46 protein-coding genes (1 of these 46 only partly in view) are annotated in these 51,143 nt (G+C 70.7%); 25 read left to right on the forward strand and 21 right to left on the reverse strand.

From position 1 onward, the window contains the following. The 3 genes from QHF85_RS21715 to QHF85_RS21725 form a co-directional block, all read right to left on the reverse strand. A protein-coding gene (locus QHF85_RS21715; protein WP_281329169.1) for a hypothetical protein crosses the window boundary here: on the reverse strand, positions 1-370 show its beginning. The gene continues 590 nt to the left of window position 1, outside the view; 370 of the gene's 960 nt are visible here — the first part of the coding sequence; it begins with the start codon at positions 368-370; the stop codon falls past the left edge of the window. 219 nt (positions 371-589) lie between these two features. Then, positions 590-1,624 carry a hypothetical protein gene (locus QHF85_RS21720; protein WP_281329170.1) on the reverse strand — a complete coding sequence of 345 codons (1,035 nt, stop codon included), beginning with the start codon at positions 1,622-1,624 and terminating at the stop codon, positions 590-592. 112 nt (positions 1,625-1,736) lie between these two features. Further along, entirely contained in the window at positions 1,737-2,633 is an 897-nt protein-coding gene (locus QHF85_RS21725) for a hypothetical protein (RefSeq protein WP_281329171.1), read from the reverse strand. Between the two features lie 359 nt (positions 2,634-2,992). On the opposite strand from QHF85_RS21725, the gene QHF85_RS21730 reads away from it, so the two are divergent. From QHF85_RS21730 to QHF85_RS21750, 5 genes are all read left to right on the forward strand, one after another. Then, entirely contained in the window at positions 2,993-4,126 is a 1,134-nt protein-coding gene (locus QHF85_RS21730) for an AAA family ATPase (RefSeq protein ID WP_281329172.1), read from the forward strand. Further along, the gene (locus tag QHF85_RS21735; RefSeq protein WP_281329173.1) at positions 4,123-6,609 is read left to right on the forward strand and encodes a DUF5682 family protein; all 2,487 of its coding nucleotides are present in this window, start codon (positions 4,123-4,125) and stop codon (positions 6,607-6,609) included. Before QHF85_RS21730 ends, QHF85_RS21735 begins: the two co-directional genes overlap by 4 nt. A 45-nt stretch (positions 6,610-6,654) precedes the next feature. Continuing rightward, positions 6,655-7,194 (forward strand): hypothetical protein, encoded by a 540-nt coding sequence (locus tag QHF85_RS21740; RefSeq protein ID WP_281329174.1) that lies wholly within the window; start codon positions 6,655-6,657, stop codon positions 7,192-7,194. Further along, positions 7,191-7,472, forward strand: coding sequence for a hypothetical protein (locus QHF85_RS21745; protein WP_281329175.1), 282 nt, complete (start codon positions 7,191-7,193; stop codon positions 7,470-7,472). The genes QHF85_RS21740 and QHF85_RS21745 overlap by 4 nt, the downstream gene beginning before the upstream one ends. Positions 7,473-7,542: 70 nt before the next feature. Further along, positions 7,543-8,013, forward strand: coding sequence for a peroxiredoxin (locus QHF85_RS21750; protein WP_281329176.1), 471 nt, complete (start codon positions 7,543-7,545; stop codon positions 8,011-8,013). Positions 8,014-8,028: 15 nt separating this feature from the next. Here the strand turns inward: QHF85_RS21750 and QHF85_RS21755 are convergent, their stop codons facing one another. Next, positions 8,029-9,027 carry a metallophosphoesterase gene (locus QHF85_RS21755; protein WP_281329177.1) on the reverse strand — a complete coding sequence of 333 codons (999 nt, stop codon included), beginning with the start codon at positions 9,025-9,027 and terminating at the stop codon, positions 8,029-8,031. A 308-nt stretch (positions 9,028-9,335) separates the two neighbouring features. Here QHF85_RS21755 and QHF85_RS21760 point away from each other — a divergent pair, with 308 nt between their 5' ends. The 11 genes from QHF85_RS21760 (at position 9,336) to QHF85_RS21810 (ending at position 25,938) form a co-directional block, all read left to right on the forward strand. After that, positions 9,336-11,390 carry a hypothetical protein gene (locus QHF85_RS21760; RefSeq protein WP_281329178.1) on the forward strand — a complete coding sequence of 685 codons (2,055 nt, stop codon included), beginning with the start codon at positions 9,336-9,338 and terminating at the stop codon, positions 11,388-11,390. Further along, on the forward strand, positions 11,387-12,544 hold the full coding sequence (locus tag QHF85_RS21765) for a VWA domain-containing protein (RefSeq protein ID WP_281329179.1): 1,158 nt from the start codon (positions 11,387-11,389) through the stop codon (positions 12,542-12,544). The genes QHF85_RS21760 and QHF85_RS21765 overlap by 4 nt, the downstream gene beginning before the upstream one ends. Next, the gene (locus QHF85_RS21770; RefSeq protein ID WP_281329180.1) at positions 12,541-13,950 is read left to right on the forward strand and encodes a hypothetical protein; all 1,410 of its coding nucleotides are present in this window, start codon (positions 12,541-12,543) and stop codon (positions 13,948-13,950) included. The genes QHF85_RS21765 and QHF85_RS21770 overlap by 4 nt, the downstream gene beginning before the upstream one ends. After that, complete coding sequence (locus tag QHF85_RS21775; protein ID WP_281329181.1) at positions 13,947-14,282, forward strand: hypothetical protein; 336 nt, start codon at positions 13,947-13,949, stop codon at positions 14,280-14,282. Before QHF85_RS21770 ends, QHF85_RS21775 begins: the two co-directional genes overlap by 4 nt. Then, the gene (locus QHF85_RS21780; protein WP_281329182.1) at positions 14,279-17,290 is read left to right on the forward strand and encodes a DUF4132 domain-containing protein; all 3,012 of its coding nucleotides are present in this window, start codon (positions 14,279-14,281) and stop codon (positions 17,288-17,290) included. Before QHF85_RS21775 ends, QHF85_RS21780 begins: the two co-directional genes overlap by 4 nt. Positions 17,291-17,433: 143 nt before the next feature. Then, positions 17,434-17,763, forward strand: coding sequence for a four helix bundle protein (locus QHF85_RS21785; protein ID WP_281329183.1), 330 nt, complete (start codon positions 17,434-17,436; stop codon positions 17,761-17,763). Positions 17,764-18,002: 239 nt separating this feature from the next. After that, positions 18,003-18,539 (forward strand): sigma-70 family RNA polymerase sigma factor, encoded by a 537-nt coding sequence (locus QHF85_RS21790; RefSeq protein ID WP_281329184.1) that lies wholly within the window; start codon positions 18,003-18,005, stop codon positions 18,537-18,539. A 320-nt stretch (positions 18,540-18,859) separates the two neighbouring features. After that, positions 18,860-19,654, forward strand: a complete 795-nt coding sequence (locus QHF85_RS21795; RefSeq protein WP_281329185.1) for a hypothetical protein — start codon at positions 18,860-18,862, stop codon at positions 19,652-19,654. 170 nt (positions 19,655-19,824) lie between these two features. Continuing rightward, a complete protein-coding gene (locus QHF85_RS21800; protein WP_281329186.1) occupies positions 19,825-22,854 on the forward strand; it encodes a PAS domain S-box protein in 3,030 nt (1,009 codons plus the stop codon). A gap of 98 nt (positions 22,855-22,952) precedes the next feature. Next, complete coding sequence (locus QHF85_RS21805; RefSeq protein WP_281329187.1) at positions 22,953-24,923, forward strand: ATP-binding protein; 1,971 nt, start codon at positions 22,953-22,955, stop codon at positions 24,921-24,923. Between the two features lie 40 nt (positions 24,924-24,963). Beyond that, positions 24,964-25,938 carry a lysylphosphatidylglycerol synthase domain-containing protein gene (locus QHF85_RS21810; RefSeq protein WP_281329188.1) on the forward strand — a complete coding sequence of 325 codons (975 nt, stop codon included), beginning with the start codon at positions 24,964-24,966 and terminating at the stop codon, positions 25,936-25,938. 1 nt (position 25,939) lies between these two features. Here QHF85_RS21810 and QHF85_RS21815 read toward each other — a convergent pair whose 3' ends face one another. From QHF85_RS21815 to QHF85_RS21830, 4 genes are read right to left on the reverse strand one after another with little or no spacing between them, the layout of a single operon-like run. After that, a complete protein-coding gene (locus QHF85_RS21815; protein ID WP_281329189.1) occupies positions 25,940-27,328 on the reverse strand; it encodes a DUF362 domain-containing protein in 1,389 nt (462 codons plus the stop codon). Next, positions 27,325-29,568, reverse strand: a complete 2,244-nt coding sequence (locus tag QHF85_RS21820) for a glycosyltransferase (protein ID WP_281329190.1) — start codon at positions 29,566-29,568, stop codon at positions 27,325-27,327. The genes QHF85_RS21815 and QHF85_RS21820 overlap by 4 nt, the downstream gene beginning before the upstream one ends. 47 nt (positions 29,569-29,615) lie before the next feature. Then, positions 29,616-30,665 carry an NAD-dependent epimerase/dehydratase family protein gene (locus tag QHF85_RS21825; RefSeq protein ID WP_281329191.1) on the reverse strand — a complete coding sequence of 350 codons (1,050 nt, stop codon included), beginning with the start codon at positions 30,663-30,665 and terminating at the stop codon, positions 29,616-29,618. A gap of 45 nt (positions 30,666-30,710) precedes the next feature. Next, on the reverse strand, positions 30,711-31,403 hold the full coding sequence (locus tag QHF85_RS21830; protein WP_281329192.1) for a hypothetical protein: 693 nt from the start codon (positions 31,401-31,403) through the stop codon (positions 30,711-30,713). A gap of 326 nt (positions 31,404-31,729) precedes the next feature. Between QHF85_RS21830 and QHF85_RS21835 the strand changes: the two genes are divergently transcribed. Continuing rightward, positions 31,730-32,308, forward strand: a complete 579-nt coding sequence (locus QHF85_RS21835) for a hypothetical protein (RefSeq protein WP_281329193.1) — start codon at positions 31,730-31,732, stop codon at positions 32,306-32,308. A 19-nt stretch (positions 32,309-32,327) separates the two neighbouring features. Here the strand turns inward: QHF85_RS21835 and QHF85_RS21840 are convergent, their stop codons facing one another. After that, the gene (locus tag QHF85_RS21840) at positions 32,328-32,945 is read right to left on the reverse strand and encodes a hypothetical protein (protein WP_281329194.1); all 618 of its coding nucleotides are present in this window, start codon (positions 32,943-32,945) and stop codon (positions 32,328-32,330) included. A gap of 118 nt (positions 32,946-33,063) precedes the next feature. Between QHF85_RS21840 and QHF85_RS21845 the strand changes: the two genes are divergently transcribed. The 3 genes from QHF85_RS21845 to QHF85_RS21855 are packed head-to-tail and all read left to right on the forward strand — an operon-like array spanning position 33,064 to position 35,517. Further along, positions 33,064-33,705: a class I SAM-dependent methyltransferase gene (locus QHF85_RS21845; RefSeq protein WP_281329195.1), complete on the forward strand. Its 642-nt coding sequence runs from the start codon at positions 33,064-33,066 to the stop codon at positions 33,703-33,705. A gap of 31 nt (positions 33,706-33,736) precedes the next feature. Beyond that, positions 33,737-34,537 carry a type III pantothenate kinase gene (locus tag QHF85_RS21850; RefSeq protein WP_281329196.1) on the forward strand — a complete coding sequence of 267 codons (801 nt, stop codon included), beginning with the start codon at positions 33,737-33,739 and terminating at the stop codon, positions 34,535-34,537. Next, positions 34,534-35,517: an iron ABC transporter permease gene (locus QHF85_RS21855; protein WP_281329197.1), complete on the forward strand. Its 984-nt coding sequence runs from the start codon at positions 34,534-34,536 to the stop codon at positions 35,515-35,517. The genes QHF85_RS21850 and QHF85_RS21855 overlap by 4 nt, the downstream gene beginning before the upstream one ends. On the opposite strand, the gene QHF85_RS21860 is transcribed toward QHF85_RS21855, so the two are convergent. The 7 genes from QHF85_RS21860 to QHF85_RS21890 form a co-directional block, all read right to left on the reverse strand. Continuing rightward, positions 35,514-36,131, reverse strand: a complete 618-nt coding sequence (locus tag QHF85_RS21860; protein ID WP_281329198.1) for a glutathione S-transferase family protein — start codon at positions 36,129-36,131, stop codon at positions 35,514-35,516. The two genes, QHF85_RS21855 and QHF85_RS21860, sit on opposite strands and share 4 nt — an antisense overlap. A gap of 117 nt (positions 36,132-36,248) precedes the next feature. Then, positions 36,249-37,166: a hypothetical protein gene (locus tag QHF85_RS21865; protein WP_281329199.1), complete on the reverse strand. Its 918-nt coding sequence runs from the start codon at positions 37,164-37,166 to the stop codon at positions 36,249-36,251. Next, complete coding sequence (locus QHF85_RS21870) at positions 37,166-39,139, reverse strand: c-type cytochrome (protein ID WP_281329200.1); 1,974 nt, start codon at positions 39,137-39,139, stop codon at positions 37,166-37,168. Before QHF85_RS21870 ends, QHF85_RS21865 begins: the two co-directional genes overlap by 1 nt. Positions 39,140-39,276: 137 nt before the next feature. After that, the gene (locus tag QHF85_RS21875) at positions 39,277-39,675 is read right to left on the reverse strand and encodes a (deoxy)nucleoside triphosphate pyrophosphohydrolase (protein ID WP_281329201.1); all 399 of its coding nucleotides are present in this window, start codon (positions 39,673-39,675) and stop codon (positions 39,277-39,279) included. Between the two features lie 61 nt (positions 39,676-39,736). Further along, on the reverse strand, positions 39,737-40,780 hold the full coding sequence (locus tag QHF85_RS21880; RefSeq protein WP_281329202.1) for an FHA domain-containing protein: 1,044 nt from the start codon (positions 40,778-40,780) through the stop codon (positions 39,737-39,739). A gap of 139 nt (positions 40,781-40,919) precedes the next feature. Next, positions 40,920-41,531 carry a Holliday junction branch migration protein RuvA gene (ruvA, locus tag QHF85_RS21885; RefSeq protein WP_281329203.1) on the reverse strand — a complete coding sequence of 204 codons (612 nt, stop codon included), beginning with the start codon at positions 41,529-41,531 and terminating at the stop codon, positions 40,920-40,922. Further along, a complete protein-coding gene (locus QHF85_RS21890; RefSeq protein ID WP_281329204.1) occupies positions 41,528-42,073 on the reverse strand; it encodes a hypothetical protein in 546 nt (181 codons plus the stop codon). Before QHF85_RS21890 ends, ruvA begins: the two co-directional genes overlap by 4 nt. 96 nt (positions 42,074-42,169) lie before the next feature. Between QHF85_RS21890 and QHF85_RS21895 the strand changes: the two genes are divergently transcribed. After that, positions 42,170-42,646: a hypothetical protein gene (locus QHF85_RS21895; RefSeq protein WP_281329205.1), complete on the forward strand. Its 477-nt coding sequence runs from the start codon at positions 42,170-42,172 to the stop codon at positions 42,644-42,646. Next, the gene (locus QHF85_RS21900) at positions 42,643-43,956 is read left to right on the forward strand and encodes a LysM peptidoglycan-binding domain-containing protein (protein ID WP_281329206.1); all 1,314 of its coding nucleotides are present in this window, start codon (positions 42,643-42,645) and stop codon (positions 43,954-43,956) included. Before QHF85_RS21895 ends, QHF85_RS21900 begins: the two co-directional genes overlap by 4 nt. A gap of 405 nt (positions 43,957-44,361) precedes the next feature. Here QHF85_RS21900 and QHF85_RS21905 read toward each other — a convergent pair whose 3' ends face one another. Beyond that, a complete protein-coding gene (locus QHF85_RS21905; RefSeq protein ID WP_281329207.1) occupies positions 44,362-44,772 on the reverse strand; it encodes a hypothetical protein in 411 nt (136 codons plus the stop codon). A 69-nt stretch (positions 44,773-44,841) separates the two neighbouring features. On the opposite strand from QHF85_RS21905, the gene QHF85_RS21910 reads away from it, so the two are divergent. Continuing rightward, positions 44,842-45,273, forward strand: a complete 432-nt coding sequence (locus QHF85_RS21910) for a hypothetical protein (protein ID WP_281329208.1) — start codon at positions 44,842-44,844, stop codon at positions 45,271-45,273. Between the two features lie 6 nt (positions 45,274-45,279). On the opposite strand, the gene QHF85_RS21915 is transcribed toward QHF85_RS21910, so the two are convergent. Genes QHF85_RS21915 through QHF85_RS21925 form a run of 3 tightly spaced genes read right to left on the reverse strand, consistent with a single transcriptional unit; the run spans position 45,280 to position 47,299 of the window. Continuing rightward, positions 45,280-45,684, reverse strand: coding sequence for a hypothetical protein (locus QHF85_RS21915; RefSeq protein ID WP_281329209.1), 405 nt, complete (start codon positions 45,682-45,684; stop codon positions 45,280-45,282). After that, entirely contained in the window at positions 45,681-46,184 is a 504-nt protein-coding gene (locus QHF85_RS21920; RefSeq protein WP_281329210.1) for a hypothetical protein, read from the reverse strand. Before QHF85_RS21920 ends, QHF85_RS21915 begins: the two co-directional genes overlap by 4 nt. After that, positions 46,181-47,299 carry a radical SAM protein gene (locus QHF85_RS21925; protein WP_281329211.1) on the reverse strand — a complete coding sequence of 373 codons (1,119 nt, stop codon included), beginning with the start codon at positions 47,297-47,299 and terminating at the stop codon, positions 46,181-46,183. The genes QHF85_RS21920 and QHF85_RS21925 overlap by 4 nt, the downstream gene beginning before the upstream one ends. 104 nt (positions 47,300-47,403) lie before the next feature. Between QHF85_RS21925 and QHF85_RS21930 the strand changes: the two genes are divergently transcribed. Further along, entirely contained in the window at positions 47,404-48,558 is a 1,155-nt protein-coding gene (locus QHF85_RS21930) for an AAA family ATPase (protein WP_348652751.1), read from the forward strand. Beyond that, positions 48,552-49,190 (forward strand): DUF4276 family protein, encoded by a 639-nt coding sequence (locus tag QHF85_RS21935; RefSeq protein ID WP_281329213.1) that lies wholly within the window; start codon positions 48,552-48,554, stop codon positions 49,188-49,190. The genes QHF85_RS21930 and QHF85_RS21935 overlap by 7 nt, the downstream gene beginning before the upstream one ends. Before the next feature lie 491 nt (positions 49,191-49,681). Here QHF85_RS21935 and QHF85_RS21940 read toward each other — a convergent pair whose 3' ends face one another. After that, the gene (locus tag QHF85_RS21940) at positions 49,682-50,857 is read right to left on the reverse strand and encodes a urate hydroxylase PuuD (RefSeq protein WP_281329214.1); all 1,176 of its coding nucleotides are present in this window, start codon (positions 50,855-50,857) and stop codon (positions 49,682-49,684) included. Positions 50,858-51,143: the final 286 nt, after the last annotated feature.

The raw sequence follows: 51,143 nt of genomic DNA on the forward strand, positions 1-51,143 counted from the left end.
CCGGCTGCGCGTTCGCGTCACATCGCATTTCCTGGCAATCGCCGTAGACCTGCGACGGCAGCGGCGTGCCCTCCGGCTGCAGGGCCTTGCGGACACACTTGCCCGACTCGCACGCGGGCTCGCCGCAGAAGTTCGCCGTGCCCTCGTTCGTGCAGTCCGCCGGCGTCGTGCACTCGGGGGACACACCGCCACCCGCGCCGCCCATGCCACCCGTGCTGCCGCCGCCGCCCGCGCCGCCGCCGCCCGCCGCGCCGCTCGACGAGCTCGACGTCGGGTTGTTGGAGCTGGGTTCATCCCCACAGCCGACCGCGGACGCCGCAATCGTCGCGCCGAGGATACAAGCGATCATCCAAGCTCGTTCGATTCTCATGGCAAAGCATTCCTCCCGGGCCGCGTCGCCCGCGGCTCTCTCGACGCCGAGGCGCGAGCCCCCGCGCGCGCGCCTTCCGGAAAAGAAACGCGCGCCCTCGCCGACGGGAGGCCGCCTGCGAGGGCGTGAGGGCTCGGACCTTGGTTTACGTCCGTGACAGTTGAACGGCTGCACGATAGCGCAAGAGGCCAGCGCGCGGGGTGGAGATTCGCGCGCGGCTCAGGGCTCGGAGCATTTCGCCTTGCAGGTGCCGCCGCAGTCGACGCCGCCCTCGGCGCCGTTCTGGGTGGCGTCGGAGCAGGTGGCCGCCGCGCACTTCGCGCCCTGGCAGACGCCCGTGGCGCAGTCCTCGGGGACCTTGCACCCGGACCCGACGCTGGTCGGCGGGCACGTCGGGCCGCCGAAGTCGGGGGAGGTCTCGGCGCCGTTCAAGGAGCCGTCGGTGCACGACGCCGCCGAGCACGTCTTCGCGGCGGGATCACAGACGGCCTCGATGCAGTCGAGCGGCCCGTTGCAGACGCCGCCGACGTCGCAGGGCGCGCAGGCGGTGCCGCCGCAGTCGATGTCGGTCTCGCTGCCGTTCTTCACGCCGTCCTTGCACGTCATCGGCACGCACTTGTTGACGGCGACGTCGAGCGTCTCGATGTCCTTGTAATTCTTCGCCTCGACGCAGGTGCTGCCGTTCGGGCATTCATTGGCGGGGCCACCGACGTTGCAGCGCACGCACTGGCCGGCGTCGTTGCATTTGACGTTGTTGCCGCAGGAGAAGCCGGCCTCCTGGTTGATGTGCTGCATCTCCCCGTTCATGCACGTGTCGAGCGTGCAGGGGTTGCCGTCGTCGTACCGGTCGTTCGTGTCCTCGATCTGCATGACGCCGCCGTTCGCGTCACACACGGCGCGCTTGCAGTCGCCATACGTCTGGCTGTCGAGGACGACGCCTTCCTGCAGGAGGACGATCATTCCACAGGCGCCCCCGTCGCAGGTGCGGACGCCACAGGGGGAGTCGATGCCGGGGCACTCGGAGCGCACGCAGGTGTCCCCGCTGCCCCCGCCCGTGCTCGAGCCGCCGGCCGTGCCGCCCGTGCCGCCGCCACCCACGCCGCCCACGCCGCCCGCGCCGCCCACGCCGCCGCCCGCGCCGCCGGTGCCCGAGCCGCTCGGGTTGCCCGGGTTCGGGTCGGTCCCGCAAGCCGCTGCCAAAGAAGACAGCCCCGCGATCAAGAGGGGCCAAATCCAAGCTCGTCCGATTTGCATGTTTCGAAGCTCCTCCACGCCGAACGCGGCGTCCTCAATCGTTCACCTGGGAGCGAGAAGCCCCGCGCCTACGCCCTCCCGGACGGCGGGGCTTCCACGCAAGACGAGTTCCCTATTTCTCGCAACTGCCATTTTTGCACGACAAACCGGCCTGGCAATCGTCGGGGACGAGGCAACCAACGCCTTCGGGGCACTTCTTCGGGTCCGCCATATCCTTGGCGCAGGTCCCGCCGCAATCCGGGCCGGTCTCGTCGCCAGTCTTCAGCGTATCCTTGCAGGTCGGCACCTGGCATACATTGCCCATACATACCCCTTCCCCTTCGCAATCGGTGCGCTTCGTGCAGGCCTTACCGGCCACACAAGGGACGCAGGGACCGCCACAATCCATGTCCGTCTCGCCGTTGGCGGTGTCCGCAGCTCCATTCGAGCAATGCGTGGGGACGCACTTCCCGATGTCCGTCGCGCACTTCATGCCGTTGCACTGGCTGTCTTCCGTGCACTCGATGCACTTGAGGGCGCTGCACAGGCCGCCGGTCTTCCCCCACTTCGTCGTGCACGGCTCGGCGGTGGACTGCGGGTTCGTCCACGCGCTGCATCCATCCGCGTAGCACGGGTTCCCCCAGTCGTAGATGTCGCTCGGGGCATCGGCCTGCGTGATCGTGCCCGAGAGGTCGCACTCCCGCTGCTTGCAATCGCCGTACACCTGCGCGCCGATGGGCGTGCCTGGCATGTGCACGGTCGCATAGAGACACATGTCGTTGTTGCACGTGCCGCCAATCCGGCATTCGCTGTCCGCGCAGTCGCCGTTGTCGGTGCAACCCGACATGCCGCCGTCGCCTGCACTGCCGCCGTTGCCGCTGCCGCCCATCCCGCCGCCGGTTCCGCCGTTGCCGCCGCTGTCGGACGACTTGTTGTACGTATAGACGTCGAACTCGACGCACCCCGCCGGCACGGAGAGAGCGGATGCGAGAGCGAGCGGAACGACCAAGAGCCAAGACATTCGGTTCATCGATGGCTTCTCCCTGCCCCGCCCGGCGCCCGCAGGCGCACGGCAGGCCAGCCCGGGCAGTTCGTTAGGAAGGTGCCCCGCCGAAGGCGCGAAGGCCGAAGGTCGGCCGTCACGCAGTAGGCTTGCCCGGGCAGTTCGTCGGGACACGTCGCAGACGATGGTAGCGAATCGGGCTCGGCAACGCGAGCCTCCGGCGAACTTCGAGCCGGGATCCGGCGCAACGGCGGCAAGACCACGAGGGCACCCCGTTTCACCGCGTCGCGAGGGCCGCACGGGAGACGGGCCGGATTGACGCGGTGAATGCGCCCAGGTAGCGCTTGCCAGAGCCGTTCCACGCCGGGCGGCGAGAAGCGATCCGCGTGGCCGAATCCGTCCTCCGTCCCGCCGCAGAGGTGCTCTTTCGCGAGGAGCTCGACGCCCTCGCCGCCGCCGACACGCACCCGAAGCCACGAGGCTTCCGGCTGTCGCCGCGGATGATCCGCACGTTCATCCTGGGCTCGGGCGACGCGAAGCTCCCGAGGCCGGGAGGCGAAGGCGAGATCGCCGTGACGCAGAAGTTCTTCGGCGACGACGCGCTCGTCGAGCGCGCGATCGTGACGCTCGCCTCGCCCCGCGCGCTCCTGCTCGTCGGCGAGCCGGGGACGGCGAAGTCGATGCTGTCGGAGCTGCTCGCCGCGGCCGCGACCGGGACGAGCCTGCTCACGGTGCAAGGCAGCGCGGCCACGACCGAGGATCAGATCAAGTACACGTGGAACTACGCGCTGCTCCTGGCGAAAGGCCCGGTGCGGGAGGCGCTCGTGCCCTCGCCGCTCTTCGCCGCGATGCGCGAGGGCCGGATCGCGCGCTTCGAGGAGCTGACGCGTTGCCCCGTGGAGGTGCAGGACAGCCTCGTGGGCATCCTGTCCGACAAGGTGCTCCGCGTGCCGGAGCTCGAAGGCGAGGACGGGATCCTGTTCGCGCGGGAGGGCTTCAACTTGATCGCCACGGCGAACGCGCGGGACCGCGGGGTGAACGAGATGAGCGCGGCGCTCCGGCGGCGGTTCAACTTCGAGTCGGTGCGGCCGATCCGGGATCCGTTCGTGGAGATGGCGCTCGTCGAGCGCGAGGTGCAAAAGCAGCTCGCGGCGGCAGGGGCGAGCGTGCCCGTGCCGCGGGACGCGGTGGAGCTCGTGGTGACGACGTTCCAGGAGCTCCGCGCGGGGCGCAGCCGCGAGGGCGTGCACCTCGATCGACCCGAGGCGCCGCTGTCGACGGCCGAGGCGATCGCGACGCTGCACGCGGCCGCGCTGCACGCGCATTACTACGGGACGGGGAGGCTCGGGGCCGAGGAGGTGGCCTCGCATCTCGCGGGCGCGGCGACGCTCGACGCGGCCGAGGACACGGCGAAGCTCGAGCGGTACGTGGAGACGGTGGTGCGCGATCGGGCGGCGCGGCACGGCGGCCCGTGGGGCGCGCTGCTCGAGGCGTGGCGCAACATCGGCCGCGCGCGATGAACCTCGAGGGCGTCGGAGCGCCGGCGGAGACGCGCGCCGAGGTGGCGAAGCGGCTCGGATTGTCGAGCGCGCTCGCCTTCTTCCCGGTGCGCCACCAGAGCCCGACGTGCGCGGCGAAGCTCGAAGCGTTCCTGCCGAGCTTCGCGCCGGACGTGATCCTCGTGGAGCTGCCCGCGCGGTTCGAGGAGCACCTCGAAGCGCTGCTCGATCCGGAGAGCCGCGCGCCGTTCGCGCTCTGCGCGATGACCGAAAGCAAGAGCCCCCGCTTCGTCGCGCGGCGGGACGGGAGCCGCGCACCGGAGGCGCCGCGATCGCGGGCGTACTACCCGTTCTGCGACTACTCGCCCGAGCTCGTGGCGATGCGCTTCGCGAAGGCGAGCGGCGCCGAGGTGCGCTTCATCGATCGGCTGGATCCGTTTGGCGAGGTGGAGACGGACGCGGGCGAGGACGACCTGCCCTCGGCGGAGCAGGCGCTCGGCGAGCGGCTCGGGCGAGACGCAGGCGCGTGGTTCGGGCGGAGCCGGTTCACGGCGGCGCTCTGCGCGCGGGCGGGCGTGCGGGACTTCGACGAGCTGTGGGAGGCGCTGTTCGAGCAAGGAAGCTGGGACGAGAGCCCCGAGGGCTGGGCGCTCGCGGTGGGCACGTACGCGCTCGCGACGCGGCGGACGTTCGGGCAGGAGGAGCTCGAAGCGGACGGGACGCTGTTTCGCGAGCGGTTCATGGCGGCGAAGATCGCGGAGAGCGCGGCGCAGAAAGGGAAGCGCGTGCTCGTCGTCGCAGGGGCGCTGCACGTGGTCGCGCTCGGCGCCGCGCGGGAGACGTTGCCCGAGCTCAGGCGGGCGCCGAAGGACGACGCGGAGGCGGTGGTGCGGCTCGTGCCGTACACGTTCCCGCGGCTCGACGCGCTGCTCGGGTACGCGCCGGGGATGAGCGGGCCGGCGTTCTACCAGCACGTGTGGGAGGCGCGGGCGGAGGCGGATCCGTTCGCGCAGGCGGCGGAGCGGGTCCTTCTGGAGACGATCCGGCGGGCGCGGGCCGAGGGCGACGCGCTCGGCCCGGCCGACGCGATCGCGGCGCTCGCGTTCGCGCGGGAGCTCGCGTCGCTGCGGGGACGGCCGAGGATCGGGCGGGCCGAGGTGATCGAGGCCGCGACGAGCTGCTTCGTGAAAGGCGAGCTGCGCGTCGCGGGGCGGCGGGTCGTCGCGGCGCTCGGTGAGGCGCTGCGCGGCAGCCGCATGGGCAAGCTCGGGCCGACGGCAGGTCCGAGCGCGATCACGCGCGACTTCCGGGAGACGGCCGAGGCGCTGGGGCTCCTGCCCTCGGCGGGGCCGCCGCGGGGGATCGAGCTCTCGCTTGCGACGTCGAGGAAGGCGCGGCGCTGCTCGTGGTTTCTGCATCGCACGACGTGGCTCGGGCTCGGGTTCGCGACGCAGATCGGGGCGGGCGACGCGGAGGAGGGCGCTGAAGGCGGCCCCAAGCCCCAAGCGTCGACCGAGCTCGAGGCGGCGACGGAGCGCTGGACCGTGGCGTACGCGCCGGAGGTGGACGCGCGGCTGCTCGATCTCGCGGCGGAAGGGGCGAGCATCGAGGAGGCGGCGGCGCGGCTGCTCGCACGCGCGGCGCGGGAAGGCGAAGGCCGGGCGGGGGCGATCGCGGCGTGCGTGGGGCGAGGCGTGCGCATGGGGCTCGAAGGCGTCTGCCGGCGGCTCACGCCGGCGCTCGAGGCCGCGATCGGCGCGGACGAGGATCCGCGGTCGCTCCTCGAAGCGGCGCGGAAGCTCCGGCGGGTGCGGGCGATGCGGGCGCGGCTCGGCCTCCCGCGGGCGGCGTGGCTCGATGCGCTCGGGCGCGCGGCGTACGAGGAGGGGACGCGCAGGCTCGGGCGGCTCGCGCAGACATCGGGGGCGCGGGCCGTGGAGGTGCCGCCGCTGCTCGCGGATCTCGGGGGGGCGACGCTCGCGGGTGACGGGATGGGCCCGGCGCGAGAGCTCTTGCTCGCGAAGGCGCGTGCGGCGCGGGAGATCGCGCGGGCGACGTCGCCGCTCGTGCTGGGGGCGCTCGATGGGCTGCTCGTGAGCCTCGGCGAGGGGCGGGGCTCGGAGCTCGGCGCGCATTTCGAAGCGGCGCGGGGGCGGCCCGAGGCGAAGGGCGCGTACCTCGAAGGCCTGCTCGCGCTCTCGCCGCGCGCGCTGCTCGACGAGCCGTCGCTGCTCGAAGCGCTCGTCGCGCACGTCTCCTCGGGCAGCTTCGAGGGCTTCCTCGCGTCGCTCCCGTCCTTGCGCCGCGCCCTCGCGCGGCTCGGCCCGCGCGAGCTCGAGGAGATCTCTTCCCGTGCCGCGAAGGTGCTCGGCCTCGGCGCCTCCGAGGCGCGGATTGTCTCGCCCTTGCCGCCCGAGGAGGTGGCGCGGCTCTCGGCCTGGGAGCTTCGATGGCTCGAAGCCGAGGCGGCGTGGGCGGGCCCCTCCGCGGAGCCGAATCGCTGACGGCGCGGCCTCGCGGGCGGATACGATGCGGGGCGAGGTGACGACGTGAGCGGGACGAAGAGAAGCTTGGCGACGCTGCTCGGCGCGGCGCTGCTCGCGGCTGCAGCGGTCGCGTCGGCGGACGTGGTCGCCGACGGGCCCACGCGCGAGCAGATCCGCGCGATTCGACCGGTGCGCGAGAGCAAGAAGGAGCTGCGCGAGGACCGGAAGGAGCTGCGCGAGGACCGCAAGGAGCTCCGCGAGGATCGCAAAGCGGGCGCGGATGCGAAGGAGCTTCGCGAGGACAAGAAAGAGATCCGCGAAGACAAGAAGGAGCTGCGCGAGGATCGCAAGGCGAAGCGCGAGGCGAGGCGCAAGGAGCTGCGCGAGAAGTGGGGCGACGTGGTGAAGCGGCCGGGGGCGCGCGCGGAGCTCGAGGTGCACGCGCGTCGACTCGCGCGGCTCGCGCAGGCGCGGAAGGTGGCGGAGGCGGACGGCAAGAAGGAGCTCGTCGCGCGCATCGACAAGCTCGTCGAGAAGGAAAACGCGCGTCACCAGCGCGCGATGAAACGGCTTACGGAGAAGGGTCCGGGAGGTGCGCCGTGAGGAACGCCGTGCTCGCTTGCCTTCTGGCGCTCGCCTTCGCGGCGGGCTGCGAACAGAAAAAAGAAGAGGCCCCGGCCGCGCCCGCGGCGCCGCAAAAGCCGTCCGCGGAGCTGCCGAGGCCGCCCGTGGGGATCGCGCCGCCCGTGGACGAGAAGACGACCGCGGCCGAGGACGATCTTCCGACGCAGGAGGATTTTGAAGAGGAGGCCGAGAAGGACATCGGCTCCACGACCGTCGAGGCCGAGGTCGACAAGCTCGAAAAAGAGATCGGCGAGTGAGGGGCCGCGCGCCGACCCGCCTTCGGGCCCCGCTCGACGCGCCGCTTTCACTTTGCTACCCCTTTTCCCGATGAGCTCGCTCAAGGTCGGGGATCGCGCTCCGGAGATCGACGCGCAGACGACGGCGGGCGACCGGTTCGTCCTCTCCAAGCAAGAGGGGCTTTGCACGGTCGTGTACTTCTACCCGAAGGCGTTCACGCCGGTGTGCACAGGCGAAACCAAGGCCTTCCGGGACAACTACAACGAGCTCCAGCTCGCCGGCGCGAACCTCGTCGGCGTGAGCACGGACGACGGCGACACGCAGTGCAAGTTCGCCGGCGATCTCGACCTGCCGTTCCCCCTCATCGGGGACGCGGACAAACGCATCGCGCGCGCCTACGACGTGCTCTGGCCGCTCGTGGGTGTGGCGCAGCGATACACGTTCGTCGTGAGCCCGGAGATGGTCGTCGAGGCGATCTTCCACCACGAGCTCAGCGCGCAGAAACACCGCGACGACGTGCTGCGCTTCGTGCACGCGAAGTTCGAAGCGCAGCGGGCGTAGCGCTTCAGCAGGCTGCTAGCTCGTCCGAACCTTCTTACGCTCGCGCTTCTCGCGCTTGGCGACCACGGCGGCGGCGCGCTTGGCCATGATCTCGGGCGTGGGCGGGCGGCCGGGCAGCGGGTCCTGCTCGTCGTGGTGCTCTTCGATCGCGCCGGGCTCGTAGCCGAGCTCGAAGATGGCGACCTCGCGCTGACCTCGCTCGCCGAGGCGGATCGGCATGACGGACGCGCCGATGCCCGCGCCGACGTACACCGCGCCGGGGTGCGCGCCGCCGCTCCTGCGGCTGCCGTAAAGGCCGTGCACGTAGCGGTGGCCCGCGAGCTTGCCGATCGCGAGCTCGTGCAGGCGGGCGAGCGTGACCTGGCCGGCGTGGGTGTGGCCGGACAAAACGAGCGGGATGTCGTGCGCCCAGAGGCCGTCGGCCTCCTCGGCGATGTGGGACATGGCGATCGTCGGCAGATCGCGCCGCAGGCCCTTCAAGGCCTCTTCCCTGCGGGCGTGGCCGGTGTACGCGTCGTCCAGGCCGACGACCTGGAGCATCTGGTGGCGCAGGCCGATGATCGTGTGGCGATTGTCGAGGATCTCCACGCCGCCGCGGCGCAGGGCCAGGCGGACCTCGTCTGCGCCGGACCAGTAATCGTGGTTGCCGAGCACGGCCATCACGGGCGCCTCGAAGCGCCGCACGAGGGCCTCCAGGCGGTCGAGGTACTGCTGGCTGTGGCACACGAAATCGCCCGTGAGCAGGACGAGATCGGGCTTCTCCGCGTTGGTCAGCTCGACGGCGGCGAGCTGCACCGCCCACGGGGTCACGCGGCCGACGTGGAGGTCGGTCAGGTGCGCGATGCGCAGGTGGGACAGGTGCTCGGTGTAATGCGCAGGGCCGGCGAAGCGCCGGACCTGGATGCTCGTCTTGGCTCGCGCGACGGCCGCGGGGGGGAGGACGGTCTCGTCTCCGGGGAGGCGACCGCGGTACTGCTCGAGGAGCAAGCCTTCGGGAGGAGGGGTGCTCGACACGAGGGATCAGTATAAGGCGCGCGAGCGCACAAGCTATTGCTTTTGCCCGGGATTCGCCGCTCGCTCGCGCGAGGCTCCCGAGGCCTCCAGGCCTTTCGCGGTGTCCACTTTACCCGCCGGAGCCCGTCGTCTAGAACATCGATCGGTTTGACAACCGATCGATGTTCTAGACTCTTTCGTCCCGAGGGGGACGCCTCGCGTCCCCCTCTCGGCCAGGCAAAGCCCGGCCGATTCACCCCCCGAGGGAAGATCGCTTCGCGATCTTCCAGAGCATCGAACCGTTCGATGCTCTAGCGTCCGAGCCACGGATGGCAGAGCGGGGATTGCGCGGTGCCCTCCGGAGGGCGAGGGCGTTCGCGGAGAGGCCGTGGCTCCGCGTGCTCCTCGCCGGGACGTCGCTCCTCGCGGCGTCGTTCTTGCTCTGGCCCGGGGCCGAAGCGCCGAGGAAGGTGACGTGGGAGGCTCTCGTCCTCCCGTTCGCGCCGGGAGCGGTCGTCGCGCGTGGGTATCACCTGTCTCCGCCGCGACGAGGCGAGGAGCAGGACGTGATCTTCACGGCGCGGCGCGAGGCCGGGCCGGAGGGGCCCGCGGGGCGGATCGAGCTGCACGTCGTGGATCGGGGGCGATGGCCCGGCGTGCGCGAGACGAAGAGCTTCGGCGTGGCGTACGAGACGCCGCGATCCCGCGCGCCGATCGAGGATCTGGAAGCGGTGACGCAGGCGCTGCGCGACGCGATCGACCGGAACGATACGGGGCTCGGCGCGCCCTCGTCGATTGCGCTCGCGGCCGAGCCGGAGCCACCTGCCGTGGCGCGCATGCTCGGGCGGCTCGAAGGGATCCGCATGATCGTGGTCCCGGCGCTGCTCGCGCTCGCGATGGGGCTCGTCGGGTCGCTCCGGCGAGGGGACGCGCTCGTGGCGGCTTCGCTCTTCGGCCTCGGGCTCGTGTTGCGGATCGTGCACCTCGATCTGCCGTTCGTGCATGACCAGGACGTGCAACGTCTCTTCACGGGGTCGCTGCCGCTCGGCGAGATCCTGACGGGCAAGGGGCTCGAGGATCGGCACCCGCCGCTCTGGTTCGTCGTGCTGCACGCGGCCCGGATGTTCGGGGGTTCGGAGGCGGTGATGCGCGCGCCCGCGGCGATCGCGGGGGCGCTGATCGCGCCGGCGATCGTGTGGGGCGGGCGGATCGTGCGAGGGCGCGCAGGGCCGCTCGGGGCGATCGCGGCGCTCGTCGTGGCCGTGAGCCCGGAGCTCGTGGCTCGCTCTCGCGAGGTGAGCGAGATCCCGATGTTCGGGCTGCTCGTGGTGGTGACGTGCGCGCTCGCGGCGCGGCTCGCGGAGGGGCCTTCGCGGGCGGCGCGGATCGGGCTCGCGGCGTCGACGGCGCTGCTCGCGTGGACGTATTACCTCGCGCCGCTCGTGATCGCGGGCGTGCTGCTCGGGTTCGTCGCTGCGCGCAAACCGCTGCGGACCGTGGCGTTGCCGATCGGCGTGGGGGCGGCGCTGGGCGCGCCGGCGTTCGTCCTTTTGGCGATGACGATCGTGCGCGATCACGGGGCGCGTGAGGTCGCTGCGCGGTTCCCGGATCTCGCGTGGGGCGACAGCTCGCCGCGCGGAATGCTCGGGTACGTCGTCAAAGAGCTCTTCGACGGCGTCGGTCCCGGGATGATCGTCCTCGGAGCATCGACGGCGATCCTCGGACTTCGAGCGCCCCGATGCGCAGGGGCCCTCGTATCGGCCGGCGCGCTCCTCGTGTCGACGCTCGGGATGTCGTTCGTCGCGGAGATCTCGCGCGTGCAGCCGTATTACATCGGCGCCGTGGCGCCGGTCGTCGCGCTCGCGCTCGCGCTGGCCCCGCAGGTCGACGTGCCATCGTGGATCTGGTCGATCCTCGGCGGCGCCGCGCTGCCGATGCTGTTCGTCCTCGGCGCGCCTCGCCCTCACCTCACCTACTTGCCCGACGCGGACGCGTTCATGCCGCGCTTCGCCGCGATCGCCGCGAGCCGCTCGGAACAACGCATCGTCACGGTCGCGCATTACGACGCGACCCTGCTCGCGTATTACCTCCAGCGCGCGGCGAACGCGCCCGCGGAATGGCCGGGGACCGAGGTGTCGGGCGAGTTCGTCCTGGAACAAGCGGGCCGCCGGATCTTGCCGCTCGTGCAGGTGCACCGGATGGCCGATCGCTCCGACGAAGTCGCGCGGGCCGAGCTGCTCGCGGCGATCGCCGAGGGCCCGACGCTCGTGATCGAGCGAGACGCGTTCGTCCTCGCGCCGGTGCACGACGCGATCGCGCGGTGCGAGGTGCTGATCGAGGCACCGTCGGCGCGGCTCGTCTCGTGCGGCGGAGAGGCGCGATGACGGAGGGCGCAGACGAAAAGAAGCGCGAGGCGGCGCGGCGGCTGCGGCTGCTCTTCGGGCGCTTCGCGGACAGCTCGCTCGGCAGCCCCCTCGAAGGCGACGAGGTGCTTTTGCGGATCGACGAGGATCTTTCGTTCCTCTACGACCGCGCGTTCCGCCGCGGCCCCTCGCACGAAGGCGCGCGCGGCGCCGGCCTCGGGCCGAGCGTGCTCCGAACTTCGACGTGGCTCGCGAGCGTGGAGGAGCTCTTCCCGCCCGAGGCGCGCGTGGTCCTGGAAGAGGACGCGGCCGCGCGGCACGGGCTCGCGGCGCTGCTCGAAGATCCTGCGGCGCTCGCCTCGGTGACGCCTTCGCCCGCGATCCTCGCGCTGCTCGTGCGTCTCCGCGGGCAGATCCCGGAGGCCTCGCTCCCCGCGGCCCGGCGTCTCATCGAGGAGGCCGTGCGGGATCTCTCGCGCGCGCTCGCCAAAGAGCTCGCCCCTTCCCTCACGGGTTCGTCCGGGCCACGCGGCCGGACGAACCTGCGCGTGCTCGCGAACCTCGACGCGCGGCGCACCGTACGGGAGAACCTCCGGCACTACGACCGCGCGCGCGGCGTGCTCGGCGTCGAGCGGCTCGTGTTCCGGCGGCGGCTCGCGAGGCAGTCGCGCATGCGGCTCATCGTCCTCTTGGATCAGAGCGGCTCGATGGTGGACAGCGTCGTGCAGGCGGCGATCCTGGCCGCGATTTTCGCCTCGGTCCCGTCGATCGATCTGCGCCTCGTCGCGTTCGACACGCACGTGGTGGACATGACGGAGATCGCCGGCGATCCCGTGGAGGTGCTCTTCTCGCTGCAACTCGGAGGCGGGACGCTGCTCTCGCGGGCCGTCGGATACGCCGCGACGCTGGTCGCGGAGCCGCGGCGCACGCTGGTCGTGTTGATCTCGGATTTCCGCGAGGGAGGCGCGCTCTCTGCGCTCGTGACGCGGGTGAAGGATCTGCTCGACGCCGGGGTGACGGTGCTCGGCCTCGTGGCCCTCGGCGACAAGGGCGCGGGTGGCTTCGACCGGCGCGTGACCGGGGCGCTCACGGCGCTCGGGATGCCGATCGGCGCCATGACGCCGCGCGAGCTCGCCGCCTGGGTCGGGCGTCACGTGCGGGGAGGCGAGACGTGACGCTGCGCCGGGAAACACCGGCCGGGATGCGTCGCGCGGCCGCGCGCACCGCGCTCGTCGCGGCGCCGATGGGGGAAAGCGCCGTGCGCGTCGGAGGCGCGACGGTCACGTGGCGCGAAGGCCGCGTCGTGTGTGATTGCCCGATGGGGGACGCGCCCGCGTGCCTGCATCGGTTGGTCGCGCATGGCGACGAACGGGCGCGTGATCTCGGCGGACGGGCGGGCCCCACGGAGCCGCCGCCCGTCGTGTTCCCCGAGCCTTCGAAGGCCGAGCCGCTGCCCGCGGAGGACGCCGCGCGGTTCGCGCCGATCCTTGCCGAGGTGGACGCGCTCATGGCCGAGGTGGTGACGCTCGGCCTGCGGCGCGCGGCGCGTGTCTCGGGGGATCGGGTGCGCGAGCTTGCCGCGCGCGCGACGGCGATGCGCCCGCGATCACGAGGGCCACGGGATGCAGGGCTCGGCAGAATCGCGCGGGCCCTCGAACGGCTCGCGGCGCTCTTGCCGGCGCTCGACGGCCCGGACGCGGGCGCGGCCGAGGCGGATGCGCTCCGGGAGCTCGCGATCACGCGAAACCTCGGGCGCGCGCTCCGCGCGAACACGGGCGCGCTGCCGCTCGAAGACATCGCGGGCGCGTCGCAACGCGCGTACGTCGAGGTGCCGCCGATCGAGGTGCAGGGGCTCGGGCTCGAAGCGTGGGTCGCGGCGGGAGGCGTCGCGGGGGTGACGGCATACGTGGCCGTGCTCGGCGAGGATCGGGTGCTCGCGCGGACGCTGCTCACGAAGGGAAAACCCGCGCGGCCCGCGGATCCACGCGCCTGGGCGGAGGGGCTCGCGGCTGGGCCCGCGTTCGCGCGGAGCGGCATCACGATGCGGGATCTTTCGCGCGGTCGGTTCGCGCTCTCGGGCGCGCGGATCGCGCTCTCGCACGGGCGCCTCTCGGGCAGCCGCGCGACGAGCGTGGTGATGCGGCCGGCGCTCCCGCTGGGCGACGCCCGCCTCGCGCAGCACGTCCTTGCGGGCCCGAAGGACGCGGCGCGGCTCGTCCGCTCCCTCGGCTTCGACGCGCTCGGCCGCCCGCCGCGCTCCTCGCCGATCGTGGTCCTGCCCGTGCAAGGTTTGTCCCCGAGCGACTTCGATCACGCGACGCAGGCGCTCTCGCTCCGGATGCGCGCCTCCGCGGGCGTGGAGCTCCGGACCTCGCTCTCGTTCCGGGAGGAGCGCTCGCTCCTGTTCGACAACCTCGAAGTGCTGAGCCGCGCGGCGAGGCCCCCGCGCTTTCTCTGCGTCCGCCTCGCTCGCGAAGGAGGCGCGCTCGTGATCGAGCCCCTCTCGGCCATGCTCGCGGACGGCACCACGCTCGATCTCACGCTCGACGTCGTGGATCCCACGCTCGAGGTGACGCGGTGATCGCGGAGCGGCTCTCGCGCCTCGCGCGCGCGGCGATCGAGGAGCTCGCCGCGGCCGGTGCGCTCGAGCGCACGGAGCACCGGGCGCTCTCGTTCCGGCGGCTGGCGGCGGACGCGCGCGCGATCGGCCTGTTCGACCTCGCGACGCGGCTCGAAGCCGTGGCCGCGGCGCTCGACGCGCAAGCGGGGCTCGGGCCGCAACCGAACGCAGCGCTCGCCGAGGCGCTGCTCGCGTCGTACGACCGGATCGAAGCGCTCTCCGCTCGTCTTGCGCGCTCCGAGCTGCTCGCTGCGTTCGGGGCCGAGGACGACGACGACACGGAGGCGCCGTGATCGATCCCGAGGCCGTCTTCCTCGTGCGCCTCCGCTCCCTCGTCTCGACCGTGCGTGTCGTCGAGGTCCGCGCGGACGCCTGGCCTGCGCGCCGCGTCGTCGAGCAGCACGAGGGCTACTTCGCCGAGGACGCCCTGCCCCTGCGGATCGAGCCTCGCCAAGAAGTCCCCTTCCCGCTTCGCTTGCACGGCGATCGACCGGACGACGCTGCCCATCACGAACGCGTGCGCCGCGCGAGCCGGGTGTACCTCCGCGCCACGGCCCTCGCGGAGGCGCGCCCTCGCCGCGCGGAGCAGGCGTTCCAGGCGCTCGAGGCGCTCTTCGAGGAGATCGGCCCGGACGCGGCGGCCTCGATGTGGCTCGAAGCCGCGCGGACCTTCCTCGCCCTCGGCGACGAGGAGCACGCGGCGCGCTCGCTCCGCCGCCTCGCCCGGCTTGCTCGGCGCGCGCCCGTCTCCGCGGCGCTTCTCGTCGCGGCGGTGACCTCGCCCCGCTACGGAGCGACCCCGCCCGGAGAGCTCGTCGACGTCGCGGCCGAGCGCGCAGGGCCCGACGCGGGTTTGTCCCTGCGCCTCGGCGTGTTGCGACGTCGCCTCGAAGCCGGCACCGACGTGCCCCCGGGGACGATGGCGGCCCTGACGAGCGCGGCGCAGGCCTTGGAGGATCCCGCCGCGGCCGCGTCCCGGATCGACGCGGCCCTCCTCGGTTGTTTCGGCCTCGCGGGCACGTGGGCGCCCGCGGGCGAGGCCTCGCTCGTACGCGCGCGGCTCGGGGCGCTCTGGGCGCGCTCGTTTGCCTCGAACGACCTGGGCCCTCGCGTGCGCAGCGACCTCGCTTTCGCGCTCCGCGCCATGCTCGGCGACCTCGACGCGTCGCGCCTCGCTGCCGTGCTCGACGTGCTCCTGCCCGGAAGCCCGAGCGACGACACCTCGCTCCTCCTCGACGTCACGCGTCGCCTCCTCGGCGCACTCGCGCGCGAGAGAAACGCGTCTGCCGAGGACACCTGCATCCGGGCCCTGCTTCACCTCGCCCACGTCGCCGCGACGAACCTCTTCGATCACGCGGACGAGATCGGCGGCGCGCTCGCGGATGCCTTCGACGCCACCGCGGCACGCCCGCTCCTCGCCGCGCTCCTCGCCGATCTCGACGCGGCCGTACGCCGCGTGGATCCTTCCCGCGGGCTCGATGATGCGCTCCGTCGCAGCGCAGGCGCCCGCCTCTGCCCGGCCGAGACAACCCCACCGCCACGCACCGGCACACGCACGAGCCGCGTCCGTTCCCTCGCGCGATGGCTGCCCGCGCCGCTCGTCGCCGCGACGCTCGCCGCGCTCGCCGCGCCTGCCGAGCAGGCCGCATCCTCCGCCTCCCCCGCGCTCGCCTTCGTCTGGGCTCTCCGCCTCCTCGGCCTCGCACAGGACGAGCGCACCTCCCTCGATCTCGCCGAGGACGCGCTCTCCCTCGCCGACGCCCTCACGCGGCCCCTCGATCCTCACCTCGTCACCCCGAGCGCCGTCGCTGCCGCGGATCCGACCCTCCACCTCGCGCACCCCGATCCCGCCGCGCTCCTCCGCGGCCTCGCGTTCTCGCGCGCTTCCCTCGCCGATCGCGCGTCCCTCCGCCCCGAGCGCTGGCCCGCGCCCGCCCTCCCTGGCCTCTCCGATCCACGCGACGCACGGTTCGTCCTCCTCGCGTGGTCGCTCTCGTCGCTCGACGCGCGCGAGGCTGGCTCGCATCACCTCGCCTTCGCGCGTATCGCCGACGCGACGCCCCTCGTACGCGCCGGCGCCGGCCGCCTCCTGCCCTCGCCCCTCGCCTTGCGCGGCGTCTCCTCCTCGCTCGCCCGCCTCACCTCGACGAACCTGCTGCGCATCCCCACCGCGGACGAGCCCTCCCTCCGCGACGTCGTTCTCCTTTGCTCCCCGCGTGATCTCGCCGAAGCGTTCGCCCGCGATGTCGGCGTCTCTCCGCGCTTCCTCGCCGATGCACCGCCGTCTGCACCGGCGAACCTCGATCCATCTCCACCTCTCGTCCCTCACGATCTACCGCTGCCGGACCTCGATCCCGCGCGCCCGCTCGCGGCCCTCCTCCCGCGACGAATCCCGCGCGATCCTGCGCCCCTCCCCGCATGTGATCCCGCGCTGCCGCGCTCGGCCGTGATCGCCGGCCACGTCGTCTCGCTCGGCCCTCGCGGCGAGCTTCACGTCACCGCCGAGGGCGGAAAAACCCCGCTCCGCCGCGTCCCTTCGGCCGTACGCAAGGACGAACGCTACCGCGCGCTCGTCCGCGGCCGTCGCGCCGAGCGCGCCCGCAGGCACGAGGCCGTTCGGCTTCTCGAAGATCGGATGATCCGCGCCGCGCCCCTCCACGCAGACGAGCTCGCGTGGCTGCTCGACGATCCCTGGTGCGCCTCGCTCCTCCGGCACCTCGTCATCACCACGCGCCCGCGGGATCCCGGAGTTCCCCGCGATCTCGCGCTCCTCTGGACGTGGGAGCGCACGCGTGGCCTCGGCGTGGTGCCGCTCGACTACGACGCCCGCTGGATCGGCTGGACCGAGGTCGAGCTCGTCCATCCGGCCCGCTTGCCCGACGTGGCCGCATGGCGCGCGCTGCTGGGCGATCTCGGCGTGAAACAGGAGCTCCCCCAGCTCTTCCGTGATCTCCGCGGCGTCCCCGACGACGAGCTCGAGAGCGCTGAGAGCCTCGTCCTCGCGCGTCGTCTCGTCGACGCGGCCGCCCTTCGGCGCGCGCTCGCGGACGAGGGCTTTTGCACCGGGCCGGGGCTCGCTACGCGGTCGTTCGTGTACGAGTCCGGAGGCCAAAGCGTCTCGGCTTGGTTTGACGCGGGTAGTCCGCCTTGGCCGCGCGATGCGGCGTTTTCCGGTGCGTTCGGGTTTTGCGATCCGAATGGGGCGCCTCTCCCTTTCTCCGCGGTCCCCAGGGCTCTCGTTTGTGAAGCGCGGGCAAGCATTGAGCGTGCCCTTGCGCGCGCTGCGCCACGCGCGAGGTAGTCGCGGCGGGAGCGGAGGCGGAGGCGGAGGCGGAGGCGGAGGCGGAGGCGCGTGCGCTTGCGCGTGCGCGTGCGCGTGCGCTTGCGCTTGCGGGAACGGTATCAGGGAATCCCGCTCGGGGACGGCGAGCGGAGGGTTTCGTTATGCTCAAGATCTATGAGGTCGTTTTGGTGATGGCGGGGGACGCGGCGCTGGTTGCGGAGGCGATCGAACGAAAGGATTCGGACCTGGCTCGGCAAATGCGGAGGGCCATGCATAGCGTGGCGTTGAATACGGCCGAAGGCATGGGGAACCACGCCGGAAACAAGCGGCAGCGCTACTCCTCCGCCCTCGGATCCGCCCGGGAAGTGCTGGCGTGCGTGCAGGTGGCCCAGGCCATGCGCTACATCGGCACCGTCGATGCGCGGGTGCTGGACCGAATGGACCACGTCATCGCCACCCTGACACGCCTCGTCTACCGCCGCGCATCGTGAATCGAAGGGCGGGCCGTCCCCCAAAGGCGGCCCGCCCTTATCGCCTGGATCAGCGGGCCCATTACGAGCGCCCTCGCCGTATTCCGCATGGATCGCGGGCTCTCCCCCGACGAACCAATCCGCCCCTTTACGATTGCCTTTGCCCGCAATTCATGAGACAAAACAAGCGACGCCAGCCGGCGCTATCACACCGACCGGCGTCTGACCTGCAAACCCCAACTCACTGGAGTTCACAAGCTGTGAGCAACGTAGACGTCTGCCCTGAATCCGCCAAGAAACCTGTACCCGTTCCCTCCCCCGACGCGCTCTTCGCCCGGTTTTACCGCGAATGCTGGAGCTTCGTTCGTTCCGTCCTCCTCAAGCGTGGCGTCCCAGATCGGGACGCGGACGACCTCACGCAGGAGGTCTTCGTCCTCGCGTGGCGACAGCGCGGCTGCGTGGTTTGGAACGAGCATGCGCGAGCGTGGCTTTACACGGTCGCGGTCTATCGGGCCGCGAACCATTGCAAGCTCGCGCGACACCGGACGGAAGCGCTCGTCGCCGATCTCCCCGAGCCCGCGGTTTATCCGCGAATGACCCAGGCCATGGACGCGACCCGCCTCCTCTGGAGGATCCTCCAGAAGCTCGGCGAAAAGCTCGCCCCCGTGCTTGTCGCCTACGAAATCGAAGGCCGCTCGATGCCGGAGATTGCCCGCGCCCTACGAATCCGCCTCAAAACCGCCTACGCCCGCCTGCAACTGGCCCGGAACCGCCTCGCGCTCTGCGCTCCCCGCTAACGCTTCCGCTCCCGCTCCCGCTCCCGCTCCCGCCCCCGCCCCCGCTCCCGCACTCGTCCTCATGGCCTGACCCCTGCCCCCTCCCAGGTCGACCCCCCTCCACCGCCCCTCGCCCCCACCCCGACCCCCGTTCGACCCCCAACCGAGGCGCCCACACCCCTCGCCGCGCCTCACCCGACCGCCGACCCAGGACCCCCACGCGGTCCACCTTTCCTTCTCGCTCACGGACAAAACCGCACCCGCCCCTCGCCGCTTCGTTCTCACGCGCGAGCCTCGCCCCCCACGCCCTGACTCGACCGACCTTCGAAAGGACCGCCCGCATGGCTCCCCTCCTCGCGTCCCTGCTCAGCTTCTACACGTTCTCGACGGGCCGACGCCTCTTCGCCCTTTCCCAGGTGAGGAAAGCCGCATTCCTCGCGTCGTTCGTGGACCTCGACGCGCACGTGGGCGAGGCCCTCGCGCACGACAGGGAGACGCGCGCGCTGGAGGCGAAATGGGCGGGCCGCAAGCCCACCATCTATTCGCCGGAGGCACGGCAAATCGATATCTACGTGGACGCCGCCCTCACGGCCTTCCGCGACGGAGCCGAGGCGCAGATCCGGGCCTCCGCGGAGGGCGATCCGCTCGCGGAGGCGGCGCAGGCGATGCTTTTGGTCCTGTTTCCCAAAGGCGCGGGCGCCATCACGTCCCTCGGGTTCGTGGAGGAATTGGCGGAGGTCCAGCGAATCCTGTCGCGCCTCGACGAGCCCGATTACCAGGCGCTCGTCGCGGAGCTCGGCCTCACGCGGCAGGTGGCGCGGCTCCGCGACCTCGAAGGGCAATATCGCGCGGCCATCGAAGGGCCCGGCGGTGCGTTGACCTTCGCCCAGGTGAAAGACGCGCGCGCCAAAGGGCAATCGCTCATGCTGCAAGCCGTGGCCCTGATCCTGGGCAAGTATCCCTCCGATAGCGAGGCCGATCGGAAAGCCCGCGGCACGCTCCTCGAGCCCATTCTCGTGCAGAACGAAGCCATCCGGCGCTACCTGCGCGAGCGCAAGCCCATTGAAGACGTGAACCCCGAGACGGGCGAAATCGAGCAGACGCCGCCCGTGCAGGACGAGACGCAAACCCCCTGAAGTCCGCCCTGGCCGCGCGACGCCACGTTCTCCGGTGCCTTCGGGTTTTGCGACCCGAACGGGGCACCTCTCCCTTTCTCCGCCCTCCCCAGGCCTCTCGTGCGTGAAGCGCGGGCCAGCGTCGATCGTGCCCTTGCGCGCACCGCGTCACGCGCGAGATAGTCAAGGTCTTGTCGCTCTGCCTCACCGCCTCGATCCTCGGACGATGCTCTCCGACGCGCGAATCGCTCGAAGCCGAGCTCCGCGCCGCCGGCTTCGAGCTCTGCGCGATCGAGGACCCCGCGCGGCTCGACGGACCGTCCCTCGTCGTCGTCCTCGAGCTCGAAGGCGACGAGCCCGACGCCGCCCTTCACGCTTGTCGCACCGCGCGCGCGCGGGGCGGCGCCTTGGCCCTCGCGGCGGCGACCGAGCGTGACGGGGACGCGCACCTCCACGCGCTCGTCGACGCGGGCGCCGACGAGCTCTTCCTCCTCCCGCACGACGCGCCGCGGCTCGGCCCGCGCCTCGCCGCGATCCGCCGCCGCGTCCAGGCGACAGAGCGCATCCGCGACGAGAAGCGCGACATCGAGCGCCGCCACGAGCACCTCTACGAGCACGCGCCGATCATCCTGCACTCGATCGACGTGGAAGGACGCCTCGTCAGCGTCAGCAGCGGCTGGCTCGACGCGCTCGGCTACGAGCGCGCGGAGGTCCTCGGCCGCCGCTCCGTCGACTTCATGACCGAGAGCTCCCGCGCGCAGGCCCTCGCGCGGATCCCCGAGCTCTTCCGGCGCGGCGTCAGCCGCGGCAACCGGTACGAGTTCGTGCGCAAGGACGGAAGCCTCCTCGAGGTGGTGATGACCACGCTCGTCGAGCGCGACGCTGCGGGCAAGATCCTCCGCACCTTCGCCGTCTCGACCGACCTCCGCGAGATCCGCGAGGTCGAGCGCGCCCTCGCGCGGGCGAACGACGAGCTCCGCACCCTGCTCTCCGCGTTCCCGGACAACCTCTTCCGCGTCGCCGAGGACGGCACCATGCTCGAAGCGCATTTCGGCAGCAGGGAGCGGCGCCGCAGCGTCGACTCGTTGCCCTCGCTGGTGGGCAAGCACCTCTCCGAGCTCCTCCCTTCGACGCACGCGGCGCGGATCCTCGACGCCATGGTGAAGGTCCGCGGCACGCCCCACGTCTTCACGCTCGAGTACGAGACACAAGCCACCGACGGGCGCCCCATGTTCCGCGAGCTCCGTGTCTCCTCCTTGCCTCGCGGGCAGGCGCTGATCCTGAGCCGCGACGTGACGGAGCTGCGCCAATCGGAGGCGCTCCTCCGCGAGAACGAGACACGCCTCCACGCGCTGCTCGACAACGCCCCCGTGATCCTGTGGGGGGTCGATCGCGACGGCACCATCAACTTCGCCGAGGGCAAAGGCCTCGTGCACCTCGGTTTCCGGCCGAGCGAGCTCGTCGGTACCTCCGTCTTCAAGCTCACCACCGACCCCGGGGGTTTGCCGCAGGTCGAGGAGCCGCTCGCGGGCCGCGTCTACAAGGGCGAGGTCTCGGTCGGTGGTCTCTGGTTCGAGCACGCCTCGTGGCCTCTGCTCGATGCGTCGGGGGCCGTGACCGGCGCGATCGGCGTCTCCACCGACATCACCGAGCGGCGCCGCGTCGAGCGCGCGCTGCGCGAGAGCGAGCAGCTCGCGCAGGCCGTCTTCGAGAACGCCCCCGTGGGCATCCAGATCTTCGACCCCCACGGCACCTCCGTGCGCATGAACGAGGCGCACCGCAAGCAGCTCGGCCTGCCCAGCACGACCTACGGCGTCGGCATCTTCAACGCCCTCACCGATGCTCTCCACGTCGAGACCGGCATGGACCAGTGCTTCGCGCGCGCCTACGCGGGCGAGGTCGTCGAGATCCACGGCCAGGACGTGAACCTCGACATCATCGGCAACGGCTGGAGCAGCTCCCGCGCGCGCCTCGTCTTCGACACCATCCTCTTCCCGATCCGCGACGGCGAAGAGACGCGCGCCGTCGTCGCGTTCTGCCGCGACGTCACCGAGCGCAGGCACGCCGAGGCGCGCATGCTGCTCTCCGATCGGCTCACCTCCCTCGGCACGATGGCGGCCGGCGTGGCCCACGAGATCAACAACCCCCTCTCGTTCGTCCTCGCGAACCTCGAGTTCATCGCGGGCGCCCTGCACGCCGCGCCTCCCGACGCCGCCACGTTGGAGGCCGCCACGCAGGCCCTCGACGAGGCCCTCGAAGGCGCGCGCCGCATGCGCTCCATCGTGCGCGACATGAGCACGTTCTCCCGCGTCGGCAGCGAAGCCGCCGAGCGTGGCCCCATCGACGTGCACGCCGTCCTCGAAAAGGCCGTCCGCATGACGAAGCACGCCCTGCGCAACCGGGCCCGCGTCCTGCGCGCGTTCGGCGACGTGCCCGCGGTCATCGGCAACGAGTCACGGCTCGGCCAGGTCTTCGTCAACCTCCTCGCCAACGCCGCGCAGGCCATGCCCGAGCGGCCCGAGTCCGAGAACGAGATCCGCCTCGTCACGCGCTCGCTCGACGGCCGCGTCGCCGTCGAGGTCGTCGACAACGGCGTGGGCATCGCGCCCGAGCACATCCCGCGCCTCTTCGATCCGTTCTTCACGACGAAGCCCGTCGGCGAGGGCATGGGCCTCGGCCTCCCGGTTTGTCACAGCATCGTCACCGCCCTCGGCGGCGAGATCCGCGTCGAGAGCACGCCCGGCGTCGGCACGACCTTCCGCGTGATCCTCCCGGCCGCCGAGCCGGAGGAGAACCTGCGCGAAGGCCTCCGCCCCGCGGGGCGCGACGGCCGGCCCCGCGTCCTCTTCGTCGACGACGAGCCCTACGTCTGCGCCGCCGTGCGCCGCATGCTCGGCCGCGACATGGACCTCGTCTGCGCCTCCGGCTCCGAGGAGGCGCTCGGGCTCGTGCGCGGGGGCGAGCGGTTCGACGCGGTCCTCTGTGATCTCATGATGCCCGGCACGAGCGGCGTCGCGCTCTACGCCACCTTGCTCGAGCTCGATCCCGCGCTCGATCGTCGAGTCGGCTTCTTGACGGGCGGCGCGTGCACCGACGAGGTCCGGTCGTTCGTCGGCGACGTCGGGGATCGGCTCCTCTTCAAACCGTTCGAAGCCGAAGCATTCCGCGCGCTCGTGTTCGCGCTCGCCTCGGGGAGCATGCCTCCGAAGAGGGTGAGCTAGAGACGCGCGATCGCGCCGCCTGGCGTGGCGTTCGACCCGGCATCGCCCTCGCCCGCAGGCTCCCGCCTCCGCCGGGCGTGTTCTATGGACGGGGCCTGATGCCGTCTCGTCCCGACCTCGCCGCGGAAGAATGGAGAGGCCCGCGGCACTGGACAAGCACCCCCGTCGGCCTCTTCCTGGCGCTCGGCACGGTCGGTGGGGCGGTCGCGCTGCGCGAGAGCCTTGCCCCCTTTCTCGGCGCGTCCTCGCCCATGCTCCCGTTCGTCCTGCCGGTGGCCCTCTGCGCCGCGATAGGTGGATTCTGGCTCGGCCTCCTCGCCACCCTCCTCGCGCTCGGCGCGGGCGACTTCTTCTTCCTCCAGCCCGTCCACGCGTTCGCGCTCCCGACCTCCGGCGACCTCGCCCGGCTCGTCCTCTTCGCCTGCATCGGCCTCGCCATCAGCGTCGTCAGCGGGCGCATGCGTCGCGAGGTCGAGCGCAGCCGCGAGGCCGAGCGCATCCTCACCGAGCGCGCCCAGGCGAGCGCGCAGAACGCTCGGCATTTCCGCACCCTGCTCGCCTCCCGCACCCTCGGCGTCGCCACGTTCCGTGGGAGCGCGATCGTCGAGGCGAACAACGCCTTCCTCGATCTGCTTGGTTTGAGCTCCCATGAGTTCGCCCAGCGTGGCGGCAAGCTCGACTGGCGCCGCATGACGCCCCGCGAGCACCGCCGCGCCGACGAGCACGCCGGCCGGCAGCTCCGCTCGACGGGGTACTGCGCGCCTTACGAAAAGGAGTTCTTCCGCAAGGACGGCAGCCGCGTCCCCGCCCTCATCGGCGGCGCCGTCGCCCTCGGCCGCGACCGCGGCGGCCTCACGGGCATGTTCTACGTGATCGATCTGTCGCGCCTGCGCCGCGCCGAGCAGGCCTTGCGCGAGAGCGAGGCGCGCCTCCGGCTCGCGCTCGACGCGGCCCGCGCGGGCTCATGGGCCTGGGAGCCGGCGACGGGCCGCCTCGTCTGGTCCGAGCGAAACTACGAGCTCTACGGCGTCGATCCGAAGCACGTCCCGACCGTCGAGCGATGGATCGACGCCATCCACGCGGACGATCGCGCGCGCATCGTGGACGAGGCCGAGCACATGCTCGCCGGCCGCGACGAGCACTTCCGCCTCGAGCTCCGCGTCCCCCACCGGACACGTGGAATCCGCTGGATCGCCTCCATCGGCCAGGTCTACCGCGACGAACACGGCCAGGTGGTGCGCGCCGCGGGCTTGACCCTCGACATCACCGATCGACGCAACGTCGAGGAGTCCGAGCGCGCCGCCCGCGCCGAGGCCGAGCGCGTGAGCCGCCTCAAGGACGAGTTCGTCGCGACGCTCTCGCACGAGCTGCGCACGCCGCTCACCTCCGTCCTCGGCTGGGCCCAGCTCTTGAAGCGCTCGCCCCCCGGCGCCGCGGAGCTCGATCGGGGCCTCGGGGTCATCGAGCGCAACGCCCGCGCCCTCTCCCAGATCGTCTCCGATCTGCTCGACGTGAGCCGCATCGTCACCGGCGTGATCCACCTCGACGTCGCGCCCTTCGATCTCGGCGCCGCCGTCGCCTCCGCGGCCGAGACCGTGCGCCCCTCGGCCGAGCAGAAGGGCGTCGCGCTCGACGTCCGTATCACGCCGATCGACGAGCCCCTCGTCGGCGACGGCGACCGCGTCGAGCAGCTCCTCTGGAACCTTTTCTCGAACGCCATCAAGTTCTCGCCCCCGGGCGGCCGCGTCGAGGTCGTGGTCCGGCCGCAGCGGGGCCGCGCCGTCATCGTCGTCCGCGACGCCGGCCAGGGCATCGCGCCCGAGTTCTTGCCGCACCTCTTCGAGCGCTTCCGCCAGGAGGACGCCTCCTCGTCGCGGCGCCACGGCGGCCTCGGCCTCGGCCTCTCCATCGTCAAACACATCGCCGACCTCCACGGCGGCCGCGTGTACGCCGAGAGCGCGGGCCCGGGCCGCGGCGCGACCTTCACCGTCGAGCTGCCGCTCGCGCCCGAGAGCCGCGGGATGGCCGCTCGCCTCGCCGCGCCGGCGTCCGTGCGACGCGCCGGCTGATCGACCTGCCCCTCTGCCGGGATCTGGTAACGTCGCGCCGATGGCCGAAGCGCCTCCCCGCCCCGACGACGAGCGCACGCGGTCCGTGGTGCGCGCTGTCCTGCCGTTCGTCGTCTCGATCGCCCTCGTCGCATTCGTCCTCTACCGCATCGATTTCCGGGCGTTCCAGCAGCACCTCGCGCGCGTCTCGGCGCCCTCGTTCCTCGCGTTCGCCGCCGTCTTCGTGGTCTCGCTTTGCGCCGCCGACAGCCTGGCGACCGTGCTCGTCTATCGCCGGTCCGTCGCGCCCATTCGATTTCGTGATTTCTTCATCCTCCGCGGCGCCTCCTATTTGCCTTCCCTCGTGAACCACCACGTCGGCCAGGCCTTCATCACCGTCGCCCTCTCCCGGATCCACGGCGTCCCCCTCGCCCGCGTCGCCGGCGCCACGCTGCTCGTTTATGCCTCGTGGATGGGCTCGATCCTGGGCCTCGCGTGCGTCGCCATCGTCCTCGCGCAGAAGCCGCTCGTTTGGCTCGCCGTGCCCCTCGGCGCGGGCCTGCTCTACCTCGCGCTCCTCGCGATTCGCCCGGCCCGGCTCGCCTCGATTCGCCTCCTCGCGCCCCTCTTCGAGGCGGGCGTGCGTGGCCACCTCTGGGCGCTCGCCGCGCGCCTGCCGCACCTCGTCGTCCTTTTCCTCGGCACGTGGATTCCCTTCTGGTTTTTTGGCGTGCGCATTCCTCCGGCGAGCGCGTTCGTCTTCCTTCCGGTCCTGATGGTCGCGGTCACGTTGCCCCTCACGCCGCAGGGCTTTGGGACGCGGGACGTCCTCGCGGCCACGCTCCTCGAACCTTTCGCGGTTTTCCCGACCCAGAGCGAGCGCCTCGCGGCCATCGCGGCGTCGACCACCGCGTGGGGCGTGGCCATCACGCTCATCGAGATCGTCTTCGCCCTCGTGCTCATGCGATTCCAGACGCCGATGCCCGCGTCCTCGACGCCCCCCGGATCGCAGGCGGTCATCGATACGAATCGCTGAGCTATCCCAGGCTCGGCCAGCTCCGCGGCGGGCGAAACTTCTTCCCGAAGGGCGTCCCGTCCCGGCGGACGTTCCTCGTGGCCAGATCGGCCCGCGACACGAGGCCCAAGGCCTCCCGGATCATCACGATCCGCGCGGGATCGAACCCCATTTCCTCCGCGACCGTCGCGTCCACGATCCCCGGATCGAACCCGCCCACGAGCGTCCCCGCGAAGACCGGCGTCGCCCCGAGCGGCCCTTCCCCCTCGCCCGCCACGATCCCATCGACGAGCGCGAGGTAACGCCGCACGGGTTCATCCCGCAACACGCCGTCGCGATCGGCGAAAAAGAGGATCTGGTTCAGATCGAGGATGGTTCGCCAGAGCGTATCGTTGCCCTCCCAGCTCCCGTCGATCACCTTCGACGGCGCCCCGAGCCGGGCGATACGCGCGACGAGCGAATGGTCGCCCGGCAGGGGAAGCCGCGAGAGCTTGTCCTCGATCCGCTCCGCCAAGCTCCGCGGCCGATCGAACTCATCGCCGCCCACGGAAGGATCCCCGGCCGTGAAATGCGGGAGCCAGTATTTTTCGTTCGTCAGTCCAATGACGCTCTTCAGGGCCAGCGTGACGCCGGTCTTCTTGTGCGTCTTCATCTTCGGCAGGTTGATCACCACGTCCGCGTCGAGCACCGTGCGCGGCAGGCTGTACTCGTGTTTCCCGCCCGTGTGGTGCGGGACCGGCGTCTCGTAATGGCTGCGATGGAACCGGAGCCGCTCGCCCGGCGGGGCGTCGTTTCGCGCGAACGCGCTCCGATCGCCGAGGTCCACGACCCGATACCCGCGCGGATCCCCCGGGAGCCTCGTGCGCACGAGCAAGCCGAGGTTGTACGAAAGCCCTCCGCGCCGGACGTCGTCGAGCGCGAAATAAGGCGCGACCCTGAAATAGCGCAGGTCCACGAAATCGACGTCCGCGCCGCCCCGACGCAGGTGATCGATCACCGCGAAGATCCCGAGCGGCCCCGCGACCTTCTCGATCTCGCAGCCCTCCACGGGTGAATCCACGACCCGCACGCTGCCCTTCGGCCCCGCGGCCCGGAGCGCATAATCGAGGACGGGCCGCAAAAGCGCGCCGTGCGTGCTCGACGCCCAGAGCTTCTCCCCCGTGATTTTCTCGTGCAGGTTCTTCGACGAGACCAGGTTGGGCTTGACGATCACCCGGTCGCCGGGCCGGATCAGGTCGCCGAGCGGGTTCCATTCCGGCGTCCCGGCCCGCGCCGCGTCGAGCGAAAGCTCCCGGAAGAGCGCCTCGACCATGGCATAAACCGGGTTCGGCGGATCGAACGGCGGCACCCCGCCTGCGGCGTACGTCGTCCCAGGCCGGGAGACGATCGCGACCGAGGACGCCTGCGTCATGCGCGATTCGCCTCGCGGTCCACGCTCGGCCGCACCGAGGCACGGCTCCCCTGGAAATCGATCCCGAGCTTGGACACGGCCGCGACGCGCTTGCCCGTGCGCACCATCGCCACCTCGTCCACGAATTCGACCGCGATCCGGAGATCGTCGCCGAGCACCTCGCGGAACTTCGCGAGCACCTCGTCGAGCACGTCGTCCGAGAAACGACCGCCCTTCACGACCCGGAACGTCATCGCGCCGAGCTCCTCCTGCACCACCTGGAACTGCTTGATCGCGTGATCGTACTCCTTCAGGTAATGCGCGAAGAACGTCCCCGGGACGAACCGGCCGTCCGTGCCCTGGATGATCGATTGCACGCGCCCCTCGATCGCCCCGATGCGCGGCGCGCCCCGGCCGCACGTGCACGGCGCGAGCGGGTCCATGGCTTCGGCGAGATCACCAATGCGATACCGGATGAACGGCATGCACATGTTCGTGAGGTCCGTGATCACGACCTCGCCGATCTCGCCGGGCTTCGCGGGCTCGCCGCCCTTCAGGATCTCGACGATGTATCCCTCGGCGACCACGTGGTGCCCCGCGTGCGCCTCGCATTCGTAGGCGATGCCCGAGAACTCGCGGCTGCCGTACTTGTCGAACACCGCGCACCCGAAGGCCTGCTCGATCACGCGCCGGCTCGGAATCGGGAGCGTCTGCGCGCTCGACATGACGGCCCGCGGCCGCACCGAGAGGTTTCCGTGCGCCCGCAGATACCGCGCCAGGAAATCGAGCGCCTCGGCATATCCGTCGAGCAAGACGGGCTCCGCCTCAGCGATCGTGCGGACCATGGCGGCCAGGTTCTTCTCGCTCATCTCGAAGACCGGGACGAACGTTCGCTGCGAGAGGACCGCGTCCGCGCGCTCCTTCCGGATCTGGCTCTTCGACATGCCGATCGTCTGGTGCCAGAGCCGCACGCAAGGATCCCCGAATCGATACCCCGTCCACTCCTGCGCCCGGAGCGTCGCCGCCCAGCGCAATTCGAGCTGCACGCGGTCGGCGTAACAGACGAAAGGCTCGCCGGTCGAGCCGCTCGTCGCGATCCGCTGGACCTGCGATTTGTCATGGTTCTCCGACATGATGTCGAAGTAGAGGTGCTTGCGGATGTCGGCCTTCGTGAGCAGCGGCAATTTGTGCAAATCCGCCTGCCCCCGCACGTCCTCGGGCCGGAGCCCGAGCTCCTGCATCCGCGCGCGATAATACGGCACGTTGCGGTACGCGTGCCGGACGAGGCGCCGGAGCTTCTCGTCCTGGAGCTCGCGCGTCTCCGCGATCCCGAGCCATTGCGTCTTGCAGAGCGTCTCGTAGTAATGCTCGACGTCCCGCGTGATCATCCAGTGCGTGCTGTCGAACGCCGCGAGGTACGCGCGCCAGCGCATCTCCTGCACGGGTGTCCGCGGCGGCGTCCGATCCGCGACCGGATGGCGCCGCAAGAACTGGTGCGCGACGTCCTGCGGCGGGCGGCTCACGCGGTATTCCCACGCCGCCTTCCCGATGTCGACGAACGAGAGCACGCTCGCCCGCACGGCCGTCTTTTCGAGGAAGCTCGTGCCCTGCCGCCGCTGCTCGAAGATCGTCTCGATCTCCTTGTACGAATACCCCTTCGCGTGGGCGGCGACCATGATGAACGATTGCCAGTAGAAATACGTGCCGCGGTACGTGAGCAGGTCGAGCATCACCTCGCGGGCGCACATGACGAACCCACTCTTGTTGTCCGAGAGGTCCATCCCGAACACGCCGTTCAAGAGGTGATTGAGCCCGCGGCTCAGATGATATCGCTGGTCCTTGCGCCGCCCGACCGCGCTGCGGAAGCCCTGCACCACGTCGACGCTATGGTCGTAGAGCGCGCGCCGGAGCCGCAGGAGATCCTCCGGCTGGTACTGCAAATCCGCGTCGATCGTCGCGACGAGCTTGCCCCGCGACACGCCCACGCCCGTGCGCCACGCCGCCGCGATGCCCCGGTTCTCCGGGTGGAACCCGCCCACGATCCGCCCCTCGGACGCGGCCGAGAGCTCGCGGATCACCGCCGCCGTGCCGTCCTTCGATCCGTCGTCGACGAGCACGAGCTCTCCGACGAACCCGCCGACCTCGAAGACCCGGAGCACGCGCGCCGCGAGCTCGCGCAGGTTGAGCTCCTCGTCGAGGCAAGGGACGATCACGCTGAGCTCGATCGGCGAGTCAGGAGCGGAGAGCGCTTGTTCGGTCATCGGAGAGCGGATCCTCGGCCTTTGGGGATGCGAGACGGGCGCGCAGTCTACTCCACGGCGCCGCCCGGGGAAGCCGCGCGGGCGCCTTGCGCGTACGCGGGCGTCTTGCCTGCGAGCTCCGCGGCGAACCGCGTGATGCCCTCGAGCGAGCGCATGCGCGGCGTCCACCCGAGCTCGCGCACCGCCTTGGACGCGTCGTACACGACGTCGCGCGAGAGGAGCTTCACCACGAAGGGCGTGAGCGGCGGCGCCTCCTTCCGCCCCGCCAGACGGTAGGCCGCCGCGAGGGATTTCGCCGCCGCCATCGCCGCCGGATAGGGGAGCGAGAGGCGCGGCGGAGGCAACTCGGCCGCGCGCGCGATCGTCTCGAACACCTCGCGCACGCTCGGCGGCCGCGCGTCGACCTCGTCCATCACGTTGAACGCCTCGCCGCCGAGATCACGCCGCTCCGCGGCCCGCAGGACGACGTCGACGACGTGATCCACCCACACGACGTTCAGCGGCGCGCGCCCGCCGTCGACGAGGAGCATCCTCCGCTTGCGGAGCTGCGTGAGCGCGCGCGGCAGGAAGTTTCGATCGTACGGCCCGTAGATCACGGGCGGACGCACCGCGATCACCGAGAGCCCGAGCGCCTGCCCCCGCTCGTGCGCGAGCCGCTCGGCGTGCGTCTTCGTGTCCTCGTAAGGCAAACCGCTCGTGCGCGTCGGCCACGCCTCGGTCACGCGCCCGCGATCGGGCCGGCCGTACACGGCCACCGACGAGACATGCACCACGTGCGGCACGTGCGCCTCCGCGGCCGCCTCGATCAGCGCGCGTGTCCCGCCCACGTTCACGCGCTCCATCTCGGCCGCGTCCGTCGGCTCGCCGACCATGGCCGCCGCGTGCACGACCACGTCCGCGCCGCGCAGCACATCCGCGAGCGCGCGCCGATCCGCGACGTCTCCGCCCACGACGCGCACGCCGATCCGCGACAGCGCGCGCGCGTCGAGCCGCTCCGGATCCCGCACGAGCCCCGCCACCTCGTGCCCCGCTTCCCGGGCGATCTCGCAGAGCCTTCGCCCCACGCCGCTCGTGACGCCCGTCGCCGCGATCTTCATGGCGCCGAGGTTGGCACGCCGATCCCCGGCCTTCCACCCACGCGGCTAATGGCGCGAGGGACGTGTCGCGGGAGCGGGCGCGCTCGACGGCCGCTCGTCGCGCGGGGGCTCGCCCACTTCGGAGGGCCTGCGCGGCGCATCACCGACCTCCGAGGGCCTGCGCGGCGCATCCCCGACCTCCGAGGGCCTGCGCGGCGCATCCCCGACCTCCGAGGGCCTGCGCGGAGGCTCCTGCGAAGCCCGGAGGTGCGAGGCCGTCGGCAAGGACGAGATGCGATCGCTCCTGTGCGACTCGAGCGCCTGCGGCCTGCGCGGCACGAGGCTCACGGGCGGCGCTTCTCCGCGCACGCTCTGGCCGCGCAGATACTCGAGCGCCTCGGCTTCGTCGTGAAAGACCTCGGCGCCCGCGCCGTCCTCGCGCAGGTGGCGCTTGACCTGCAGCGCGCCGACCGCCGTCTTCACCACGAGCGCAGCGCCGCGGAACCCGCGAAAGATCCGGGTGCGGAAGCGCCGCATGGTCTCCTCGAACTGCGGATCGTTGCGCCGCGGCCCCTCCCGGAGATCCACGAGCAGCTTCTTCCGATCACGCCCGAGCTCGTCGAGCGCGGCGATCACCGCCTCGAGCTCCTGCTCCATCATCCAGGTGTCGGGATACTCGCGCGACGTCCTGCGCATGATGAGGATGTGCCCCGAGCCATCCGTCTCCACGAGGTGATACGGCGTCTCGAGCTCGATCATCGCGCACCAGCATAAACCGGCCGTTTTCGGGCGGCGAGAATTCCTTCCGTGGTAGCGTCGAGCTGCCCCCTCTTTTCGCCTTTGCGCCTCTGCGAGGACTCATGCGACCCATCAAAAACGTGCTCGGCGCGGCCCTCGCGGCCGCCGCGACCCTGGTCTCGATCCTCGGCGCCACGCGCGACGCGCGGGCCTGAGGCGTCGCGCCGGCCGTCGGTCCGACGGGCATCTCCTCCTGCAGCGAAGACTTCGGTGCGCCCCTGCCCCCGGGCAACGCGGACGCGCCCGCGCCAAGGCCACGCCCGCGGCTCTACCGCGTCGGCGCGACGGTGGGTTACGCCTGGACAAACCTCGTCTTCGACGGGACGTACGACGTCGCGATCGAGCGACGCGCGGCCGTCGCCACGTTCGAGCGCAGGCTCGGCTCGCGATGGACGCTCCAGCTCGGCGCGGGCGGCATCCTCTGGGGCAGCCTGCGCGAGGGCGCGCGGCGCTACGATTTCGGCCCTGGCTGGTCCGCCTCCGTCGCCGCGTCCTACCGCCTGCTCGACGGCCGCGATCGTTTTCCCTTCCTGATCCTCGGCGCCTCGCTCGCCGTCGCGGGCGCGGAGACCCGCGAGGCGCGCCCCGACGCGCCCGCGGTCCCGTACTACGCCGGCGATCTCCGCCTCAGCGCCGTCGCCGGAAAGACGTTCTACGACGTGATCAGCCCCTACGTCGTCGCGCGTGTGTTCGGCGGCCCCATCTTCTGGCAGGTCGACGGCGAGGATCGGCAAGGGACCGATCGGTACAAGTTCCAGCTCGGCCTCGGCCTCGTGGCCACCTTACCGATCGGCCTCGACGTCTTCGCGGAGATCGTCCCGCTCGGCGAGCGGAGCGTGACGAGCGGCGCGGGTTTTTCCTTCTAGAACCGCCCGCGCCGTCCAATCAGCCGCACGTGCACGTGAAGGGATCGATGCACTCGAGGTTCTGGAACGCGCAGTCGAAGACGCACGCGAAGGGGTTGCACGCGACACCGCCGTCGCCCGTGCTGCCGCCCGAACACGTGCCGCCCATGCAGGTCTGACCAGCCGCACAATCCGCGTCGGAGCAACACCCCGACTGGCAGACGCACGAGAACCCGTTCTTCACGTACCCCGAGTTGCAGCTCACGTCGCAGAGGCCCGTCGAGTTGCACGTCGCGGCGCCGTTCTGCACCGTGGGGCACGGCGTGCACGTGGTCGACGTGAAGCACCCGGTCGCCGGCGTGTTGCCCGCGCAAACACCGGCGCATGCATGCTCCATCGCCCCGCACATCTGCCCGCCCGAGCTCGCGCTGCTGCTGCTCGACGCGCTGCTGCTCGATGCGCTGCTGCTCGACGCGCTGCTGCTCGACGCGCTGCTGCTCGACGCGCCGCCCATGCCGCCGCCCGGGCCGCCCGATCCACCTTCTCCGCTTTCGCCGCCTTCGCCGGCAAATGGCCCGGTCGCGGTCGCGCAACCGCTGCCGAGCCACGCCCCGAACCCGAGCGCCACCACAACCAAGCCAAGCCGCTTCGTGCTCACGACGTACCTCCGCGATCGATGTTCACCCGTTTTTCCCGTGAGTGGAAGCTTCACCGACCACATCGTCGTGGTAGACGAACCCCTCGCGCACCGCGGCGCGCGCGACCATGGAGGACCCATGACGCCCATCATTTCGCCCGAGCTGGACGATTACATCGAAGCCCATACACGCCCCCGTCCGGCGCTCTTCGACGAGCTGCGCGAGGTCACGTACGCCTCGATGAGCTCGCCGCAGATGCAGGTCGGCCGCGTCGAGGGCACGTTCCTGAAGACGCTCTGCGCGCTCGTCTCGGCGCGGCGCGTGCTCGAACTCGGGACGTTCACCGGCTTCTCCGCGCTCTGCATGGCCGAGGCGTTGCCCGAGGACGGCGAGCTGCTCACGCTCGACATCGACCCCGAGGCGACGCGGATCGCTCGCTCGTTCTTCGATCGCAGCCCGCACGGAAAGAAGATCCGCATCCTGCTCGGCAACGCCCTCGACAGCCTGCGCTCGCTCCCGGCGGGCCCGCCCTTCGACCTCGTCTTCATCGACGCCGACAAGGAGCGCTACGCCGATTATTACGAGGCCGTCCTTCCGCTCGTCCGCAAGGGAGGCCTGATCGTCGGAGACAACACGCTCTGGAGCGGCAACGTCCTCGCGCCACAGCACCCCTCCGACCACGGCATCTGCCGCTTCAACGACAGGGTCAACGCCGATCCTCGCGTCGAGAACGTCCTGCTCTCGATCCGCGACGGCATGATGCTCGCGCGGAAGCTCTGACCGGGCGGCCGGAAGTGGTAAAGGTTGTCCCATGCTGCTCGTCGTCGACGTGGGCAACACGAACATCTCGTTTGGCGTGTTCGAGGGGACGAAGCTCCTTCACCACGTGCGCTCCGAGAGCGCGCGCAGCCGCACGGCGGACGAGTTCGCGGTGCTCGTCCGGCAGATGCTCGCGCTGCGCGGGGTCGATCCCGACCTCATCGATCACGCGATCATCGCGAGCGTCGTCCCGACCCTGACCGACACCATGGTCGAGCTCGTGCGCCGCGCCTTCCGCCGCGAGCCGCTCGTCGTCGGTCCGGGCATCAAGACGGGCATGGCGATCCTCTACGAGAACCCGCGCGAGGTCGGCGCCGATCGCATCGTCAACGCGGTCGCCGCGTACGAGTGGGCGAAGGGCCCCGTGATCGTCGTCGACTTCGGCACGGCCACGACCTTCGATTGCGTGACGCCGAAGGGCGAGTACCTCGGCGGCGTGATCACGCCCGGCGTGCACATCAGCGCCGAGGCGCTCTTCTCTCGCGCCGCGCGCCTCTCCCGCGTCGAGATCACCTTGCCGCCCAAGGTCGTCGGGCGAAACCCGGTGCACAGCATGCAATCGGGCATCGTGTACGGCTACGCGGGCCTCGTGGACGGCCTCTGCAAGCGCCTCGTGGCGGAGCTCGGTTATGCGTGCCGCATCGTCGCCACGGGCGGCCTCGCGCGCCTCATCGCGCCGCTCACCGAGTCCATCGAGGAGGTCGACGACGACCTCACGCTCACGGGCCTGCGCCTGCTCTACGAGCGCAACGCGCAGGAGCCGCGCGCGTCCGCGAAGGCCGAAGGCGCTTGATCCGACGTCCGATCCTGCCCGCCGCCGCGCTGCTCGTCCTCGTCACCGCCCTCGCGCTCGCCTTCGGCACCGAGCCGATCTCCCTCTCGAACGCCCTCGCCGAGCCCGGCCTCGCGCGCACGATCTTGCTCGACGTGCGCCTGCCGCGCGTCGCGCTCGCCGCCATGGCAGGAGCGGGCCTCGGCGTCGTCGGCGCTGCGTTCCAGGCGCTCTTGCGCAACCCGCTCGCCGAGCCGTACGTGCTCGGCGTCTCGGGCGGCGCCGCCCTCGGCGCGACGACCGCCATCGCGCTCGGCCTCGGCGCGACCACGCTGCTCGGCGCCGCGCTCATCCCGGCCGCGTCGCTCGTCGGCGGCCTCGTCGCCACGTGGCTCGTCTACGCCGTCGCGCGCGGCATGCGCGGCGGCGCCTCGGGCACGGCGATCCTGCTCGCCGGCGTGATGGTCAACTCCATGGCCGCCGCGCTCATCACGTTCCTGAAGGCGCTCGTCCCGCCCTCCCGCGCGCAGCAGCTCTTGCGCTGGCTCGTCGGCTTCGTCGATCTCCCGCACGCCTCGTCGCTGCTCGCGGCCTTCGTCTACGTGGGCGCCGGATGCGCGGTGCTCCTGCTCGACGCGGGGCGCCTCAACGTCCTCGTCCTCGGCGACGAGACGGCCGGCACGCTCGGCGTCGACGTCCGCGCCCTCGAACGACGCACGTTCATCGCCTCCTCGTGTGTCGTCGGCGCGATCGTGAGTTTGACGGGGCTCATCGGCTTCGTGGGCCTCGTCGTCCCGCACGCCGTCCGCCGGATCATCGGACCCGATCAGCGCCGCGTGCTTCCCGTCTCGCTGCTCGCGGGCGCGACGATGCTCGTCGGCTGCGACCTCGTCGCGCGCCTCGCGTTCCGCTCGCTCGGCACCGAGCCGCCGGTCGGCGCCGTGACGGCGCTGATCGGCGGCCCGGCCTTCCTCGTGTTGCTGCGCCGCTCGGGCGGCTAACCCTGCATCACGCGCGCGAACGCGGGCCGCGAGATACACCGCGCGACCCACGCGTTCACGTTCGCGAACGGACTCACATCGATGCCGAAGCGCCCCAGGAAGGGGATCGCCGGCGCGATGGAGATGTCGACGAACGAGAACGTGTTGCCCACGAGGTACTCCTTGCCCTCGAGCGCATCGTTCAGGATCGCGAGCATCCCCGTGAGATCCTTCTTCGCGGCCTCGGCGGCCTTCGGGCTGCGCTCGTCCTCGGGGAAACGATCGAGCGTGTTGCGGAGGTAGCGCTGCAGCGCCTCGCCGAACGTCACCGCGCCCCACGCCATCCACTTGAACGCCTCGGCGCGATCGGGGTTCGGCGGCGGGAAGAGCCCCTTGTCCGCGCCGAAGCGCTCGCCGAGATAGAGCATGATCGCGAGCCCTTCGAAGATCGGCCGGCCCTCGGCGACGAGGAGCGGCACCTTGCCGTTCGGGTTGAGCGCGAGGTACTCGGGCTTCTTCTGGTCACCGGCCGCGAGGTCGAGCTTGACCTTGTCGTACGGAATGCCGAGCTCCTCGAGCGCCCAGTGCACCCGCGACGCGCTCGTCATCGGCGTGTAATAGAACTTGAGATCCATCGCGATCGACCTTCCTCCCTGGGCGACGCACGGCGCCGCCGTGGCCGAGCGTGTCCGACACGGCCGCGCGCAGCAAGGGGGGTTCGGGAAGGTCTTACGGGAGGCGTGCGCCGAGGGTCATTCCTCGTCGATGGGCTCGGGGATGGGCCCCTCGATGCCCTGGTCCACGTTGACGGCGCGATTGCTCCCCACGACGCCCTCTTCGTCGTCGGCCCAGCCCACGGACACGCTGAGGAGCGGCTCGCGCTCGCGCTTCGTGCGGCTCGTGCTCGCGCTGATCTGCAGGGCGCGCATCACCTCGTCGGGAGCGAGCCCCTGCGCCATGACGAAGGGATGGAACACCCGCGCCTGGCTTCGCGCCGAGGACGTACGGGTCGTCCGGATGTGCACCGCCGCCACGATCATGGCGCCGTTCTTCGCGGTCGTGTCGAGCCCCATGCGGAGATGCCCGCACTGCGTGAAGCCGATCTGTGCACGTGGATCCACGTACCCGATTCGCTCATTCCCCGACGGGATCACGACCTGCAGCTCGCTGCCCTTGCGAAACCCGTACACCGCGTAGCTCGCGGGCCCTCTCGCGAGCACGGTGAGCGGCACGCGTGTCGTCGTCGCCGGCCGCACGCTCGACGTTCGTCCGTCGAGCCACGCGTCGATGATCTCGAGCTCCGCCTCGCCCGGCTTGCGCTCGACGAGACGCTCGACACGCAGCGGGAGCACGCCGCCCACGCGGATGCTCGTCCCCGCGGAGCCCGAGGGCGGCACGCCCTGCGGGATCGCGCCCACCGACAAGCAGCGGCCCCCCTCTGCATTCACGGCCGTGAACGTCGGCGCTCCCTTGAACATGGTCCCGTCGACGCGCACGCCCTCGACGCGCTCGCCTGCGGGAATCGCGTCCGGCGCGTCCTTCGGGTGCAGCATCTCCGGCACGCGTGCCTCGGGCACCGACGAGAAGCTCGGCGTGCCCGCCGCATGGGCCGACGCGCCCGCGACGAACGCGAGCGACGCGGCCGCCACACACGTTCCGAGGCGGCGCATCACAGGCTCCTCATGTAGGCCTCGAGCGCGTCGAGGTCTTCCTGCGAGAGGTGCTTCGTGCTCCCCATCTTGCCGTCGGCATCGAGCAGGAGCGAACGCAGCGTCGCGTAGCGGCCGTCGTGGAAGTACGGCGCCGTGCCGCCGACGAAGCGCAGCGAGGGCGTGTCGAACGTGGCCGCGACATCGGCGTCGGCGCGGCTCGACACGTCGTGCGGCGTGTGATCGGTCCACGCGCCCTCCTCGCGATGGCACGTCCCGCAGCCCGTCTGCGCCGAGTGGAAGACCGACTTGCCGCGCTGGACGAGCGCATCGTTCGAACGATCGATCGTCTCCACCTGCGGAGGCCGGAGCGTCGTGGCGAACGCGATGAGCGCGTCGATCTCGCGCCGCGCGAGCCCCGCGCCGCCGAGCCGACCGAACGTCTCCGAGAGGTGCGCCTCGACGCTGTCGCCGCGGCCCGTCCACCCATACGGAGCCGTCTTCGCGAGCCGCCCTGCGAGCATCGGCGTCTGTCGCGGCCCCTCCGGCGTCGCCCACGTCAGCGCGTCGTCACGCCCGTCGGGATGGCAGCTCGCGCAGGCGCGGCCGTCGTTCGAGATACGCGCGTCGCCGCTCGCGTGGAAGAGCCTCCGGCCGAGCTCGAGATCCGCCATCGCCGCCGTCTGCGCCTTGCGCGACAGCCCCACGCGCATGAGCGCAGGCGCCTCCGCCTCGGTCGCGTCCTTCGCGCCGAGCGGCGCGATCTGGAGCGTGCGATCGAACTGCGACCACACGACGAGCCGCCGGCCCTCCGGATCCACGGCGAGCCCCGTCGGCCCCGCGGCGACCGGGAAGCGACGCCGCTCGGCCCGCTGCGGATCGGCCGCCGCCGCGTCGTACTCGATGACCGTGTCGCTGCCGAGGCACGAGACGAAGAGCGAACGCGACCCGGGATCGATCGCCGCGGCCCGCGGCAGCAAGCACGACGAACGCGGCCGGGCCACGCCGACCAGCTGGCGCACGTCCGGCTTCACGTTCACCGACTCGGCGAGCGGCTGCTCGGTGTCCTCGTCGACGACCGCGACCGACGCGACCTCCGGCGGGTTCGCGCCGCCGCTGCCGTACCCCTCCGAGCGCTCCTCGGCGCGCCCCGGATCCACGAGCACCTGCGGCGCGAAGACCCGCCCCCCGAAATCGGTCGACTTCGCGAGCGCGAAGCCCTGGCACGCGCGCCGCTCGATCTCCCCGCCGCCGCCACCGAAGAGGCTGATCTTCGAGCGCCGGAACCCGCCCTCCTCGATCCCGCCCACGTCCACCGGCCGCACGCGCTTCGCCGCGAGATCGACCACGCTCATCCGCGAGCCCACCACGTGCGCGACGAACGCCTTCTTCCCGTCGTCCGAGACGACCACCGAGCGCGGCTCGCGCGGCAGCGGCACCTCGTACGTTCGTCCCATGTTCGCCACGTCGTACGCCGTGAGCGCCGCGCCCCAGCCGCTCGTCACGAGCAGCGTGCCATCGTCGGGCGTCGTCGCGAGCGCGACCGGCTCGACCGGCGTGGGCACCGTGCACCGCGACGCGAGCGGCTGCGCCGGATCCGCCTCCGGCTCGAGCACCTCGATCGCCGCCTTGTCCCGGAGCGCCACCACGACGCGACCATCGGCGGCCACGAGGATCTGCGACGGCGTCCCGCCGAGCGGCGTCGTCCCGAGCTCCTTGCCCGTCGCGACGTCGACCGTGTGAAGGTTCCCGTCGTCCTCGTCGGCGACGTACGCGATCGTCTTGTCACCGGCCTTCGCCAGCGCGACCACGCTGCCTTGCCGCGCGCCGGCGAGCGGCTTCGCGCCCACGCCCGGGCGCACGCGCCCGCAGCTCCTTTCCCCGACGCCCGGCGCCTTCGCCTCCGCGCCGCCTCGTCCTGTGCTCCCACACCCCGCCGCGAGACCTGCCGTCGCCGCAGCAACCAGACCGATGACCGCAACGCTCTTTCGCATGGCGCCTCAACCTCCACGGGAGGCACTCGCATTCCAAAAGCAGGACAGCGGTGCCCACGGAGGAAACCATGGACGAGGGTAGTCGCCTTTTGTTTTACGCGTTGCGAAAAAAAGGGCCGCTCGGCTGACCGCGCCGGTCAGCCCATGCCGAGCAGCTTGTTCATGCTGGCTTCATCTGCCGGCGTGAACGGGTGCTGATCGAACTCCGCGCTCGTGACCCACTTGAACGCGTTCACCGCGAGCGGCGCGGGCTCACCCGAGGTGATCCGACACTCGTAGAGGTAGAGGTCCACGACGTATCGCTCGTACGGATGGCTCACGAAGGAGATGAGCTGCCCCGGCTCGACCTCGACGCCGAGCCGGTGGAAGACCTCACGCTTGAGCGCCGTCGCGTCCGTCTCCGCGTCCTCCACGCGCCCGCCGGGAAACTCCCAGAGGAGCGGGAGCAGGGCCGTCGGACGGCGCTGCGTGATGAGGTAACGGCCTTCGTGCTCGATGACGGCAGCAACGACGCGAATCGTGCGCGGCGGTTCCATGGCCGACATTCTCCCCCGCCGGGACGCGCGGCGCCAGAAGCCGCTCGCCCGGAAAACCGTCTCAGGCCTGAATGTTGATCCGGAAGAGCTGCTGGCCCATGAGCAGCACGTCCCCGTCGATGAGGTCCACCTCCGACGAGATCCGGATGAACGTGCCGTTCGAGCTGCCGAGATCCGTGACGAAGAGCTGACCACGCTCGTAGCTGATGCGGCAGTGCAGCCCCGAGACGTAACCGTCCTCGGGGAACAGCACGTCGCCACGCTCACGACCGAGGTGCAGGCCCGTCTCCGGGATCGGGAACGAGTTGCCCGACGCGTCCCGGCCGATGATCAGCGCGATGCGACCCACGTAGCCCTTCGACGGGCTGCCGAGCCGCTCGACGCCGTCCGCCGTCGCCGGCATCGCCGAGAGCGCCTCGAAGCGGACGATCTCCTGACCGATGCGGAACACGTCGCCGATCATCACGGCGATCGGCTCGTCGCGGTAGAGCTTGCGGTAGACGCCGTTCAGCGAGCTCTCGTCACGCACCGTGAGCTTGCCGTTCTTCGACACGAACGTCGCGTGCCGCGGCGAGAGATAGTTGTCGCCCGCGAAGATCGCCCCGACATCACGGCCGATCGTGAACGTCGCCGACGGGAGCGTGTACGAGCCCGCCTCCGAGCCGTCCGCGCGGAGCGCCGTCAAGACGACCGTCATCGCGCTCGGCGTCGAGGCCACGGGCGGCGCCGCGGGCGAGGCCATCGCCGGCACGCTGCCGGCCTTCGGCAGGACGAGCTTCGCGCCGCACGACGCGCAGAACCGGTTCGTCTGCGCATTCGTGTGTCCGCAGTCCTTGCACACGACCGGAACGGTGGACGACGCGCCCTGCGCCGCGATCGGCGGATGCACGGCCGCCGGCGCCGCCGGGGGAAACTGCGCCACGGCGCCCTTCGCCCCCATGTCGTCCGTCACCGCGCCCGGGCGAACCGCGGGGATGCCCTGCGGCGGCGTGCCGCCTGACGCAAACTTCTTCGGAGACGCGTCCCGCGGCAGCTCGGAGCCGCAGCCGAGGCAGAACTTGTAGTGGTCCTGGTTCTCCTTGTTGCACTTGGGACAGGTAATCACGCCGCCTCCTCGGGGGACTGCCGACACCGGCCCACCCGGACCGCGGGGCGAGCATATTCGGGCCGATTTTTTTTGTCGAGGTTTTACGCGCGCGCTTGCCCCGCACACCACACGTCATGCGCGCAGGGCAAACCCGGGTTTACTTGGAGGAGAGGAGCGCGAGCGCCTCGCGCACGAGATCGCCGAGCGGCTCGGTCTGCACGCGCGCTCCGAGCGCCGTCACCGCACGGTCGGCCTCGGCAGGACGGAACCCCATCCGCGTGAGCGCGCCCTGCAGGAGCTCCGCTTTGCCCTCGGGCGCGGTGGGCCTCGGCGCTTCGACGCCCTTCGTGACGACCGGCGCCGCCGCGAGTTTGCCCTTGAGCTCCAGGATGAGCCGCTCCGCGGTCTTCTTGCCGACCCCGGGCACGGCCACGAGCCGCGACGCCTCGCCGCGCGCGATGGCCGCCGCGAGCTCACCCGCCGGCAGCGCGCCGAGGATCGACATCGCGATCTTCGGCCCGATGCTGGACACGCCGATCAGCGAGCGGAACGCCGCGCGATCGTCCCGCGTCGGGAAGCCGTAGAGCGCGAACGTGTCTTCCCGGACGTGCGTGTGCACGTACAGGGTGACCACGTCGTCCGCCTCCCGCGACGCACGCCCGAGCGCGCCGAGCGGCACCGTGACCTCGTAGCCGACCCCCCCGACGTCGATGACCACGACGCCCTCGGCCGAGTCCTCGACGATGCGGCCTGTGAGCCTGCCGATCAATCCTTCTTCGCTCCCTGCGCGATCCAGCGACGAACCGTGTCGCGCGTCGCCTGCGGAAGGAGATCGCCCGTGAGCGGCATCGTGCCACCGCACGCCGCGTCGCAGACGACGGCGGCGCACGTGAGCGTGCCGTCCATCTTGTGCATGAGGAAGCTCGTCTCGGGGCTGTTCGGCTCGATGATCTTCATGCCCGTCGCCTTCGTGGCGGCGACGCCGACGTTCTGCGAGAAGATCGCGTCGATCTCCGCCTGCGTCGGGGCCGTCGGGCCATTCGCCGGGCCGAGGTAGGGCTGGCCGGGCATCCCGGCGACGGCGCCGTGGCACGACGCGCCGCCGAGGCCGCAGGAGTTGCGGAAGATCGGCAGGACGTCCCCGGAGAACGTGACCGCGGGGCTCGCCTTGTCGAACGACCCGTAGTCGTAGCAAGTGTCGTCCCCCTCCCCATTCCCATCGGAACAACCCGCCACGCCGAACGAGAGCGCAGCGAGAGACGCAAGACCAGCAATCATCAAGGATACGAATTTGTTCGAGCGCTTCGACATGGCCCCGACCCTACCAGAATTCCGAGCCAGGACGAGCAGCGGATAGGCGCTGCTCGCTTGGCCCACGTGGGCCTCGAGCACTACCATCGGGGCGGCATGCGGTCCCTTTGCGCCCTCACGCTCGCCCTCCTCGCATCCGGCTGCGCCGGCGGGGGGCAAGATGCCCTCCGCAAGGAGATCGAGGCGCTGCGGGCGGAGGTGGGCCGCGTCCGTGCAGACAACAACATCCTCACGGCACGGGTCGAGACGCTCGAACGTACGAACGCGAAGCTTTCCGCGCGTCCCCCCGCGCCGACCCCGAGCGCCCCGAAGAGCGCCGAGGACGATCGACCCACGCTCGACGTCGTGCACCTCGCGCCCACCCCGGAAGGCGGGACGGCGGCGTCCCTCGCCCCGATCGCTGCTGCACCAACGGATGACCCGACCGTCGCCGACGACGCCGATGAAGCGCCTCGCCCGGTCCTCCGCTCCACAGGCCGGGGCGAGGTGATCACGCACCCGACAGCGCCCGCGCCCGCGAGCCCCGCGAAGGCCAAGCGCCCCCTCCCGAGCCCCCCAAGAACGGCACCATGAAGGACACACGCGCCCTCGCCCCCGCCATCGTCCTCCTCTCCCTCGCGGCCGCAGGCCACGCAGGCGCGCAGGACGAGTCCGAAGCCGCCCCCACGCCGGGCGGCGGCGCGAACGTCACCGTCGTGCAGGTGCCGCAAGCGCCGACGCAAACGCAGGTCGTCATGCCGGGCTACCCGCAACCTGGCTACAACCCCGACGCGCATCTGCCTTCGAGCTCACGCTCCTCGGCCGACACATCACGCTCCACCGACGGCTTCGATCTCCTGCCCGATCCGGCGGCGAGCGAGACCGTGCGAGGCACGGCAAACGGCGGCTTCGTCCTCGAAGGCCAGCACGTGCCGGAGCTCCACAGCGTACGCACGGGCGACACGCTGTGGGACATCTCGAGCCGCTACTACAAGAACCCCTACGGCTGGCCGCGGCTCTGGGCGCAGAACCCGCAGATCCAGAACCCGCACTGGATCTACCCGGGCGATCAAGTGCGCCTGCGCGACGCCGGCGACAGCGGTCTTCCCGGCATGCGGCGCCTGCTCTCGGGCGGGCGCAAGGTCTCACCGCAGACGGTGTTCCTGCGCGACACGGGCTGGCTCGACGACAAGAAGGACGACGTCTGGGGCGAGATCAACGGCAGCCCCGCAGACAAGATGCTGCTCAGCGCAGGCGACGACGTGTACGCGAAGCTCGACGAGGGCCACGAGGTGGCCGTGGGCCAGCTCCTCACGATCTTCCGCCCCCTCGTGACGAGCGGCGACGCCGCACAGAAGGGCCAGCTCATCTCGATCCGCGGCACCCTGCGCGTCGATCGAATCAACACACAGACGCGCATGATCCGCGGCCGCGTGGTCGAGTCACTCGACACAGTGGAGCGAGGCGCGAAGATCGGCCCCGTCGACCGCAGCTTCGTGGTCGTGCCCCCCGTGACGAGCGCCGACGACATCGACGCAAAGATCGTGGCAGCGCTCTATCCGCACGCGTTCTACGGGCAAAACCAGATCGTCTTCCTCGACAAGGGCGAGAAGGAGGGCGTGAAGCCCGGCATGCGCTTCTTCGCCTTGCGCCGCGGCGATCGCTGGCGCCACACGCTGCGCGGCGCAGGCAAGTTCGCCACCGTGCGCCCCGTCATCGAGGACGATCGCCCCGCACAAACGGAAAACCTCTCCCCGCCCGGCGACGACAACCTCTTCCCAGACGAGACCTACGCCGAGCTGCGCGTGGTCAAAGTCCGCGAGCACACGGCAACAGCGCTGGTGACAGTCTCGTCGCACGAGATCGAGCGCGGCGCGTTCGTGACGGCCCGCAAGGGGTACTAGATGGCGCCTCGCTGGGGCTTCGCCCCAGGCCCCACCAGGAGCTGTCCGCTCCTGGACCTGGACCAGCGCCCGCGCTGGACGGAGGGTCGATGAACTGCGCTCCGCGCAGTTCATCGAACAGCCGGGGTCAAGACCACGAGCGATCCTGCCAACCAAGACAGCAGCGCTGACGTTTTGACTGGCGGGGCGGTACCACCGGCCTGTGGGAAGAACTGCGCGGAGCGCAGTTCTTCCACGCAAGGTCCTGGGTTGGCCCTGCAAAGGGGGGGCGGACAGCTTGAAAAACTTTCCCCGCATCGACTGCGCTTCGCGCAGTCGATGCCCAGAGGTCCAGGGCTGGCCCTGGTCCGGGTCGAGGGGCGGATAGCCCCCGCGGGGCCCGGGGCAGAGCCCCGGCGCGGCGGCCTAGGGTGACCCCGGTCCGCCAAGCCAAATCGGCACGAACCGCGGCGACACGATCGCCAGGATGCATGCGGCGGCCGCGAGCACGGCGCCGCCGTGCAGGAGCGCGAGGCCTGCCCGCGTGAGGCCCTTTGGCTGCGTTTGCCCGACGGAGCTCACGGCTGCCAGCGCGTTGGCGATGGGGATGGCGAATGCGAGCCACAGGAGCGGTGAGGTGGTCTCGCCGGGGGACTTCGGCGTCACGAGGGCGGCGACGAGCAGGTATGCGGAAAACAGGTAGATCGTCGGGCTCTTGATGCGCCGCGCTGCGAGGTGGGCCCGGCCCTCGCGTGCGCCGTGGACCCCTCGGATTACAGCGACGAGCGCCGCGACGAGCAGCCAGGTGACGCTGAGGAGCCAGGCGAGGGGGTGCATCGCGTCCGCGTGGAAGATTCCGCCATACCACGAACCATGCGTACGCTGGCCGTGGTAAACAGAAAAACCATGAAGCGTGCGGCCCTTCCGCTCGGTCTTGCCCTCCTCGCTCTCTATGCGCTCGTGCCCTTGGGCTGTGCTGGGACGCAGCAGCAGCCGCAGGGCCCTGACATCGGCGTCGTCGATGCGCAGGTCGTGGTCGTGGCGGAGAGTTGCCCCGATCAGAAGACGATGAATGCCAAGAGCGCGCATGCGACGATCCAGAAGGTCGTCGAGCCGTGCAACACGATCCCTGGCGGCGCTGCGCACTTCTCGACCACGCTCATGCCGGGTGGTCGCATCATGCTCGCGTCTCCCTCCGGCGATCCGGCCGATGGCGTCGTGCCCACGTGCGTGCTCTCGAACCAGCTCACGCATCGCGTGTTTCTGAAGAAGCCTTGCAAGTTCGACGTCAAGCTCGAAGAGCGCAAGGTCCAGGCGCAGGCGCCCGCCGAGCCCTGAGTCGTCTCACCGCGGGCAGTACCAGGACGGCAGCGGCCATGGGTTTGGCGTCTGCGTCATGAGTGCCCAGCCGAAGTAGACGAAGTCCACGAGCAGCACGAGCCCACCTGCGCGCGCGACCGCCATCACTGCGCTCGGCCGCGACAACCAGCGCGCTCGCTGCGCCAGCACGTACACGGCCGCGCCTGCGGCGATCGCGAACACGAGCCCCAGCGCTGTTCGCCCGTACCAGTCCATCCCGAGCCCTGCGGGCCGCGAGGCGAGGACGAACCTTCGTTCGAGTGGCAGGTACCAGGGCACGGGCGACTTGCGTGCTGCGCTCACGAGGAACGCGAGCCCGTAGGCGAGCCGCGCTGCGAGAAACGCGAGGAAGAGCCGCGCTGAGGGCGAAGGTGGCTTCGTCTCGCTCATCCGAGCCCCCGCACCGACGTGACGAGGATGCCGAGCGTCACGTTCAGCCACACGACGCCGCACACGAGGAAGCTCATCACCGCGTAGATCCGCACGAGCCAGCGCTCCTCCGCGGGCTTCAGCGTGAACGCGAGCGCGCCGAGCCCGAGCGCCACGACGAGCGTCAGCGACGCGTACACTTCTTTGACGTCGAACAATCCCGAGTAGAGCGGCGCGTATCGATCGAGGTAGATGCCTCGCACGTGGTAGCGGTACGTCGGGTAGAGCAGCGCGCCCACGGCGAAGGTGAAGACGTATGCGACGGCCACGACCTTCGCCCAGGTCTTCTCGGTCGCGACGCGGAGGAAACGACCGCGCAGGTAGTGGCGCATCGTGAGGGCGTGGTGCGTCGCGGCGCCGACGAGGACGATGCTGCCCGCGGCGTGCAGCACCATGAGCAGACGACGCGCGCCGTAGAGGAAGACGGCTTCGGCTTCGGGCGGCGCGCAAGGCTCGATCACGTGGAAGCCTCGGTTCGTCGCACGCGGGGGCACTCCGGGTCGGGGCGGAATTCGTTCGCCGCGTGGCGCGAGACGACCTGACAGCCGCCGCGACAGACGGGGAACAACGTGCAGGAGGCGCAGGGCTCCGGCGGGCTCGCGTGATACGCGCGGAAGCGATCGATCTCCTCGCTCGACGAGGGCGAGAAGCTGCACGGCGCGGCGCGCCCCGCGACGTCGATCCCGCCGAGGTGCCTGCCGGCCTCGCAGCCGAACACGCCGAGAGACGCGAGCATCTCCGCCGCGCGAGGCTCGACCGCGAGCGCCTCCGACAGGAGCGGCACGAGTGCACAATCGATCCGGACCGACAGGCGCCGCTGGTGCACGATCGCCGTGATCGCGGGCCAGAGCGCTTCTCGCTGCGCGGCCGAGAGCCGCGCCTCGAAGTAGCCGAGTCCCGCGGCGCGCCCCTGCGGCTTGTAGCGCAAGAGCTGAACCTCCCCTGCCCCGAGATCGGCGACACGTTCGGCGGTGGCATGCAGATGCTCGAACGATCGCCGCGTGAGCACGAGGTTCACGCCGACGGGAATCCCCGCGCGCGCGAGGATCTCGATCGCCCGCTCGGCCACACGCGCACCGTCGAACCCACGCACGGCTGCGTACGCGCCGCCCACGCCGTCGTGGCTCACGTTGATCTGCGCGAACGCGCGTAGCTCCTTCGCGCGCTCTTCTCGCAGCCCGAACCCGCTCGTCGTCATCACGGGCACGAGCCCGAGGGAACGCGCGAAGGCCGCGAGCTCGCCGAGGTCCTCGCGGAGCAGCGGCTCGCCGCCGCCGAAGGCCACGGTCGACGCGCCGAGCGCGCGTACAGACGCGAGCCGTTCGCGAAGCTCCTCCAGGGAAGGCTCCGCGCCGTCGGGCCGCGCGTCGAGGTAGCAGTCGGCGCAGGGCGCGTGGCAACGCGCGTTCACCGCGAGATGGACTTCGAGCGGGCGTGGCGGCGCGGGCGCGTCTGCGGGTTGTTGCCCCGAGGGAACTCCGAGCCGCGCGGCGAGCGCGTGATCGACGGCGACGAGGGTTCGATCATCGAGACGAACCCACGCGCCGAAGGGCTCGGGGCGGGACCAGGGGGGCATGTGGGGAGAGCGGTCTAGTGCGGACGGGCGTGGGCGTCACGGGAACGAGCGAGCGGGGGCGTGCGCTTGACGGGGAAAGCGGGGTGCTCGAACCTTCGCGGGAGATGTTTCTGCGAAGCCTGAAGCTCAACCGGCTGCTCTCGTTCGGTCCGGATGCGGAGGCGGTCGAGCTTCGGCCGCTGAACGTGCTGATCGGGCCGAATGGGTCGGGCAAGTCGAACTTCATCGAGGCGATCGGGCTTCTGAAGGCGACGCCGAAGGAACTGGGGCTCCCGACCCGCCTGAGTGGGGTGGCAAATTGGATCTGGAAAGGCGAGCCAGAGGGGCAGGCCGAGCTGGAGGCAGTTTTCACCTACCGACCCGACTTGAACCTCCGCCATCGGGTGACGTTCGCGGATATCCGCTCCCGGTTCGAACTCGTGGATGAACGCGTCGAGAACGAGCAGAAGCTGGAAGGTGAGCTGAAGCCGTACTTCTACTTCGGCTATGAAAATGGGCGCCCCATGCTCAACGTGAAGGAAGGGCGAAGGCAGCTCCGTCGCGAGGACATGGATCCGGGGAAGTCCATCTTGGCCCAACGCAAGGATCCGGACGCGTATCCTGAGCTCTGGTTTCTGAGTGACGCATACGAGGGAATTCGCCTTTACCGAGATTGGACATTTGGGCGGCACGCTCCACCGCGGCTGTCACAACCCGCCGATTTGCCGGCGGGGTACCTGCTGGAGGATGCTTCCAACCTGGGGCTGGTATTGAACTGGTACAGGAACGACGTGCCAACGAAGCGAGCCTTGCTCGAGAACCTGCGAAAGGTCTTCGATGGGGTGGTCGACTTCTCGGTGCAAATCCTCGCCGGCAGGGTTCAGATCGTGCTGGAAGAGGAGCGCTGGACGATCCCCGCCTCCCGCCTCTCCGACGGCACCTTGCGCTGGCTCTCCCTTCTCGCGATCCTCCTCGATCCCAAGCCTCCGCCGCTCGTCTGCATCGAGGAGCCCGAGCTCGGCCTTCATCCAGACCTCATTCACGTCCTCGCGCGTCTCTTGAAGGATGCCTCGGAGCGCATGCAAATCATCGTCACGACACACTCCGAGGCGCTCCTCGATGCCTTCACCGCTACACCCGAAGACGTCCTCGTCTGCGAGCGTCGTGACGGATGCACGACGATGACACGGCTCGAAGGTGAACGACTCGCGGCATGGCTTGAGGACTATTCCCTTGGGCAGCTCTGGGCGAAAGGTGAGATCGGAGGCTCGCGGTGGTGAAGAAGCCATCGGCATCGAAGCCCACCAGCATTCGCATCTACATCGAGGGTGGTGGCAGTTCCAGTAGCGGACAAAGGCAGCTCCGTAACGGCTTTCTGGAGCTCTTCGAAAGGGAGATCGCCCCTCGCTCGCTGACGGTCGTTGCATGTGGAGGGCGAAACGCCGCCTACAAGGATTTTCGTCTCGCCCTTACGCACCACCCCGAGGCGCTCTGCTTGCTGCTCGTCGACAGTGAGGAGTCGATCGCCATGGGTGTTTCCGCATGGGCACACGTGCAGCAACGCAAAGAAGACCAGTGGTCAAAGCCCCCGGCTGCCACCGACGACCACCTGCACTTCATGGTCCAGGCCATGGAGGCGTGGCTCCTCGCGGATCCCCAGGCGCTCGCTCGTTACTACGGCAAGGACTTCCAGCCGAGTGCTCTCCCTGCACGTCAGAACATCGAGAACATCCCCAAGCAGGATCTCAAGAGTATCCTCAAGCACGCCTCGCGAAACACGAAGAAGGCCGGCTATGACGAGACGCACGGCTTCGCGCTCATCGGCCTCATCGATCCCGCCAAGGTCCGCGCCGCTTCCCCTTGGGCCGCCCGCTTCTTCGACCATCTTCTCACCCTCTGCCCCGCCCGCTGACCCCGACGACCTCGCGCGTCCACGCCGCGACCTCGTCACCCCCGACTGGCGTCCTCCGCACCTCGACGTGGCGGCGTCGTGCGTCTCCAACCACGCTCCCGCGTCGCCCCCCTACGACCTCGTGTCTCTCGAGACTCGACAGCATCTCCCGGAACCGACGGCCCCACGTCGAACGCCTGCGGCCTCGTGTCTCCGGAGACTCGACACCGTCCCTCGAAAGGGTCGAGCCCACGTCGCCGCCCCGTGACCTCGTGTCTCCGGAGACTCGGCGCCGTCCCCTGAGACGTACGAGCCCCCCGTCAACCCGCGGCCTCGTGTCTTCCAAGACTCGGCGCCATCCCCCGGAAACGACGACCCCACATCGCCGCCCCGCGGCCTCGTGTCTCCGAAGACTCGGCACCGTCCCTCGGGAACGACGATCCCCCGTCGAACCCCTACGGCCTCGTGTCCCCGAAGCCTCGACCCCGCCCCCCGAACCGACGCCCCCGCCTCTACTTCCCCTGGCCCTCGATCCACGCCTTCAACTGGGCCCTCTCCTCATCCGTCATCGCCGTCGCGTTCCCGAGCGGCATATCCCGGGTCACGCTCGTCCGCTGCACCACCTTCTCCGCCTTTGCCATCACCTGCTCTGGTGTCTCCAGCAAAAACCCCGAGGGCGGCGCGACGAACGTCGGATGCGTCGGCTTCTGCGAATGACACGGCACGCAGCGCTTTTGCACGATCGCCATCGCCGTCGCCGTGTCCACCGGCCCGACCACCACCGGCGGCGCGGGACGGATGAAGCTCAGCCCGATCGCGCCCCCGAAAGCCGCCGCCACCGCCACGAGGAGCGACCGCTCTTTGCGGTCGTGCTTGAACTGGACGTTGAGGTAATGGCGGATCGAGACGCCGCCCGCCATGAGCAGCCACAGGATCAGCCACGCGCGATGGTGATTGTAGGCCAGCGCGAAATGGTTGCTGATCATCGCGAACGTGACCGGCAACGTGAAGTAGTTGTTGTGCTGCGATCGCCGCTTCGCCTGCTCGCCGTGCATCAGATCGAGCGGCTGCCCGGCATTGAGCTGTTTTCGCATGGCGATGTGGTGGGGCACGATCGACGTCCACACGTTGAGCCCCATGCACGTCCCGAGCATCGCGCCCACGTGAATGTACGCGGCGCGCCCGCTGAAGACGTGCTGATACCCGTACGCCGCGATCGCGACGAACACGGCCATCACCGCCAGGATCACCCGATTGTTTTCAATGAAGAAACAGAGCTCGTTGTAAAAGAACCAGCACGCGAGGATCGACGCGATGCTGATGCCCACGGCCGCCGTCGGCCCAATGTCGGCCACGCTCGGATCGACGAGGTACGTCCGCGCGCCATACCAGTAAATCCCCGCGAGCAAGAGCACCCCCGTGACCAACGTCGTCTTCGCCGGCCAGGCGTGCACGAGCAAGCGCTCGGGGTGGGCGTTCGGCCAGTATTGCTCGTGATAATAAAAGCTGCCGCCGTGGATCTCGTCGAGCGTGCCCCGGATGTTCTCCTTCAGCACCTTGCCCTTCGGCGGCCGTACGGACAGGTCGAACCAATTGAAATAAAAAGACGTACCCACCCACGCGATGCCCGCCATGAGGTGGAGCCAACGGAGCAGGATCGAGATCCAGTCATGGAATACCGCCATCATCGTCCCGCTCCGCGCATCGGGTCCCCCTATACCGCGGCATCCCCCGGACGTCGACGAGCGTGCTCGGTACGGCAGCTTTCTCCGGCCGATCCGTGGTTTTCGGGCTAAACTCCCGACGTGGCTCTCCGCTCGTTCCTTTCCCGGCGCGGCGCCGTCTGGGGGCTCGGTCTCACCGCCCTGGTCGCCCTCGGCTGCGCCGCCGTCACCACCGCCCCGCGCCTCGGCGCCGGCTCCGCCCCCGCGCCCGCGGCCGCCTCCGCCTCCGCCGCCCCCGCGTCCGCCGCCG

It is taken from the genome of Polyangium sp. 6x1 (genome assembly GCF_029946515.1).
Lineage (GTDB): Bacteria > Myxococcota_A > Polyangia > Polyangiales > Polyangiaceae > Polyangium.

Excerpts from the sequence above, each read along its gene's own strand:
- QHF85_RS21865 (WP_281329199.1), bottom strand. The coding sequence starts at position 37,166 with ATGCGCCGCCTCGGAACGTGTGTGGCGGCCGCGTCGCTCGCGTTCGTC.
- QHF85_RS21890 (WP_281329204.1), bottom strand. The coding sequence starts at position 42,073 with ATGTCGAAGCGCTCGAACAAATTCGTATCCTTGATGATTGCTGGTCTT.
- QHF85_RS21915 (WP_281329209.1), bottom strand. The coding sequence starts at position 45,684 with ATGAGCGAGACGAAGCCACCTTCGCCCTCAGCGCGGCTCTTCCTCGCG.
- QHF85_RS21720 (WP_281329170.1), bottom strand. The coding sequence starts at position 1,624 with ATGCAAATCGGACGAGCTTGGATTTGGCCCCTCTTGATCGCGGGGCTG.
- QHF85_RS21750 (WP_281329176.1), top strand. The coding sequence starts at position 7,543 with ATGAGCTCGCTCAAGGTCGGGGATCGCGCTCCGGAGATCGACGCGCAG.
- QHF85_RS21875 (WP_281329201.1), bottom strand. The coding sequence starts at position 39,675 with ATGGAACCGCCGCGCACGATTCGCGTCGTTGCTGCCGTCATCGAGCAC.
- QHF85_RS21735 (WP_281329173.1), top strand. The coding sequence starts at position 4,123 with ATGAACCTCGAGGGCGTCGGAGCGCCGGCGGAGACGCGCGCCGAGGTG.
- QHF85_RS21910 (WP_281329208.1), top strand. The coding sequence starts at position 44,842 with ATGAAGCGTGCGGCCCTTCCGCTCGGTCTTGCCCTCCTCGCTCTCTAT.
- QHF85_RS21900 (WP_281329206.1), top strand. The coding sequence starts at position 42,643 with ATGAAGGACACACGCGCCCTCGCCCCCGCCATCGTCCTCCTCTCCCTC.
- QHF85_RS21810 (WP_281329188.1), top strand. The coding sequence starts at position 24,964 with ATGGCCGAAGCGCCTCCCCGCCCCGACGACGAGCGCACGCGGTCCGTG.
- QHF85_RS21825 (WP_281329191.1), bottom strand. The coding sequence starts at position 30,665 with ATGAAGATCGCGGCGACGGGCGTCACGAGCGGCGTGGGGCGAAGGCTC.
- QHF85_RS21940 (WP_281329214.1), bottom strand. The coding sequence starts at position 50,857 with ATGATGGCGGTATTCCATGACTGGATCTCGATCCTGCTCCGTTGGCTC.
- QHF85_RS21850 (WP_281329196.1), top strand. The coding sequence starts at position 33,737 with ATGCTGCTCGTCGTCGACGTGGGCAACACGAACATCTCGTTTGGCGTG.
- QHF85_RS21820 (WP_281329190.1), bottom strand. The coding sequence starts at position 29,568 with ATGACCGAACAAGCGCTCTCCGCTCCTGACTCGCCGATCGAGCTCAGC.
- QHF85_RS21725 (WP_281329171.1), bottom strand. The coding sequence starts at position 2,633 with ATGAACCGAATGTCTTGGCTCTTGGTCGTTCCGCTCGCTCTCGCATCC.
- QHF85_RS21815 (WP_281329189.1), bottom strand. The coding sequence starts at position 27,328 with ATGACGCAGGCGTCCTCGGTCGCGATCGTCTCCCGGCCTGGGACGACG.
- QHF85_RS21870 (WP_281329200.1), bottom strand. The coding sequence starts at position 39,139 with ATGCGAAAGAGCGTTGCGGTCATCGGTCTGGTTGCTGCGGCGACGGCA.
- QHF85_RS21830 (WP_281329192.1), bottom strand. The coding sequence starts at position 31,403 with ATGATCGAGCTCGAGACGCCGTATCACCTCGTGGAGACGGATGGCTCG.
- QHF85_RS21860 (WP_281329198.1), bottom strand. The coding sequence starts at position 36,131 with ATGGATCTCAAGTTCTATTACACGCCGATGACGAGCGCGTCGCGGGTG.
- QHF85_RS21895 (WP_281329205.1), top strand. The coding sequence starts at position 42,170 with ATGCGGTCCCTTTGCGCCCTCACGCTCGCCCTCCTCGCATCCGGCTGC.
- QHF85_RS21805 (WP_281329187.1), top strand. The coding sequence starts at position 22,953 with ATGCCGTCTCGTCCCGACCTCGCCGCGGAAGAATGGAGAGGCCCGCGG.
- QHF85_RS21765 (WP_281329179.1), top strand. The coding sequence starts at position 11,387 with ATGACGGAGGGCGCAGACGAAAAGAAGCGCGAGGCGGCGCGGCGGCTG.
- QHF85_RS21845 (WP_281329195.1), top strand. The coding sequence starts at position 33,064 with ATGACGCCCATCATTTCGCCCGAGCTGGACGATTACATCGAAGCCCAT.
- QHF85_RS21760 (WP_281329178.1), top strand. The coding sequence starts at position 9,336 with ATGGCAGAGCGGGGATTGCGCGGTGCCCTCCGGAGGGCGAGGGCGTTC.
- QHF85_RS21925 (WP_281329211.1), bottom strand. The coding sequence starts at position 47,299 with ATGCCCCCCTGGTCCCGCCCCGAGCCCTTCGGCGCGTGGGTTCGTCTC.
- QHF85_RS21930 (WP_348652751.1), top strand. The coding sequence starts at position 47,404 with ATGTTTCTGCGAAGCCTGAAGCTCAACCGGCTGCTCTCGTTCGGTCCG.
- QHF85_RS21785 (WP_281329183.1), top strand. The coding sequence starts at position 17,434 with ATGCTCAAGATCTATGAGGTCGTTTTGGTGATGGCGGGGGACGCGGCG.
- QHF85_RS21795 (WP_281329185.1), top strand. The coding sequence starts at position 18,860 with ATGGCTCCCCTCCTCGCGTCCCTGCTCAGCTTCTACACGTTCTCGACG.
- QHF85_RS21905 (WP_281329207.1), bottom strand. The coding sequence starts at position 44,772 with ATGCACCCCCTCGCCTGGCTCCTCAGCGTCACCTGGCTGCTCGTCGCG.